Here is a 57,671-nt window from a genome sequence, read left to right as displayed (position 1 = left end):
CCTGTCGTCCGTTGCCGGCCAGGCGGAGGTGGTCGTGCTGGACCACCACAAGGCGGAGGGCGCGCCGCCGGCCATCCTGGCGACGGTGAATCCGAACCGGCTGGACGATACCTCCGGCTTGGGGATGCTGTGTGCTGCCGGCGTGGCTTTCCTGACGGTGATCGCCACGGTGCGGGCGTTGCGCCGGCTGGGGCACTTCGTTGTGCGTACCGACGAGCCCGACCTGATGGGGTTGCTGGACCTGGTGGCGCTGGCGACGGTCTGCGACGTGATGCCGTTGACCGGGGTCAACAGAGCATTTGTGTGCCAGGGGCTGAAGGTGATGGCTCGACGGGCGCGCCCGGGTATTGCGGCGCTGCTGGACGTGACCCAGGCGCGCGACAAGCTGAACGCTGCCACCTGCGGCTATGCGCTGGGGCCTCGCATCAATGCCGGTGGTCGCATCAGCGAGGCTGATCTGGGGCTGCGGCTGCTGCTGGCGCAGGACCGGGTGGAGGCCCTGGCGCTGGCGGAAAGGCTGGAAGCGGTGAATCGGACGCGCCAGGACGTTGAGGCTGGGATTATGGAAGCCGCCATGTTCGCGGCTGAGGTTCAGGTGGCCGCGGGGCGCGCCGCGGTGTTGGTGACGGGGCAGGGGTGGCATCCCGGGGTGGTTGGCATCGTTGCCGGCCGGATCAAGGAACGGTTCAACCGGCCGGCTTGTGTGGCGGGGTTCACCGATGGGCTGGGCAAAGGGTCGGGCCGTTCGATTCCTGGGGTTGACCTGGGTGCGGCGGTCATTGCCGCCAGGCAGGCTGGGTTATTGGTCACCGGGGGCGGCCATGCGATGGCGGCGGGATTCTCGGTGCTGCCGGAGCACGTGTCCGGGTTTCATGCGTTCCTGGAGGAGCGGCTGGCGGCGGCATCGGCGATGCCTTGCGCCGCGGACCTGATCGTCGAGGGCACGTTGGCGGTGTCCGGCGCGACGACGGAGGTGGCGCGGCATCTGGAACGGCTGGCTCCGTTCGGCGCGGGGAATGAGGAACCGACGCTGGTGCTGCATCGCGCCCGAGTCGTGCGGGCCGATCGGGTGGGGCGCGAGGCTGGCTCGATTCGGGCGTTCGTGGAAGGGGAGGCCGGTGGGCCTCGGCTGAAGGCGATGATGTTCAGGGCGCGGGAGGGCGCGCTGGCGGACGCGCTGCTGGCTCGGGCCGAAGGCGTGCCGCTGCACCTGGCGGGGCATCTGCGGGCCGAGGCGTGGAACGGTTCGGTCAACCCGACGTTCATCATTTCCGACGCGGCGGTGGCCTGATCGCGGGGTGCTGAGTCAACAACGCTTGACCCGTGCGGGCGGGTCCGCTACCCACCGCCGACCCGATGGCCATGGTCGTCGGGTCCGGCCTGTCCCGTTCGTCTAGAGGCCCAGGACACCGCCCTTTCACGGCGGTAACACGAGTTCGAATCTCGTACGGGACGCCAAGGAAATCAAGTATTTACAATGACGGAGAGCGAATTGTCGGGGTAATTGGGCCAATTCTGGGCCAATGCCGCCCGGAAGGATCGCGTGGCCAGGATCAAAGCATCGAGAATCTGAGGGACCCAGCTGCAGGCAGGGCACTGTCGCCCGGCGTCGAGTACCGGGGTCCGGCGCAATACCGCGCCCGTAAGTTGATTGAGGGGAAGCGGATCCGCAAAACCTTCGAGACGGACAAGCAGGCGAAAGAATGGCTCCTGGAGACGTCCGCTAAGGTCCAAGACGGATCGTTCGTCGATCGCCGGGTCTTGGGCCAATCGACGCTGTCGGAATTGGCCCAACGGTAAGTCGATGAGCAAATGCAGGACGGAGGGCGCCGGCGTGGCGCCGCCGAGGACCGAGGCCACATCCCGGCAATTATGTCCGATCCGATCGGCGCCCTGCTGCTCTCGAAGCTGACGCCGGTGGCGGTTCGCGGAGTCCGTGACCGCCAGGCCAAGCTGTTCGCGGCGGCCACGGTGGTGAAGCGGCTGAACCCGCTCGCCGGCATCCTCGCGCACGCGATCGGTGAATGGGATCTGCCGATGCCTTTGAACCCAGCCACCGGAGCGATCGTGAAGAGACCCGAGGAAGCTGACGTGAAACGCGACCGGCGGCTACTTCCTCCGGCGCCCGGTGCTATTCGATCTGCGCTGGAAAGGGGGGGACGAGCCGCCCAAGCACGAGGAAGACGGACTGTTCGAAGCGATCGCCAAGTCTGAGTGTCCCGACGATGTTCCGGTGACCAGGTTGGCGCTGGAGCAGGCGATGCGCCAGGGAGAGATTCTCGCCCTGAGGTGGGTAGATGTCGACTTCGACGCTAAGGTGATCAAGATCCGCGGTCGGCATGGGCTGGGCAAAAAAAGCGGTCAGCATCAGAAATCAGCAAAGCTGCGGTCTGAGCGCGGGTGGGAGATCAGGCCTCTTATGCCAGGCGCGATCACGCTGCTGCTGGCGCACCTCGGCGATCGAAAGCCAAAGCCGCAAGATCTGGTTTTCGAGGTAGGGAGCCATAATCCCTTCAAAGTGCGCATCGGCCGGATGATCACGCGGGCTGGGCTGACTGATCTGACCTTTCACGATCTGCGCCACGAGGCGACGAGTCGGCTAGCGAAGCGATATCCAAATCCAATGGATCTGCGGAGGGTCACCGGCCACCTGACGCTGAAATCTCTGGACCGCTACTACCAGCCCGATCTCACCGAGCTGGCCGAGCGAACCTGAATTACTTCGATCGCCGTGATATCGTTTCGGCCTTGGTCGGACGCCCGCAGCGGCGGCGGCGCGGCGGCGGTGGGCCAGATAGTTTACCGGATCATTGTCGCCGGCGAAGTCCAGCACAAGATGGACCCGCGGCTCAGGTGAAAAGCAGGCTGCGCTATGAACCCGCGTCGCGTCGAGATGCCAGACCTCGCCTACCCGCATGTGAAAAAGTCTGCCTTCCTCCGAATTCCAGGCCTGTGGATTGGTTTTCAGACAGATGCGCAGTCGCGTGAAGGGCTGGCTGAATTCAAGAAAATCGCGGTGCGGGATCACGCAACCGTTGCCCGCGACCCGCATGAGGCGGGCCCAACGCAAGCGGTCCGTGGCGAACTCGCGGCTGATCAACCCCGTAAGATAGGGAATCATAAGGCCGATTTCGGTAGTGCGCGCAACACGGTCACTCTCTCGGCTGGTCGCCTGGCTGGCACGACCCGTCGGAGACTGTTATGACGAAAATACGACAGTGCGCGATTTGGAATGGTACTGCACTGAGTATTTCGACAAGAGTGCCGCACTCTTCATGCCGTCGGGAACGATGAGCAATCAGGTCGCGCTTCGCGCGCTGACGAGCCCCGGCGACGAAATCATCCTGCACGCGGCCTGCCACATAAACTTCTTCGAAGCGGCCCAAACCGCGACCTCACGCGTGTGGCACTTTACCCGATCGGCCGCGTGGGCACGCCGGCGACGGACGAAGACGCCGGCATTCTGTCCTCCGGAGTCCTAAGGCAGGCGATCGATGGTAAGGCACGCTCGAATTCGTTTTACGCCACGCCACGCCTGGTCGTGATCGAGAACACCGTGAACGCCGCCGGCGGCACGATCCACCCGTTGGCCGCGATGGCCGAGTTGCGCACGGTGGCCCATGAGCTTGGTATGACGGTGTATCTCGACGGCGCGCGGCTGCTCAACGCGTGCGTCGCCACGGGAGTTTCGCCGCGCGCTTACGCAGCGGAAGTCGACGCCCTCAGCGTTTGTTTCAGCAAAGGACTCTGCGCGCCGTGACGTCACAACGCGTCACCATCGAGATGGCAGAGACCGCGGCGTGGATGATCTCACGCGTGGTGAAGGATCTTCAGGACGGTTGCGCAGTATCGGGTTAACGGCCCAGCACCTGGTTTCGTTTCGCGGAGCGGATATGTTCAACCTACGGTTCTTCCCTCAAATCCCGACCGTCATTGCCTTACCCCTTCACGGCGGCTTCGATCTCGGTGATGTATTTTTTTATTTCATCGACCATTACGTTGGTGAGCGTGGAGTTCGGCCGATGCTTCGGCCGCAGCAGAGTTGCAACGAATGGCAGCGACACCGAAAACGGCCTCATTACCAAATCCGGTTGGAATGCCGCGGCGGTAAACGGATTGATGATGGAGACCCCCATACCACGCACGACCATCGCGCAAATCACCGTCGCCGACACCACCTCTACGACCGAGCGTCGAGACACGCCAGCCGCATTGAACACCTCGTCGGTCCGTCGACGGGTGAGTTCGTTCGCTGCCCCGGAGATGAAGTCAATATCGCGCAGATCCGCCGGCGTAATCACGGATTTTGCCGCGAGCACATGGTTTGCAGGAAGCACACAGACCTGGTCGGCGGTGGTAAGGCGCTCCGATGTGGCTTCGGCCACTTGCAAGTCATAGCCCGCCAAGCCGATGTCGAACCGATGGGCGGCGATGGCCTCAACGATTGTCGGTGTGTGCTGGGTGTCCAGGGTGAGGCGGGCCTTGGGATGGTGCACAAGGAACCGACGAAACACCTCTGCCATGAACCCCTCGGAAAACGCCGGAAAACAGACGACGCGCACGGCGCCATTGCGGGAGCCGCGGATCGCTTCAGCGGCACGCGCGATATCTTCCAATCCGGTAAACGCCCTGTTGACTTCCTTATAAAGTTCGGACGCTGCGCTGGTCGGTTCGATCCGACGTTTCGCTCGCTTGAACAGATGAAGGCCGGTCGCTGTCTCCAGTTCTTGGATCGAGCGTGAGACCGACGGTTGCGACGTATGCAACCGCTGCGCGGCTTGCGTCACAGTGCCGTGGACCATGATGGCGCGGAAAGCTTCGATCTGTCGGAGAGTAACCCGCATCCACCCCTCGTTGGAATTTCGATCTCAATGTGAATAGACGCCTCACACCCCGGCATCAAGAGACATGCAACGAAAGGAAAATCATGATGAACCACCCCCACCCGCGACAGGCGTCCGGCCGGTCCGCCTCAAGCACCATTGTCGGCGTTTACCCGCCGGCACGTGCCACGGACCTCCGACGATCGCGCGCCGTATCTCGATGCGATGCGACGCCATGCGCCGGTCGCCGATTCAAAGTCACAACCCAATCCAAGTGCGGAGGTAACGTACGGTGATGAGCGAATATATTATAATTTCGCAGTTTCCCAATGTGGCTGACTATTGTCGCCTGCGAGTTGCCGCGGGCCTGAGCCCGAAAGCTATCGAACTCGGATGTCGCGGGTTTTCGGAATTTCGCGACGCCAAACCCCCCATGGAATTCGAGAGATGCCCGATGACAGCAATACTATCGTCGGTGTCGCTTAGGCGGACGAAGGGGTTTGCGCCGGTCAGGATCAGCAGGCGCAGTATGCCTCAATCATTCCTGTGCCTCGGAATTGTTCGAAAACCTCTGCCCTTTGTATGCAGCTTGAGTTCGGTTCGTGGCGCCCACCTTGCGCATAATGTTTCTGACGTGGACCTTTACCGTGCTCTCGCACATGCCAAGCTCGTAGGCGATGATCTTGTTTGTCTTGCCCAGCTGTAGGCGAGTGAAAACCGCGCTCTGCCGCGATGTCAGCCGGTTCAATCGCCCTGGCGAGTGATTTCGGGGAGCGGTGAGCATAAGATCAGCCGGCACGAAAGTGCCGCCCGCGCTAACCAGGCTGATTGCCGCCGAGGTGATCGGGAGCCCGGCCGTCTGCGTCGGAACGAAGCCCCGTGCGCCACTCTCCAAGGCGGAACGCATGATTGTCTGATGCTGCGTACGGCCCGCATCGGAGAAGATCATAACCGGTGTGGTCGGGAATACTTGCGTGATTGTCGCGATGGTTTGTGTCATCGTCGTGTCAGGGGCATCGTTCCCATGAAGATGATAAATGATCAAATCGAAATTGTGCGGCGCCGCGTCGATGCAGTCCTGGACAGCAGTGAAGGTGGATATCTTGATCTCCGGATGCAGATTGCCCAACGCCTTCGACAGGCATTCCTGGGTGAGGCGGTAGCGATCGATCAGGCCGACGATGAGAGACTTGAAATTGGGGCCGGCCAGTTCGGATGGCAGCCCACCCGCGCTGATCTGGATATCTGGTCTCGGCTGGTCGACAATGCCATTTTCATCAGCGGACAGATTTTTAAGTCGAGTAAGTGTTTGGGTAGCGTCAGCCGGTTCGGCAGCATATTTGTTCATACTACGGTCCTCTCTTTTGCACTCGAGGAATCGGTGATGCCGTTCGGGACACTGCCTACGTTCTAGTCGGCCGGGGTGCTCCAGTGTGGCCGCCGGACGTGGCAGTCCAACCGAATGTCGGCATCGCAGGCCTCTGTTTGCTACGCCAGTCTACAGAGGTCTGGCCAATGGCATCGTCTTTGTCGGCTATCGGAATTTATTTCTGATCAGGACAGGCTTCAATCAGCAATGATCTCACCGATCGCGAAGGAGGTGATCGAGATCGCCGTTGAGAACGAGAGCATGCAAACATACGGGACTTGTTCCGGGTTAGGTAGGTTTCAAGTTTGTGTAGCAAGGGTGAGCTGGTGCCGAAATTGGTCTGCGGGTGAAGCTGGTCGCCGAGTTAGTGCGTGGCTCAACGACTGATATAGAGGTCGCACGCCAGGCGTCTTCATTGTGTTTGTGGACGTCGATATACCCGGCGGGGAGGGGCCAGGTTGACGGCTTTCAACGTTACGAGCAAAGTTCTGCCAACGCGTGGGGTACTGCGCATCAATTACATGCGGCAGGCCGAACAGAGACCGTTATGTCAGAGTCTTTGCGTATCATGGTGCCAGGCAGCCGTTCTTCCTCATTCTTTAAGCGTGCAGCTTTGTACCAATCGTGTGGTGACGTCAACACATCGGCCAGTCAAGCCAGCGGTTCGACATTGTTGAATTAGATCTACGGGATGCAAGTCCAGCACGACATCAAATTCGACGATACCACCTTCACCGCCCATCAAGGTAACATCCAAGGTTTTTATGGCTTCTGGAATGCGGCGGCTCAGTGACCAAGCCGTTTTCATGCTGCCGCCGAAGATACGCTGAAGCTGCCGGATGCTGATGCTCTTTTTGCTGCTGTTCGTAAGGTAGATGGCCTGCAGCCAGAACCGCAGCGGCATGTGGCTGGACTCGAACACGGTTCCTATGCGGACGGTGAAGGGCTTGCGGCAGGCGTAGCATTTATAGAGACCAGGGCGAGTGGTCTTGCCGTTCAGCTTGCCGATCCGCTTGACACCTTTGCAATGAACACACACCGGGCCGTTCGGCCATAGCTTGGCTTCGACATACTCGAAAGCAGCAGCCTCGTTTTGGAAGTGATCGCCGGATAGGGCGGGCTTCATAGTGGGTATCATGCGAAGGCGCGGCTGTTATCATCTTCGATGTAATGGGTGCTTCCGGCGAGGTAGAGCATCACCTCCGCCCCGTTGTCGAACTTAGTGAAGGTCTCGGCGGGCAGTTCGGCGTAGCCGGTTGTCCAGCGTAGACCGTCAGCCTGCTCGAATTCATGAAAGCCCGTTGTCAGCCGCTCGTCATCGGCATCGAGTTGCATGAACTTCGCACCCTGCCGCACCGCCACCTGCTTTACCGCCACTCCCAGCGACCGGGGGTCGCGGACGATGCCTAGTTCTGCCGGCACACCCGCGCGGGAGGCGATGGCCACACTGGTTGGGCGGTTCGGTAGGCGAAACATATACAGCGTACCTTGCTGCTTCTGTGCATCCACACGGACCCCATCCACCACCAGATGCAGATCTGGATCCGCGGTCAGCGGCATCCCGGGGCGCGGTCCAGCGCGGTCCAGCAGCCGCCGCCATGCCGCATCCACCACCGGACCTCCCGTCAGCACCGGCGCGCACGGTGGCTTCGCCGGCTGATCCCATCCGCTGTTCGCATTTCCGAACAGCCACCGGTTACCGTCGTCCCGGTAGCTCTCCGCCGCTGCCCCATTGGCCACCAGCACATCGTGCGTTTCCAGTTCGACGTGGTAGACCGAGACCTCCTGTGCTCGGTCGTCCCATTGGATTGAGCGGTGGTTCACCAGGAACTCTACGGGGATCAGCACATCGTCGATGAACAACGAGTGTCCCTTCGTCACCCGCAGGTCCGCACGCGGTACGTTCGGCCCCAGTGCCCCCTTGCGCACGATCACCGGCGTCGCGGCGTTGCGCCGCCCCTTTGTCGCCAGCACACGCCCCTGTCCGACCCACACGATCGGACGCACCTGTCCGCCCACCGTAAGCACCAGGTCACCCACCGCCAGCCGCTCCACGACCGTCTCGCCCGCCGGCGTCGCGATCATCGTTCCGGCTAAGAAGCACAACGCATTGTCCAGCAAGGCGTCGGACGTGGTTGCCGCCGTCTGTGCCATCTCCGGCGTGGCGAACGTCAGAACCCCCACGGTGGAGCCGTTCTCGATCACCGACACGGTCGCGCCATTTTGGCTGAACGTCGCCGGACCCGTGGTGTCCACGGTAATCACGTCGCCAGCCACGAAATTGTTGATCGTTCCGCCAAAGTTGCCGATCAGTGCATCACCGTAGTTTGGATTGGTCTCCGAAGTGAAGGGGCCCGTCCCGCTCGCTGGAACATCGATCGTCGGCGACTGGTCGCTTCCGATGACCAGTGTGCCACTACCGTTGAAATTGATCGTCTGACCGGTAACCGTATCCGTGTTCAGCACCAGCGTGAAACCGGCATCGATGTTGAACGCCCCGCCGGCGCCGTAGATGACCGGCGTATCCAGGGCGATGCTGAAGCCTGAATCGATGGTGATCGCACCGGTGTTATTGACATACGCCTTGTAGGTCTGCGTGCCGGAGACGCTGAAGGCAGTGTTGAGGCTGGCGTTGTTGAGTTCGGTCGGATCGAACAGGCTGAACAGGGTCACAGCGGCGTCGGCGCCGATGTTCTCGCCGCCATTGTCCAATTCCACCGTGGCATTCGGCCCGATGACCAGGCCGCCTGGGCCACCGGCGCCGACGTTGAGGTTACCGCCGATGTAGATGGTACCGGTGGTGTCCTCGATATCGACATTGCCCGACCCGCCGGTGGTCTGGCCGATGTCGAGATCGCCGCCGATGAAAACGTTGGCACCGTTGAGAATGGAGAGTTCGCCCGAGCCGCCGTCGCCGATGGAGAGCGAGCCGGTGGTGGTCAGGTCGGTATTGCTGCCGGTGACGGTGACAATGCCGGCACTGCCGCTGAGGACCCCCGCGTTGAGGGTGGCGGCGGTGACCGTCGCTCCGGCGTCGATCGACAACTGGCCTGTGGCGGCATCGCCAACCGCGAAGGATCCGCCGACCTGCCAGTTCGAACCAGAACCGGTCACCGTCACCGAAGAACCAGACGCATCAGACTGGTCCGCTATGACCGCGCCACCCCCCGTGACAAGGCTGCTGCCATCGTCAATCAGCAGTGTCGCATCTTGACTCGTGCCGACGGTCACGCTGCCCGTCGCGGTCAGGCTCCCACCTGTTGCCAGGTGCCACGCACCAGCCCCAAACGACAGAGCGGCCGCGATTCCGGTCCCCGTGATGCCGCCGCCGATGCCGTTGAACTCCGTCGTATCCTTCGCGGATGGCGGCAATGTCGCCGGGTCCAGTCCCAGGGTCCTGTCGTCCCAGTTGGCGGCGTTCGCGAAATTCGTGTCGCCGGCCCCGGTCCAGACCAACGTCCGCGGCGGCAGTACGACCGTTCCTGTCACGGTGATGACTTCGTCCGGCAGCGCCCCGAGATAGCCGCTGCTGTTGGTTCCGGTGGCGACCAGCGTAATCTGCTCGCTGAACACACCGCCGGTCGACGTCGAGAGACTGATCCCCTCGGCACTGGCGACGCCGCCAGCCGCTACGCCCGAGAACGACGTCAGCGTGTTGGTGAATGCCACGCCCCCATCACCACTGACGACAAAGCCACCCGACAGCAGATCCGCTGGACCGGAGGCTGCGTTGCCGATGCCCAGGTCGATCTCGGGCGCGGACGTATCAAGGTCGATCGTACCCAGCGCAAGCGTATACGTGGTCCCTGTCTGCGTCAGCACACCGCCGCCCGAGAGATCCTCCACCACCGCGGTGGCGTAATTGTTGACGATCGCATCGACCGTCACCGTCTGTGACGTCAGCGCCGTGGTCCCCAGCGTATCGATACCCGTACCATCCGACGTCAGCTTGATCGTCGCCGTGCCGCTGATCGTCCCTGCCGTCGCGGTATTGACCCCGACGCTCAGTGCGGACGTGTTCGTCGCAGAGGCGGCCAGGCCGCTGAACGAACCGCCCGCGGTAACCGATCCGGTCGCGCTACCGACGCTCCCATCCAGTGTCTCGGTGAAGCTGCCCGCGCTACCGGTGTTGCTGATGCTCAGCGCCTCGCTGACGGTGGCGCCAACATGAACGATACCGAAGTTCACCGGGTTCGGGGAGACCGCGCTCGCCGTCGCGTAGTTGTAGAGCGTGCCCTCAACAGTGATGGTTTGCGCTGTCAGCGCCGTGGTCCCCAGCGTATCGATGCCGGCGCCGTCCGAGGTCAGCGTCACTGTCGCCGAACCGGATTGCACACCGGCCGTGCCGCTGTTCAGGCCGATTGTCAGACCGCTGCTGTTGGTGCCACCCGCCGCCAGCCCAGCGAACGAACCGTTGACGTTCGCCGATCCGGTCGCGCCGCTGATTCTGGCGTCCAGATTCTCGGTGAAGCCACCTGTGGCGCCGGAGTTGCTGATGCTCAGTGCCTGGCTCAGCGTGCTGCCGACATGGCGCTCACCGAAGTTCACCGGATCCGGCGATGCCGCGCTTGCCGTGGCGTAGTTGTAGAGCGTCCCAGAAACCGCGATTGTCTGCGACGTCAACGCCGTCGTCCCTAGTGTGTCGATCCCGGCGCCGTCCGAGGTCAGCGTTACCGTCGCCGAACCGGATTGCACACCGGCCTTGCCGCTGTTCAGCGCGATCGTCAGGGCACTGCTGTTGGCGCCACCTGCCACCAGGCCGGCGAACGAGCCACTCGCGGTGACCGATCCCGTCGCGTTGCCGATGCTCGCGTCCAGGTTCTCGGTGAAGCTGCCCGCGCTACCGGTGTTGCCGATGCTCAGTGCCTGGCTCAGCGTGCTACCGACATGGTGTTCGCCGAAGTTCACCGGTTCGGGCGATACGCTCGCGATGGCGTAGTTGTAGAGCGTGCCAGCGACCGTGATCGTCTCGGATGCAAGCGCGGTGGTCCCCAGCGTATCAATACCGGTGCCGTCTGAGGTCAGCGTTACCTTTGCCGTGCCCGTCTGAACACCGGCCGTGCCACTGTTCAGGCCAACCGTCAGAGCGCTGCTGTTGCTGGCACCCGCTGCCAGTCCGGTGACCGAGCCGCTGGCGCTCGCCGATCCGGTCGCATTGCCGATGCTTGCGTCCAGATTCTCGGTGAAGCTGCCCGCGCTACCGGTGTTGCTGATGCTCAGTGCCTGGCTCAGCGTGCTGCCGACATGGTGTTCGCCAAAGTTCACCGGGTTGGGTGATGCCGCGCTGGCGGTGGCGTAGTTGTAGAGCGTACCTTCCACGGTAATGGTCTGCGCTGTCAGCGCCGTCGTCCCCAGCGTGTCGATCCCGGTGCCGTCCGAGGTCAGTGTCACCTTTGCCGTACCCGTCTGAACGCCGGCCGTGCCGCTGTTCAGACCCACGATCAGGCCACTGCTGTTGGTGCCACCTGCCACCAGGTCGGTGACCGAACCGCTCGCGGTGACCGATCCCGTCGCGCTGCCGATACTGGCGTTCAGATTCTCGGTGAAGCTGCCCGCGCTACCGGTGTTGCCGATGCTCAATGCCTGACTCAGCGTGCTGCCGACATGGCGCTCACCGAAGTTGACCGGGTTCGGTGATGCCGCGCTTGCCGTGGCGTAGTTGTAGAGCGTGCCAGCGACCGTGATCGTCTCGGATGCAAGCGCCGTGGTCCCCAGCGTATCAATGCCGGTGCCGTCCGAGATGAGCGTCACCTTCGCCGTGCCCGTCTGAACGCCGGCCGTGGCGCTGTTCAGATCGATTGTCAGACCGCTGCTGTTGGTGTCACCCGCCGCAAGACCGCTGAACGAGCCGCTCGCGGTAACCGATCCAGTCGCGTTGCCAATGCTCGCGTCCAGGTTCTCAGTGAAGCCGCCTGTGGCGCCTGTGTTGCCGATGCTCAGTGCCTGGCTCAGCGTGCTACCGACATGGTGCTCGCCGAAGTTCACCGGATTCGGAGAAGCCGCACTGGCCGTGGCGTAGTTGTAGAGCGTGCCGGCGACCGTGATCGTCTCGGATGCAAGCGCCGTGGTCCCCAGCGTGTCGATGCCGGTGCCGTCCGAGGTCAGCGTTACTGTCGCCGAACCGGATTGCACACCGGCCGTGCCACTGTTCAGGCCGACGACCAGGTTGCTGCTGTTGCTGACACCCGCCGCAAGCCCAGTGAACGAACCACTGGCGCTCGCCGATCCCGTCGCGCTGCCGATGCTGGCGTCCAGGTTCTCGGTGTAGCCATCCGCTGTCCCGAGGTTGCCGATGCTCAGCGCCTGGCTCAGCGTGCTGCCAACATGGCGCTCGCCAAAGTTCACCGGGTTCGGGGAGACCGCGCTGGCCGTCGCGTAGTTGTAGAGCGTGCCCTCAACGGTGATGGTTTGCGCTGTCAGCGCCGTGGTCCCCAGCGTATCAATGCCGGTGCCGTCCGAGGTCAGTGTCACTGTCGCCGAACCGGATTGCACACCGGCTGTGCCGCTGTTCAGGCTGACTGTCAGGGCGCTGCTGTTGCTGACACCCGCTGCAAGCCCAGTGAACGAACCGCTCGCACTCGCCGATCCGGTCGCGCTGCCGATGCTGGCGTCCAGATTCTCGGTGAAGCCGCCTGTGGCACCGGTGTTGCCGATGCTCAGTGCCTGGCTCAGCGTACTGCCGACATGGCGCTCACCGAAGTTTACCGGGTTCGGTGATGCCGCGCTGGCCGTGGCGTAATTGTAAAGCGTGCCCTCAACGGTGATGGTCTGCGCTGTCAGCGCCGTGGTCCCCAGCGTATCGATGCCGGCGCCGTCCGAGGTCAGTGTTACCTTCGCCGTGCCAGCCTGAACACCGGCCGTGCCGCTGTTCAGGCCAACCGTCAGAGCGCTGTTGTTGCTGATACCCGCCGCAAGTCCCGTGAATGAACCGCTGGCGCTCGCCGATCCGGTCGCGCCGCTGATGCTGGCGTCCAAATTCTCCGTAAAGCCGTCCGCCGTCCCGAGATTGCTGATGCTCAGTGCCTGGCTCAGCGTGCTGCCGACATGGTGCTCGCCGAAGTTCACCGGGTTGGGCGAGGCTGCACTCGCGGTGGCATAATTGAAGACCGCGCCGGTGATAGTCACCGTTTGCGTCCCGATCGCCGTGGTGCCCAGCCCATCGACGCCGGTGCCATCCGAGGTCAGTGTGATCGTATCGGTTCCAACCTTGTCGCCGTCCGAGCTGGTGTTCAGGCCGGCGATGAGGTCCGAACTGTCGGTAGCCCCGGGTGCCAGGAGCGTGAAGGAGCCGCTGGCGGTTACCCCGGCGGTCGCACCGCCGATGCTGGCATCCAGCGTCTCGTAGTAGCCATTGGTGGGTGCGGTGTTGGTCAGGCTGAGTGCCTGGGTCGCCACGGCCCCGACATGGGCATCGCCCAGGCTGACAGGATCCGGCGTATACGGTCCCGGTAGCGCCAAGCCGTAGGCGATCACGTCCGTGCCGCCGTTGCCGTCGCTGGCGACCTTGAGATGATCGCCGGCATAAGGCGTGCTGACCGCGTAGGTCAGCGTGCTGCCGCCGCTGAGGCTAACCGTCAGGGTATTGCCGCTGATCACCGCGCCGGTGGCCGTGGTGATGCCGGCGAGGTCGATCGTGTCGCCTGGGGAGAAAGCGGCGACCGTACCAGCGAAACTGGCCGGTGTGTCGATCCTCAGCGTCGCATCGAGGCCGTTGAAGGTGATGGCCTGGCCGCTCGCCGGCGACTTGGCGAATTCCAACGTGGCGCCGGCATCAACGGTGAAGCCGCCGGTTCCGGCGACCGTGCTGGCGAGCTTCAGCAGGCCGCCGTCGGCCTCCATCGAACCCGTGTTGGTCAGCGCGGCGTTGATCGTGCCGAATCCGATGATCTTGGCGCCGCTGGCGTTACCAAACGCGCCGGAGCCGAAGACCGCGCCGCCGAGGTTGAGCAGGCCCTTGTTGGTGAAGGTGGACGCGGTAGTGAAAGCGCGCCCATCCAGCAGGGCCAATGTACCCGTCGTGCCAATCGTGGTCAGCTTGGCATCCAGCGTGATATAGGTACTGGTGGTGGTGTCGTAGGCATCGATGACCGACGCGGTGCCGCTGAGAATGATGTCCGCATCGTCGGTGACGACCAATTCGTTATTGATGAGTTGCAGGGTGGAGTTGGCGTCCACCTCGTAGCTGCCCCCCGTCAGCGTGGCGCCGGAAGCGTTGGTTAATGTAGTTGATTGGATAATGAACGTATCGCCGCCAGAGACGATGATGCTGCCATTGTTGGTGAAGCTGTTGCCGGAGACGGTGAACTGGCCGCCGCTGAAGCCGGCATCGATGGTGCCATCGTTAACGATGCCGTCGCCGGTGAAGTTGTTGTAAGTGACCAGGCTGGCGAGCGCTCCGGCCTGCGTGAGCGTGAGCGTGCTGCCGAACGTCAGCACCGCCCCGGTGCCGGTGGTGTCGTCACTGTAAAGGTAGGAGTTGCTGCTGCTGCCGATATCGATCGTCGCGTTGTTGAGCGTCGTTGTATTGTCAATATAGAGCTGAGCGCCGATACCGGTCAGGTTAACCGTGCCGGCACCTGTGCCGCCCGTGCCGGTCAAGGTGATGCCGTTGACGATCGTCCAATACGCACTTTGTGCGGTCAGGCCGAGCGCTCCCTCATACGTCACGCCTTCCAGTGTGCCGTTGTTGGATACAAGACCGCTGCCCGCGTCGTGAATGACGCCGCCGACAATCGTGCCACCGCTTACTGTCACCGTGCCAAGCGGACTGCCGGGGCCGACATCCAATGTCGCACCGGTATTGATCAGCGTGCCGATGATGTTGATCGCACCGCCCGAAGCGCTGACCTTGTTCAGAGCCGCGGCGGCGAAGAGGCCACCGAGATTCAGCGTGGAATCCGTTTCGCTGATGCTGCCGGTGTTGGTCCAGGTCGTCGAACCGATGGTGAGCGTATCGCCGTCTGAGACAGCGATACTGCCCTGATTGGTGAAACTCTCGCCTTGGATGGCGAAGTTACCACCTTCGACGCCAGCGCTGATGGTGCCCTGGTTGACGATTCCGTCCCCAGGATCGTTGTTGTAGGTTGCCAGAATCGCGCTTCCAACCTGCACGAGCGCAAGTGTTTTACCCAAAGTCAGCACCGCGCCAGTGCCAGAAGTATCTTGAATCTCGAGAATACTATAGACACCGGATTCGTTATTGCCGATGTCGATCGTTGCGTTGTTGAGCGTGGTCGTGTTGTCGATGGTGAAGCTACTGTAATGTCCGGTCAGATTGACCGTTCCGGACCCTGTTCCGCCCACCCCGGTCAGCGTGATACCGTTGACAATCTGCACCGCGGCACCGCTGCTGGAGCTGAGGTCGAGCGTGCCCTCATACGTTACCCCCTCCAGCGTGCCGAAGTTCCCCAGCAGACCGCTGCCTGCGTCGTGGATGACGCCGCCGACGATGGTGCCGCTCAGCGTCACGGTACCAAGCGCGCTGCCGGGGCCGACGTCCAGCGTCGCGCCGGTGTTGATCAGCGTGCCGGTGATGTCGATCTCGCCGCCGGAAGCCCCAATCGTATCCAGCGCCGCGGTTGTGAAGGTGCCCCCGAGGTTCAGCGTGGAATCCGTCTCGCTGATGTGGCCCGCATTGGTCCAGTCTGTGTTCAGCGTGACCGTGGAGCCACCGGTCTCCGTCAATGTGCCCGTATTGGTGAACGTCGTGTTGTTTATGATAAAGCTGTCGCCGCCAGAGACAGCAATGCTGCCGGCGTTGCTGAAGTTGCCGGCGACGGTGAACTGGCCACCGCTGACGCTCGCGTCGATGGTGCCGTCGTTGACAATACCATCTCCAGGACTGCTGTCGCCATACAGGCTGGCATAGGCCCCTACCTGCGAGAGCGTGAGGTTGCTTCCCAGCGTCAACTGGTTCCCGGTGGCGTTGGGGTCATTCACGGAAATCGAGGAGGTGGCAGGATAACTGTTGGTGCCAAAGTAGATCGTTGCGTTGTTGAGTGTGGTCGTGTTGTCAATATAAAGCGCCACTTCATATCCGGTCAGGTTGATCGCTCCCTGGCCGGTGCCGTTCGTCCCGGTCAGAGTGATGCCATCAGTAATATGCAGATCAGAGTAGGTGGCGCTCAGATCGAGCGTGCCCTCATACGTTACGCCCTCCAGCGTGCCACCGTTCGCAAACAGGGTTCCGCCCGCAGCGGCGATGGTGCCGGCGATGATGGTCCCGTTGCGATCCAATTCCAGCGTGCCCGCATCCAGAGTCAGCGTATGGTTTACGCCCCCCACGGTCAGCGCGCCGTGGATGTCCAGCGTCACGCCAGCCGCATCCAGGGTCATTGAATCGACCGAAAAGGCCTCGCCGTACGAAATATCAACGGTGTAAGCACCCGGATCGGTGAAAAACACGGCATCGGTGGTGCCGCTCGGGACACTGCCTACATTCCAGTCAGCCGGCGTGTTCCAATCACCACCGGACGTGGCAGTCCAACTGAATGTCGGCATCTCAGGCCCCTGTTCGCTACGCCAGTCCCCAGAGGTCCGGCCGATGGCATCGTCTTTAGTTTGTTATCGGAATTCATTTCCGATCCGGGCAGGCCCCAGGCAACAATGATGTCACCGATCGAGAGGGAGGTGATCGAGATCGCCGTTGGGAACCAGAGCATGCAAACCGGCGGGATTTGTTCCGGTTTACATAGGTTTCAGGTTTACGCGACAAGGGTGATCCGGTGCCGAAATTAGTGTGGCGGGTGAAGCTGGTCACCGAGCTGCGGTCCGGCTTGGCGACTGACGTAGAGGTCGCACACCAGACGTCTTCATTGTGTTTGTGAACGTCGAAATACGCGACGGGACGGCCGGCCAGGTTGGCGGCTTCCAACGTTACGAGCAAAGTGCTGCCGGTACGTGACGCACTGCACATCAAATACGTGCAGCAAGGCCGAACAGAGACCATCATATCAGAGTCTCCGCATATCATGGCGCCAGACACTTGTTCTTCCTCATTCTTTAGGTGACGCGGTTGGCCACCATCGACGATGTGCGTATTTGTAACGTTCCCGCATTGGCTCCATGCATCACGACAGACCATAGATCACGATCGTGTTCCAGAATAATGCTCAATTCTTTGAAGGTTATGCATTTTTGGTATGAATCGTGGCGGTGTCAGCAGCAGAGGTACGTCGGACGATCTCTCCAAGCCGATCATAGTTGAGGTGGGCGACCCTGGTCCGATCAGCCAATCAGAACGGTTCATCTGGTATGGCTGGCCGCTTCTGGCCGGCGCGCGGATATCGAACTACCAACACACGACGTGCTGCTCGCAAACCGGCCCCTGCCGAGAGCTACCGCCACGACGGCAATCGCTGGCGAGGGCCAATCAAGCGCCGGCACCCGCCTGAGCAGGCAAAGTGAACGTAAAAATGGTGCCGCAGGGCTCGTCCGTTGCCGCCCATAATTGACCCTCATGGGCCTCAATGATTGAACGGCAAATCGAGAGTCCCATCCCCAAGCCGCCAGGTTTGGTGGTGTAAAAGGCCGCGAAAATACGCTCCAGACTCGCCGGAGCCAGACCTGGGCCTGAATCCCGCACCGCGACGGAAACGCCCTTGGACCCCGTCTGACTGGTGCTGATCTTCAGTTCGCGCAGCCCCTTCCTGTGACCGCTCATTGCCTCGACAGCATTTATGATCAGATTAAGGATTACTTGTTGCAGTTGGACTCGATCTCCTTGCACGAGCGGCAGGTCTTCCGTGAAGTCGGTCTTCACAGAGATGCCATTTTTAGTTGCCTCGCTTAAAGTGAGAGCGACAACCTCATCGACAGCCCCGTTGATATCCAAGCCATCCTTTAGTGGAGGCGCCTTCCTGATAAAGGCACGGATGCGCCCGATGACATCGCCCGCTCGGTTTGAATTCGATATGATTCGCCGCAGTGCCTGGCGCACTTCGTCCAGATCTGGCGGCGCGGCCGCTAACCAGCGCATTGCGGCCTGAGCATTGGTAGCCGCCGCGGCAATTGGTTGGGTAACCTCATGGGCAATCGACGCCGACAGATGTCCGACCGTGGCAACCCTGTTCGCATGAGCCAATTCGAGTTCGACCTCGCGATATCGATGTGAGGCCGCCTCGGCGCGTTTTTGCTCCGTTATGTCCCGGACGAAGGCGCTAACCGCCCACGCTCCACCAATCCGGTACGGTGCGACAGACAACTCGACCGGAAATTCGCTGCCGTCACGTCTGACCGCAGTTATCTCAATTCGCTGGTTCGGGAAAGGCCAGTCTCCAGAGGTTACGAACCGGCGCAAACCTTCGACGTAAGCTAGTCGATATTGTGTGGGGATCAGCATTTCTGCGATAAGCCCGCTTATTGCCTCGTCCCGCCGCCAGCCGAACATTGATTCCGCCTGGGCGTTCCATTCCGTGATCCGCCCCGCCTCATCGATGCTCAAGACTGCGTCGAGGGCGGTATTCACGAGTTGCCATGCTTTTGCCTCTCGTTCCTGAAGAGTGCGATAAAGACGCGTGTTCTCCAGCGAAATCGCAGCCTCTGAAGCAAGCAGTTTGAGTATGGCAATACGGCCGGAGGTGAAGACGTGAGAGGTCAAATTGTTTTCAAGGTAAAGCATACCCAGGAGTCCCGCCTGCTTGAGGAGTGGCAGACAAAGAATCGAACGCCCGCGATGCCGAGTGATATACTCGTCGGCAGAGAAGGGGTGGGAAGCCGATGCATCATGCAGAAGCACACTCTCTTTTGTGCGCAGCACATAGTGAAAGACGGACTCTGGCATTTCCGCTGAGGTTATGTCCAGTTGCCGTAGGCTCACCGTCACCGTGTCACTAATTGTGACGGCTTCCGCCTCTATTCGATACGCGTCACTCTGCGCAAGAATCAACAAGCCTCTTTCAGCACCCGCGTACTCGATTGCAGTGCGCATGAGCGCATCGATCAGCTTTTCCAGGACGATCTCACCCGCCACGGACTGCGAGACCCCGATCACCGTTGCCAGATCCAGCTGTTCGACAGATGCCCCAATCGTGCTCGTCGGACCGGCTACCAAATCTTTTCTCTGTAGGTGAAGGTATAACCGATCGAGTTGCAGCACTTTCGCGTCCGCGCCCCAGGCGGCGTAGCAATATCTGGCGTCCTGAAGATAGACTTGAGCGATCTTCTCGAACCCTCGTGCCGAGTAGAAACGCGCAGCGACTTCGTTCGCGACTGCCTCGTTGTGGACGAAGCCATTCGTGTGCGCTGAGCGAATCGCCTCCTCGTACAGATGCTCGGCGTCGACCAGGCGGCCTTCTATTCGCGCAATCTCCGCACCAACTAACGCTGCCCGGTTCCGAAAATTTTCTGGGCAGTGCGTGGACCAAACTTCCAGCTGACTGTGATGAGCTTTCAACGCCTCGAAATGCCGTGGCCTCTGATCATGAGGTGCGGAATTCCAGGACGCCGCATGAGAAAGTGCGCCGTAGAAGCGAAATTCAGCCGTTTCGAGTTGTGACGGAGACGTCCAAAGTAGCTGCTGCGCCCGTACAGACGCTTCAACGGCCGATGCCCAGTCGCCGGCAAAAAAGCGTCCCTGGATTTTTCGTGCCCAGTAAAAGAATTCTCCCAGTGCCAAAGCTGGGTTGTCCGCAAGGTGCCGCTCGAAGTCAACCTCGTTAAAGACCCCGTCATCGAAGCAGCCGAAGCTGCTGGTCAAGCCACGGAGGGTTCGGACCAGCCCGGCTTGCGCCTTGACAAGGTCGACTACAAGCCCGAACCGTGCCTTTTCCGCAAACGCCAGACCATTTTCTGTTTCTAATTGTACTTCCGCAAGGTGATCTCCTGCCATAAGTAGGTTGGTGATCAACTCATCCCAGCTATAGGCGGCAAATGTAAGGTCGCCAGCTCGATAGGCGGCATCGAACGCTCGGCGCACTAGGTCGCGTCCCTCTAAAGCATGTCTTGCCCAAGGCATGACGATATTGCCAAAGGACATGTAGGTTCGAGCCTGGTAACGGGTCAGGCCGCGTTTCTCGACCAGTTCATAGCCAAGCTGACCAATTCGAAAGCCGTCTTTGTAATTGCCGAAACGAGGGCCGGCAATAATGGCAAACCATACATAGGCAAAGCACGAACCGTCGCCGTTGCCATATTCAAGACTAAGGTTCAGCATACGACAGATGACGAGAGACGATAAGTTTTCGTCAATAAATAATGCAGGTGTTACGATCTCGGTGAATACGTTCAGAGCGTCCAGGACCTCCGGGTTCGTCATGAGGGGTAAGTCTACCAGATCCTCAATCTGTCGACTTCCTATCCAAGACCAGATTCGATCGTACTCGCGCTGAACTTCATCGCGGGTCGGGTGAGCCGACCAATGAGTGCCCTCGCGTCCAAGATAGTCCAGGAATACATCTACGCCCCGATCACTCTGATCCAACGTTGTGTAAAGCGTCAGTCGCAGGCGCGTAACAGTGGCAAAGTCGTGGCGGTTTTTGGTACGTTGCGATAACATGGAAAGCCGACTGTCCGCCGCTACCAAGTCGGCGGTCAGCAACTCGCACTCGGCTGTAAAGTACTCGACCGAGAAAATGATCTCGTAGTTTTGGTCCCAGCTTTTTTCAGTCAGCATTAGCCGCCCGGCTTCCAGGTATTTCAGCGCTGAAGCATAAGCTGTCGAGGCTTTCGCACGCTTCCCCGCGATGAGATTCAACCCCGCCACCCGCTCACGCTCTTTCACTGAGGTGATGAGGTGAGAGCCGCGATTTAGCTGATTGACGATCTCGAAGACTGCCTCTTCCTGCTTGTGCAATGGCGTGTGCGTGGCGAGAAGAGTTCCGATCCTAAGGTGCGCTGAGGCACGTTGTTCCCTTGGAATCAACGAATAAGCCGCTTCCTGAACGCGGTCGTGTAAGAAGGTGTAGGAAACTTCGGAACGGAAAATAAGGCCTGCCCGAACAGCCTCCCACAGCTGGGCGTGCATGTTTTCATCCGAACCCTCATAGATCATCCGTAGCAGCTCAAATTCCGCGCTATTGCCGGTACAGGCGAGCTCCTGCAGCGCCTTCTGCGTTCCGACCGGCAGGCGGTGCAACTTGCCCACCATGAGGTCAACTACATTTTCGGTGTAACCTTTGGCGTGAATGCGATTGAGATCCCAGAACCAACGTGCACCGTCGTAGTCGAAAGACAGCAGGGCTTCGTCAGCAAGGGTCGACAAGAACTGGATGGCGAAAAACGGATTGCCACTGGTCTTCTCGTGGATGAGCTGCGCGAGCGGTTCGGCAAGTGCGGCTTGACAATGAAGAGCGTCGACGAGCAGTTGTCCGAGATCGTCACGGGCCAACGGGGCTAGGACAACGTCCCGCAGCAGCGCACCCGTTTGGCGGATTGTTTCGAGCTTGCGCATCAGTGGGTGGGCAAGATTGACTTCGTTGTCCCGATAAGCCCCGATCAGCAGCAAGTGCCGCATGTCGGATCGAGTTAACAGATCTTCCAATAGGTCGAGCGTGGCTGCATCTAACCATTGCAGGTCATCAAGGAATATGGCGAGGGGATGCTCGGGTCGCGCAAAGACGCCAATGAAGCGCCCGAACACCAATTGGAAACGTCCTTGCGCATCTTGGGGTGGAAGTTCCGGAACAGGCTGCTGTTCGCCGACGATGTGTTTCAATTCGGGCACGAGATCAACAATCAGTTGACCATTCGGGCCCAGAGCGTCGCTCAACGCGTCACGCCATTTGCTCAGCTCCGCTTCACTTTTGCTCAGGAGCGGACGTATGAGGCTTTGAAAGGCCTGTGCCAGGGTGGCGTAAGGAATGTCGCGCTTGTACTGATCGAACTTTCCCGAAGCGAACAGTCCGCGTGGCGGCACTAGCGATTTGTGAAGTTCATTGACCAGCGCTGACTTGCCAATGCCGGAGTACCCAGAAACCAGCACCAACTCCGGACTGCCGCCGGCTACGATGCGGTCGAAAGCGGTCAGAAGAACATTGATCTCGCGATCCCGCCCATACAGTTTCTCCGGGATCATCAGCCGGTCCGGCGTATCGTCACCGCCGGGCCGAAAATCGTCTATTCGTCCACTCGTTTCCCATTCGGCCAGGCATCGACGGAGATCACTCTCGGCACCGGCAGCAGTCTGGTAGCGCTCCTCGGCGGTCTTGGCGAGCAACTTCAACACAATCGCAGAGATGGCGACCGGAACATCGTTGGGCGGCGTCGGCTGTCGTGCAATGTGGCAGTGAATCCAATCCATGGGGTCGGAAGCGTTGAACGGAAGTTCGCCGGTGAGCATCTCGTATAGCGTGACGCCAAGCGAATAGAGATCCGTGCGAGAGTCGATTGAGCGGTTCATGCGTCCAGTCTGTTCTGGCGCCATATAGGCGAGCGTTCCGGCGATATATTCGGGGGGGTCGGGCGACTGCCGCTCACGCGGGAGGCGAGATGCGATGCCAAAGCCCGTGAGCCAGGCTTGTGCCTTCGCGGGATCGACGACCACATTGGCCGGTTTGATGTCCTTGTGGATAACGCCATGTGCGTGAAGGCGACCAAGTGCCGACGACAGGGCGACGGCGAGCCGCAGGAACAGGTCGATGTTCATAAAGGGCCCGATGAGACGGTCGAGCCGCTCTCCCCCGGGAAACTCGAGCACCAGCATCGTCCGGCTGCCCTCGCGCAGGAGTTCCAAGGGTCGCAATGCCCATGCGCTGTCGAGAACGTCTCTCAGCTCGTATTCATTTGAGAGACGCTTAAGGGCCGCGGGGGTGGGACGCTCCGCGGTGGGCAGCACCACCAGACAATTCTGCGTGTCTACGTCGGCATATGGATGTTTTCTGCAGAAAACCCGTTCGCGATCCTCCCACACGACTTCGAGGTTGCTCGCCTCATCACTGACGGACCATGTCGTCGCGTTCATCTGGCGAGCTCCTGGGTTGGATCGGTGGCAGCCATGGGCGTGATGCATGAGCACGCTCCACGATCGGTCATAGACCGCCTTCAGCTTGACCGCTTTGACGCAGGGCCGAGGCAATACAACCGAGAAGAACATCCTCGGTCGATGTCTTACTTAAGTAGCAGATGGCCCCGGCGGTCAGTGCACGAGTGCGAATGTCAGCGTCCGGGTACGCCGTAATCAAGATTGTCGGAATGGCGTAACCCGATGTTAGCAGATGCCCGTGTAACGCGACTCCCGTCATGCCGGGCATGTGAACGTCGGCGATCAAGCAGGCGGTATTTTGAATATTGGTTGAAGAGAGAAAATCCGACGCGGACTCGAACGACCCTACTCGGAAACCAAGGGACATCAGCAGACTTCTTAAGGCCGTACGGTAGCCCTCGTCATCGTCAACAATCGCGATAAGTTTATTCTTGGACAGACCAGCCTCCTGTTCGCCGATGCAGGCGATCGAAGCACTCAGTACTACATCGCCCTCCGTACTCCCGGATGAGCGACGACCGGTCAGGCACCAGGAGCGCATTCGATTGTAGCACCACGCAGCGACCCCAAGGCCACGTACCCTTGTATGACCCAGTGCGCCTATAGGAAGGCCGGGTAAGCCGAAGGCCTGGTTTGATTAACTTTGGTCGTAGCCGGATACGCTGTACTTTCTCACACGGCGTCCGCGCCTGGCGTTGCGCTCTCCTTCCTCCCCTGTCAGCAGTAGATACACCCCCGCGTCCGAGCGGTACCGAGGGAAGGGCGTATCGGGACACAGCTTACGTATATGTGCCAAAAGTTTCGACAGGAACTAAGTGATTGCAGGGGTTTTAACTCCAACAGCGGTGACTGCTGTGATCACGGCGGCGGACCCCAAAGGCTTCCAGGCTCGACAGTATCCTATGGCCACAGAACGGGATCCGGTCGCTATCTCCCAAGAAGCGTGTCTACTGATTCCGATCCGGCACCGACCCCTTCCTAAACAGGTGAAGAAAAATGTACTCAGGTAACGTTACGAATCCCGGGACGGGCTCGCCACCTACCTCGAAGAGCACACCAGTCGTATTTATTGTCGAAGACGACGAGTTGATGCGGGAGTCAATAAACTCGCTGATCCGCAGCGTCGGCTGGAAGGCGAAAACGTTTGGGTCTGCCCTCGATTTCCTGTCCTATCCACGGGCCGTCGGTCCGAACTGTCTCGTGCTCGATATCAATCTACCGGAATCCAGTGGCCTCGATCTGCAGAAGCGTGTCGCCGGAGAGCGGACCGAGATGCCAATAATCTTCGTCACTGGTTCCGGCGACGTGCCAACGGCAGTTCGGGCCATGAAGGCGGGGGCGATCGAGTTCCTAATCAAGCCATTTCGCGACGACGTACTGTTGGAGGCTATCCAGCAGGCCATCGTCAGCAGTCGAGCCACAATTGATGCGGCGGCGGAAATGTCGGATCTGCAAGGTCGTTTTGTGTCGCTCAACGCCCGCGAACGGGAAGTCATGACGTTGGTAATTACGGGCCTCTTGAATAAGCAGGTGGCCGGAGAACTTGGTCTCAGCGAGATCACGATAAAGACTTACCGTGGCAGGGCGATGAAAAAGATGAAAGCGCGCTCTTTCGCCGAGCTAGTGAATATGGCTGCGAGCTTACGGCTTATGGCTACTTAGGGCTCGCCGGGGAATAAGCGAATTGTCCGGCGAACGCCGCCGGCCTCTCATCGTCATGGCGGGCGAAGGCCCGCCATCCACGCCTTGCTGTGTAGGTCTCGGAAAAGGCGTGGACGGCAGGCCTACGCCTGCCATGACGGGACTGGGCGACAGTGCCAACATCGAACCATTTGTTTATGCACGAAGCCTTAGTTGCCACGGGAATGGCTCATCGCCAGAGGCATCGCCAAGGTATCGACGATACCATCGCTCAATAGATTTAAACCCAGCTTGCCCACATCTTCCGGAAGTAGCAGACGGCCCGCGCCTGAACTGTTGCGCTGCGTGAATCAGGGGCTGAACTTGAATCCTAAATCGGTACCACTCGTAATTCTTCCGCGTCGAGGCGCTCCGCAGCGACCGCTGTGGTTCGGAATGGACGCGGTGGATTCTCAGGACTGTAGCGACACAGCCGCTTGGATGACTGCGGCGATAATGGAAGATTGACAGGGTATCCGATGATCTACGAACTCAGGACATACCTCGCTGAACCCGGGCGACTGCCGGCTCTGCTTATGCGTTTCCAGGACCACACACTACGGATTTGGGAAAAGCATGGCATACGACAGGCAGGGTTCTGGACGACGCAGATCGGGCAAAACAGCCAACGGCTATTCTACTTGCTGGTCTGGGAGAACATGGACGAGCGCGAGAAGCGCTGGGAAAGGTTCGTCGCCGACCCTGAATGGATCGCGATCCTCGCAGAGACCGAGAGGGATGGCGAACTCGTGCGAAGCATCAGCAATGAGATCCTGGCACCGACGGCTTTCTCCTCTGCGAAGTGAGCGTCCTGCGGTACTGATTTACTGTGACCAACTGATCAAGAGAATAGCTGGTTATAACTCGTTCGAAGACAGGAGGTCACAGCGTTTCCAGACGTTGCAGGCGTGCCTCATCCCAATCGAGGCCGGCACCAGGACGATCGGAAAGGATGGCCATACCGTCAACGATGCGCATGGGTTCCTTGAGGAACGCATTGGCCCAATCCACGTATTCGAGCCAGTGAGCACTGGGTGTCGCACAGAGCAACTGGGCACTGATCTCCGGCATCAGGTGGGACGACATCTCGATACCGGCGGCCGCCGCGATGCCGCTGGCTTGCATCCAGCCGGTGACGCCGCCGATGCGAGCGACGTCGGGCATCACCAGATCACAGGCACCGGCAGCCAGCGCCTGACTCAGCCCCGCCGGGCCGTTGAAGTTCTCACCGATCTGGATCGGCGTCGTCAGCGCATGGGTCAGCCGCGCATAACTCCGGTAGTCCTCGTGGGCCATCGGCTCTTCGAGCCAGACGATGTCATGCGTGTCGAGCGCGCGGCCACGCTTCAGTGCCTCGGCCGGGGACAGCGCCTGGTTGTAATCGACCATGATCGATATGCCGGTGCCGACGCGGTTGCGCACCGCGTCCAACGCGGCAAGATCCTCCGCCAGGGTGGGATAGCCGAGGCGCAGCTTCAACGCCTTCAGCCCCAGCGCCAGCATCTTCTCGGCCTCATCCGCGAGCGCCGGTGGCGCCATGAGGCCGAGCCCGCGGCTGTCGTAGGCGGGCAGGGGCCGTGCGCCACCGCCAAGAAGATGGGCAAGCGGCTGACCGATCGACCGCGCATGCGCGTCCCAGAAGGCCATGTCGATGGCCGAGAGCGCCATCCTCACCGTTCCGGTCACGCCGAGAAGTGCGTAGCGCCGCTGCAGAAACTGCGTCTGGGCCAGGGGTGAGAGTGCCATACCGCGAACGAGATCCGCCGCCTCACGGATATGCTCCGCAATCGCTCGGGCACCCGAATTCGTGTAGCAGAAGAGGTAGGTGCGTCCGGCCGGCCCGTCCTCGGTAGAGAGGTCGACAAGCAGCAATGGCACCGCCCGGACAATCGCGGCGCTGGTTCCAAGTGTAAAGACCAGCGGGACGCGGACAGCACGGCAGCTTATGTCGCGGAGCGTCAGCTTGTTGGGAATAGGTGTGTCCTGCATCGTGATCCTGGGGTGTCAGGGGAGGCGGTCGGCCGCACGTCTTTCCTCGTAGGCCTTGATATGCGTGTAGGCGAGCAGAAGTGTGTGGCAGGCGATGTTCGCTTCGCGTGCCTTCTTCAGCATGAAGCCCAGGATGTGCTCGACCTCGGTTCGCCCTCCACGTTCGATGTCGCGCAACATCGAGGTGGAGTAGGCCGAATCCGGTTGCGAAAAGGTCTGCTCCCAGCCCCGCATGAACGCATCGCTCGGCTTGTGCCCATTCGCAGCGGCGATGGTTGCCGAGGTCCTTAGCTGGTCGAGGAAAATATCGCGCCCGTGCGGCGTCCGGACGATCTCGCCAACGTTCGCGCGCATTAGGCACGTCATGGTGGCGGCAGTGGCGAGATGGACCAGCTTCTCCCACATGCGTTGACGGATGTCGGTCACGGCTGAGACTTCGACGCCCACAGCCTTGGCGAACAGCGCCGCCAGCCGTTCGACCCGATCGGTCATTGCGCCGGACTGTTCCCCGAACGTGATCGTTCGCCAGTCGTTGAACTGACGAATCGCGCCGTTCGCGGTCACAGTGGCCTGGATCTTCGCGGTGCCGCCGAGGACCCTGTCAGCGCCGAACCGCTGGTTGAGCGGCTCCATGTGGGCGATGCCGTTCAGGAACGGCAGAACGAAGCCCGCCGGCGCCACGGCAGGTGCGATCGCATCGATCGCCGCGTCGAGGTCGTACGCCTTGCACGTCAGCAGGACCACGTCATAGACGGGCTCGACCTGGCTGGCCGTCAATGTCTGAACGGTCAAGATTGCATTGCCGAACGGGCTTTCGATCCGCAAACCGTCTTCGAGCAGTGATTTCCGCCGGCCCTCACGCACCAGAAACGTCACATCCGCACCGCTTTCGGCCAGCCGCCCGCCGAAGTAGCCGCCGATCCCGCCGGCGCCGAGAACGAGAATCCTGAGGTCTGGCATGGTGGGTTCCGTCATTGCCGCTTGCGTGCCGCCTCGAGGCGGGGATCGTAGGCGAATTCAAGCCGAATGCCGCTTGGTTCCCGAATCATGAAGTGGGTCTTCGGCCCTTTCCCGGACGGCTCCGGGGCGAATTCGATGACGACATCCGGCCATTTCGCGACGCGTTCGTGTAGCGCGTCCAGTCCTGCGCGGTCAGCCACAGCCAGCGCGAGGTGATGCAGTCCGACATTGGCGCGTCGGTCGAACGCGATGGCGCGTTCCGGCGATTCGACTTGCCACAGAGTCAGCATCTGGTGGCCGTCGGAGACGAAGACGGCAGGATAGTCCGGTCGCTCGCCAATGACACTCCATCCTAGACAGTCGCAAAAGAAGCGGCGAGTGCTCTCAAGATTTTGGACGCTCAATCCGATATGATCAACGCCGACTGTGGAGGGGGTGGGATCGGCCATCGTGGACTCTCCTAAAAGTGGTTTCGGGGATTAGGTCTTCTCTGCCGCGGTGCCGGCTTCGCTGCGGACCAGGGTTGAGGCATCCTGGACAGGCGTTAAGGAAAATCAGGCTTCGTTAAGGTGCGTAATGGGTGAAAACAAAGTCGCTGGCCTTGGCGGGTAGATGGCAGGAGAAGCAACCGTTGAGAGCGTTCTGTGGGACGGGCTTGCTATCGATAAATTCCGTGAACCCCCAGCCACCGGTCGAGGCGTATTTGCTCGAATCCTTAACCATGAACTGAACCCCTTCCTTGGGTGCACCGGCGACAAAAGATTGGGGCTTTCCAAAGACTTTATCGTTTTCCTCCGACGGCGTGTAGTTCCAGGCGAGGCGGGCAATAATGGTTCCCTCTGGAAATGGGAGCTTTCCTTGACGGTAGGCGGTGATCGCGACGTCATTGCCTAGGATAGCGCGCAAATCGTTGAGCGTGCCTTCTTCATGGGCGACGGAGATGAGCTTCCAATCGCGGTAATCAGGGGGGAGTTTGCCTCCGAATATCGTGGATGCTTCTGCGTCGGATTGATCAGATGGTGTGGCACCATACGAGACCGCGCCGAACAGCGATGTTATCGAAACGAACGCGAAAATAAACCGTGTCATGGGTCTCTCCTTCCATCCACACTCGGAACAAGCGCCACCATAAGCAATCCCCCGGAGGTGTGAAGCCGTAGCGTTTCCTCGATTTCTGCCGTGACTGAGTGTTTGGGGGCGGCACAGTCATGGTGGTCGCGTTAGCACTACACCCGCATCATGCTTCTCTGAGCTAGTGTCAGTGCCCAGAGCTTTGGCCGCCGTCCACGTGCAGAATTTCGCCGGTCACGAAACTGGCCGATTCTAGATAGAGAATTGCCTCGACGACATCGGAGATTTCGCCCATACGCCCGAGCGGGTGCAGGCCACTGAGCGACGCATGTGTCACAGCGGGATGCATCGGTGTCTTGATGACCCCGAGCGCGACTGCGTTCACTCGGATACCGTGCTTCGCATACTCGATCGCGAGCGATTTGGTCACTGCATTCAGGCTGCCCTTCGTCAATGACGCCAGCGCTGACGGTGAAGCAGAGAGCGCGTGATCGACCAGGCTTGTACTGATTTGCACAACATGGCCACTACCTTGCTTCTCCATCTCGGCAATCGCGAGCTGCGTTATATGAAAGAAGCCAGCAACGTTGACGCCCACGATGGACGCAAAGTCGGCCTCAGTATATCGGGTAAACGGTTTGCCGATGAAGATGCCGGCGTTGTTGACGAGCGTATCGATGCGCCCGAACCGGGCCATGCCTTCGGATATCGCGCACTCGGCCGTTTTGCGATCGGCGATGTCGCCGGAGACCGTGAGGACGTTATCATCGTTGGACTGCCCCATTGTGCGCGCAGTCGCGACCACCCGGTACCCGCGATCGCGATACGCCTTGACGAGTCCTGCGCCGATACCCTGAGACGCACCGGTAATCACAGCAACTTTATGCTCCGTGCTCATAGCTTTCTCCTCGTGATGACTTGGCCGGCCACGACAATGGCGTCGTGGAGCTCGATCTCCGGCCACAGATCAAGTACCTGATGTTGCGCCGCTTTCGCGGGCCCTTCGACTTGGCTGACCGGCACCCTGATTGTCCGGGCACAAGCTGCGTGTCAGCCGACGGAACACAGGTGTGATAGCTGAAAGAGCAATTCTATAAGACAATGGTATTGTGAACGTCACGCTGCCCCGCCGCGGCAAGGCCGTTTCCCAGGCCGGCTAGTTCTAAACCGTGAGCGCCGCGCTGAGGGCACAGTATCGACGACACCATCGTACAATAGATTCGCTATTCCCTTCGGCGCATTTTCTGTCGCATCCGGTTGAACCGGACATGCAGAAGGACGATCGCCAGGAACTGAGAGGTATATCGCGCAAGACGCGGCGAGCGGGCTATGGAAAAGGAGTTCAGCTATGAAAACCAGCCGACCCTACGACAATGAAGTTGGAAACCTCTCGCAATATCGCAGTGAGATGCGAAAATTCCCCATGTTCAGCACCGAGTTGGAGCGAACGTTGTGCAATCGTTGGCACGACCACCATGATATTTGCGCCGCTCATCAATTGGTCGAAAAATATCTGCACGTTGCCGTCGAGATCGCCGAAGGCTACGGGGGTTGCGGAGGTTCGCCGGAAGAATTGATCGGTGAAAGCTATCTGGGGCTGATGCGGGCAGTCTGCCGGTTCGATCCGACTCGCGGCGTGAATTTCACGGCCTACGCGACTTGGCGTGTGCGCGAGGCAATTCATGAATGCATATTGAGCAAGATGCAGACGCCTCTTCTCCAAATGGCAATATCTTGAACTCTGCGGAACGAGCTTGACTAGCCACAGGAAATTGACGGCACGCATGTTGTGAACGGTACACCGGATCCCGGCCCAACCGGTGGAGGCGATTTAATCAGGTCGAGGGTCGCTCGACGATCTGTCGTCGATCGCGATGAGGCCGCGACATTGCGTTCGCGGCCCGGCATTTCACCATTCATGGCAGCGCGTGAGTGATGGCGGCTTTCGATCGTTCGCAATCGGCACGTTGCGAATCGATTCCGCTATGGAACCAAGACAGCTCGTGGACTTCAAGCCCGTTCCGCCAAACGATTATTATGGCCCGCGCGCCCCCCCGGACGGACACTAAGCAGCCACAGCACTACTTGCTTCTTCAATCAGCTTCACGATCTCGTCGGGGTAAGTTGCCACGGAAGCATGACTTGTTCTCAACGTAATGGTTCTTCTTGCGTTCATTCGCTCCGCCATCCACATTTCAGTTTCCGGAGGAATCAGTCGGTCGTTGCTCGATACCTGGTACCAACTGGGCTTGACCTTCCACGCCGGTGCTCCCGACTGTTCCTCGAAGCAGCGCATCGCCGTTGGCTTTTGCGTAAGAGCCCATACGAGCGATTCCATCTCGTCGTCGAGATCGTGGCAGAATGTCTCGTGAAACTTCTCAGGTACAACGTATGTAAACCCACGCTCGTCCTGGCGGATATTAGCCGCACCCTCAGGTGGTGCCTGCCGCGCGAGGAGGCTCTTAAGGCTCTCTCCTTCATCCGGAGCGGGTCCTGCCAAATAGACCAGGCCAACGACATTTGGTATGAGGCCGGCCCCTGTGATGACCGCGCAACCATAGGCATGGCCGACTAATAATGTAGGGGCATCCTGCGCGGCGACCAGTTTACTTGTCAGATCTACATCGTCAGACAAGGATGTGAGAGGGAGTTGTACGCCGAAGACCCGGTACCCCTTTTCATGTAGGGGAGGAATGACATGCCGCCAGTGAGACGCGTCGCCCCAAGCTCCGTGTACCAGAAAGATGTTGGGTTTATTAGCCATCGTGATTCCTCAAGATTCGAACTGTTACGTTACATTCGTGGGCAGCCCCGCGAATCGTAGGGGACGTCGGCCTAGTGTGGTAAGCGGCCGACAACCTTATCGATGCCCGCTTGCGCGTATATCTCGTCCTTGTCGCCCCCGGGGGCCCCTCCGACTCCGAGGGCCGCCACGACTTGACCGTTGACCTTGAAGGCGACCGCACCCGGCAACGCCATCACATTCGGTAGTCTTGCTAGCTCTGGCGCAAAGGGGCTGCTTTTGACCAACTCGAAGAAGTTGCTCGATTTGTCGAATTGGAAAATTGGCCCCAAAGTGACGACTGTATATGCCTTTTGAAAGCTTGATGTCCCCGTATGGATGGTTGCACCATCGCCTCGAAGCACGACCTGTGGGACGCCGGACAAGTTTACGACCGTCGCGGTAACCTGGTGATGATTGAGTGCGCCGATTCTAACTGCCTCTTTGGCGGCCTCGACCGCCAGCTCCAGAGGTAGGTTATAACCGTAAGTTCCTTCCGTCGTCGACATGTTGGATCTCCTTCTGAGCCACATCGGTTACAGTCAAATTAGCCATTCAACCGGAGACACTGGCTATGATGACGACTTCTGCCGTCGCATCTGCCACAGCGTTGTTGCACTCACGAAATCCGGAATGACTTGAACGCTGGCCTTCGGCGCGTGTTTGCGGATTAATTGAGTTCGTTAAGGATGGCTGCAACGCCATCGGCGGCACATGCCTCGTCCCTGTTTCCGCCCGGGGAGCCGCCAACACCAAGGCCGGCAACAATCTCAGAACCGTGCTTGATCGCGACGCCGCCTGCATTGGCAAAGATGTCCGGCAAAGCCGTGAGCTCCGGTCCAGCGCCGTTGGGCGCTTTTTGGGTGAGTGCAATGAATTCGCTTGTCCGTGTGAGGCCGAAGACCGGGCCCATCGAGACGATTGTATAGGCCTTTCGATAGGAGGAATCCTTGGTGTGGACCGTTGCATGGTCACCACGAAGCTGGACGATGACGAGACCGGCAGGGTCGACGACCGAGGCAGTGACATCCCAGCCGTGCGTGGCGCATGAATCAATCGCTGTTTGAGCGGCTTTCAGCGCCACTTTCATCGGAAGGTAGTATCCATCGACGTCGACCTGGGCGAATGCCGGCGCTGAGGCAAACAAAGAGGCGGCGAACAGAGTCGCAACAGCATATCGTTTCACTGGTTATCTCCGTGGTTGGGTGTTTGAGCAAGGCTGTATTTCTCACACGGCGCTTGCTCCCGGGCTTACTGAGCCCGCTCCGCTTGCCGATGCAACGGCGTCAATTGCCAGAAGCGCCTGGGGGCGCCACCTCAGCGGCCCGATGCCTGGTAGTCATTTCGCAGCCAGGGGGCCGCTTGGTGGATGGAGGAAGCCCGGAACGCCCTTGGCACCCATAAACACTGCCAGGAAGCGAAGTGGACCTTGTCCCTCATTGCGCCCGCGGTGCCATGCCGCTCTGGGCTGCAGAAGGACGTCTCCCTCGTGGAACGTCTTCTCTGTGCCGTCGACGAATTGAACTGTGAGATCTCCCTGAAGGACATACACGAAAGCCGGCACCGGGTGCGTCATCCAGCGTGTAACACCGCCAGGTGGGACGGTCAGAATGTCTGACGAGATCACAGGGTCTGGCGTACTGAGATATAATAACGGTTCGCCCGCTGTGGTCGTGGTGAGGTCGGGAAGGGGCGCGATCGATTCCGAACCACCCATCCCGTGTGGTTTGCTCACTGATGGCGACTGCGCCAGAGCGGGCACCGGCAGCAACGTGCTGAACTGCAGCGATGCCGCGAGCAAAGCTGGGAGTCCGATGAAGAGGCCGTTACGGTGGTTGTTCATGTCTGTCTCCTTCGATGCTGGGGATGGGCTCCTTCGTCCCACTCCATTGAGATGAAGGCGTCTGGGCATTGAGCCCCCGAGTGGGGTCATCGCGGCCTCCTGGCTGAATTCTTAGTCACAACCTGCAAATATGGCGACGCTCAGGTAAATCCATTAGACGATGGTGTCGTCGATTGCTTGGAACGAGTGAAACTAACTTTTGGCAGTCCACCTCAATCAACGTCTACAGCTAGAGCGTGCCGTCAACCGAGGCTCGGTTTTGAGTTGATGGCTCGGTCGTGAGATCTCTACGAAGGAACGTCGATGGCGTGTTTCTATCTAAGTCTGCACTTGGCTAGAGGTCGTAATTGAAACCCTGTCGTCGAGGGGCGCAATACCTAAGTATTGTCAATACCATCGTATAATACCGATCCCGCTGACACCGGAACATATGCTCAATAAAGCTGACAGGTTTCGTTGCGGCCCGCCTCTCGTGGCCGGCCCTCAATCAAGATAGTTGCGGCTGGCGGCGCGATGGATCGCTTCCAGCCGACAAGCACACGGGCCCGCTGATTGCAGGGCCGGTAGCCTTCACCCTTGTTAAGGAGGACTAACAAATGCCGACCTATGTTTGCTCGGTACTGGAAAATTCGGTTGACGACCGCCAGAAGAATTCGATAGCGGAGGCAATAGCGCGCCTTCATAGCGAGGAGACGGGGGCGCCAACCTTCATGTGTCAGGTTGTTATCGAGGAGAAAAAGTCAGCCGACAGGTTCCTCGGACCGTCACGTTCATCAAATCATATTTGGATCAGAGGGGACATTCGTAGTGGTCGAACGGAAGAGCAACGAACACGAATGATGTTGCGGATGATGGAGGAGGTCAGTCAGATCACCGGCGTAAAGAAAGAGGAGATCTGGGTTTATATCTGCAACCTGGCTCCGACCGACATGGTGGAATTCGGTCACGTGCTTCCAAGGCCGCACGAGGAGACTGCCTGGTTCGATGGTCTTCCGAAATCGCTTCAGGATCACATGAGAGAACTGGGTACGACCAGAGAGAATTTTACACTCTGAGGAGAAACGGCAAACCATTTTATGGAGGACGACTATGACCTACGCCACAATAGACCCGAGCAACGAGCAGTTGCTCAAGGAATTTCCGGAGCACACCGACGATCAGCTTGAGGAATTCGTCGCTCGGTCGGACGAGGTCTATCGGACCGATTGGCGTCTGAGGCCGCTCGCGGAACGCTGCGCGGTCGTCGCGAAGGCCGCTTCGATTCTGCGCGACCGGCGCGAGTATTTCGCAAGACTGGTCACGCTTGAGATGGGGAAGCTCCTTCGCGAGGCCCGCGACGAGGTCGATCTCAGTGCCGACATTTTGGATTACTACGCCAGCCATGCGGAACGGTTCCTCGCCCCCAAGTCTCTGGAGGTGAAAGATGGGGAGGCCTGGATTGAGAGCACGCCGGTCGGCGTGCTTTTCTGCATCGAGCCTTGGAACTTTCCCTACTACCAGCTCGCGCGTATTGCCGGGCCAAACCTGGCGTTGGGCAATACCCTTATCGTGAAACATGCGCCGAGCGTCCCGCAATGCGCGCTGGCGTTCGAGCAGTTGCTCCTCGACGCTGGCGCTCCCGCGGGGGCTTACACGAACGTTTTCGTGTCGAACGATCAGGCGGCAAACATCATCGCCGACCCCCGTATCAGAGGCGTGGCTTTGACCGGAAGCGAACGCGCGGGTGCCGCGGTTGCCGCCGAGGCTGGTAGGGCCATCAAGAAGAGCACGATGGAACTGGGGGGCAGCGACGCTTTCATCGTACTGGATGACGCCGATATGGACGTCGCGATCGAGTGGGGCATGTGGGGAAAGCTCAACAACACCGGCGAGTGTTGTATCGCGGCGAAGCGGTTCATTCTCGACGAGAAGATCGCCGATACGTTCGTCAACCGCTTCAAAAGGAAAATGGAAGAAATCGTTCCGGGCGACCCCATGGACGAGGCCACGACGTTGGGCCCGCTCTGCACCGAGAAAGCCCTATTCAACGTCCTGGACCAGATCGACACGGCGACTAGCAATGGTGCCAGCGTGTTGTTGGGCGGGAGGCGGATCAATCGGCCCGGATATTACCTTCAGGCCACAATCCTGGCAGACATCGATATGGGGAACCCTGCCTATTACCAAGAATTTTTCGCTCCTGTAGCGCTGATTTTCCGTGTGAAAAATGAGCAGGAGGCCATTCGCCTGGCCAACGACTCCCCGTTCGGACTCGGCGGATCGGTCATCACCAAGGATATCGAGCGTGGTAAGCGCGTTGCTCGGCAGATCGAAGCGGGCATGGTCTTCGTCAACAAGGCGACATGGACTGCGCCGGAGCTTCCTTTCGGCGGCGTCAAAAACTCCGGTTACGGTCGGGAGCTTTCGGAGCTTGGTATCGGTGAATTCGTGAATAAGAAGCTGATCCGCGTCGCGCCTGAGAAGAAATAGTCCCGCGGCCTGAGGGTCCAGCAATCGAATTGGCCTCCGGACCCGATGGCCGGGAAAATCTCGCATTCAAAACACGGAAAATCGAGAGGATACCATGTATTTCTACCTTATTGCCGCTGTGGCGGCGCTGGGCGGCCTGCTATTTGGTTACGATACGGGCGCCATCTCCGGGGCGCTGCTGTTCGTCCGGCAAGTGATGGCCCTCTCTCCAACCCTCCAAGGTGTGGTCGTCGCGATTGCTCTCGCGGGCGCCGCGATTGGTGCGTCGATGGCGGAGTACATCTCCGACCGAGCCGGCCGGCGCCGTGTCATCCTGAGCGCCGGCTTGCTGTTCATCGCCGGCGTGGCCATCTTCGCTGTCGCGGGGCAGGGGACGGGCAAGCTGGCGATCAAATATGAACTGATCTGGAAGCCCACGGACAGGAACGTCACACCCGGATTTGCCAAAATTGGGGGGAGCACCGCTTAGTCTCCTGTGCAAGGTTGAGACGTCGGGAGCCTGAATCGAGCCCTAGCTTGCAAGTCGCATCATAGAGTTTGAATATACGGAAGCAGCGAAGCACCGCACCGGGCAGGTGGTGACATGGCGACGGTCGAGACAGAGGACCAGTCCACGGTTGTCATCGTTGACGATGATGAGGCGATTCGCGACTCGCTCGACAGCCTATTGCGATCTGTAGGCCTGAATGTGAAGGCCTTCGCTTCGGTGCAGGAATTTCTGCAGTCCGGGTACCAAAAAGATACGAAGTGTCTGGTGCTCGACGTCAGGCTACCCGGGCAAAGCGGTCTCGACTTCCAGCGTGAGCTCACGGCCGCCGGCATTCATGTACCAATTATCTTCGTCACGGGGCACGGCGACATTGCTATGTCAGTCCAGGCGATGAAGGGGGGAGCGGTCGAGTTCCTAACCAAGCCATTTCGAGATCAGGACCTGCTGGATGCTGTTCAGTTCGGGCTCGCGAGCGAGCGTGCTCGGCGTCAAAACGAAAAGGAGATGGCCGCATTGCGAGGACGTTTTGAGACGCTGACCCCGCGGGAACGTGGCGTAATGGAACAGATCCTGAAGGGGCGCCTTAATAAGCAGATTGCGGGTGATATTGGCATCAGCGAGATGACCGTGAAGGTCCATCGTCGCGAAGTAATGCGCAAGATGCAGGCCTCCTCGTTGCCTGACCTCACGCGCATGGGAGAGAAGTTAACACCCAGAGCAAAGACATCGTGAAGTCTCTAAAAGGCGGAAGTACCGTTCCTCGGCCATATTGTTGGTCATCCTTGAAGAATCCGAAACGGATTGACGATGCCTATTCTGAGAAACGTGCGGTCATGTACCGATGCGCGTTGGATGATTGTCGGGGGTCTGCTGACCATGGGTGCCATCCCGACTTCGCCTATTTTAAATTGGCAAGAAGTGCTCTGGCCAACTTCAGGTCGGCGGTCTCGAATCCTTCAGTGAAGCGATCGTACACCGGCTGAAGGTGGGCGATGGCATCATCGAAACGGTGCTGGTCCCGCAGCAGTTGGGCAAGGCTCATGGCGACGCGCAGTTGCCAGGAAAGCGCATTCTGCCTCTTCGCCCAATCGAGTGCCTGATGGAAGCAAAGCTCAGCTTTGACGGCGGCTCCCGGTGTGCCTTGAAGGGACACAAGTTCGCCTTTGACACGCAGCAACTCGGCGATGACCCAGCCCTCTTCACTCCGTTCGGAGCGCTCGATCGCATCATCGATTACGCCCAATCCTTCGGGGATCTGGCCGGCACGCCCGAGCGCCCCGGCCAACTCGCCGAGGAAAATGAGCACCCGATAACCGGCGAATGCAGTCCCGAACTGGTCGAACCCGCCGCGAAGCAGCGGCAACGCACCCCGTACATCGCCTCGCCGGATGGAGAGCACACCCTGGTACGCCATCCCAAAAGCACGCCAGAGGGAGAGCCCGTGCCGGGTCGCGTAGTCGCGCAGAAGATCGATATACTGTTCGGCCGCCTCCAAATCGCCGACCCAGAGCGCGATCGGACATGCGGCGATCGCGAGCGAGTGGCACAGGGAATTCGCGTGATCAGCCGCTCGCGCCTGTTCGACAAGGCCCGTGACGACCTGGATCGCTTGGTCCGGAAAGCCCTGCAACCAGAGGATCCGTCCGAGAAACGCCCGCGCGCCCGATCGTTGGGCGATCTGAAAGCGAATGATGCGCCGCCCGGTATCATCCATAACGTCATTGGCGATCACCCGTTCGATGTGATGCCGCGCGGTATTCTGATCACCCAGATAGTGGGATGAGACGGCGATCATTCGCTCGCCAAGCAGTCGATCGGCCGCCGTCGGCGCCACCGCAAAGAACTGTCGTGCCAGGGTGAGAGCCTCTCGCTCCTTCAGTAGCCACAAACCCCAGAGCGACCGCAATTGATGTTCGACGTCGTCAAGGATTTCGGCGAGCTGAAGCGCCCTGGCCCAGGCCGCTTCGATATCGGAAACGGCACCGCCGACCCAGGCCCGAGCTGCGCCCAGCGCCGCGTGGAGTTTCATCTCCAGGCGCGTGTCCTCGCTCGCACCGGCGGCGAGCGCGGCGATGGCCCGCTCGACCGGACCTCGACACTCCTCCAGCAGCGATAGATGCATCCATAGCGGGATCGCAGCTGCCGTGAGTGCGATGCCGAGCGATGCGTCTCCGCCAGGCGAAAATGCCCAGTCGATCGCCATGCGTAAATTGTCGATCTGCCGGCCATACTCCGAAAGCAATTCCGCTGTGGGTCGGGAGTCCCAATAGGCTTCGGCTTGCTCGAACAAGGCACGGTAATAGTCCGCGTGACGCCGTGCCAGTTCTCCGCGTTCGCCGCTTTCATCGAGTTTCTCGCGCGCGTAAGACCGCATTGTATCGAGCAGCCGATAGCGCATGGTGGTGCCGTCGGCCTCTGCCACAACAAGCGACTTCGCCACCAGTCTGGAAAGATCGTCGACGACCTGTGACGGCATGTCCTCCGGGCCCGCCACGACCGCACAAGCGGCCATTAGGCTAAAGCTGCCCGCGAAGATCGAGAGGCGGCGAAGGATGACACGTTCGGACGCGACGAGCAGATCGTGGCTCCAATCAAGTGTCGCTCGCAACGTGCGATGACGCAGCATGGCAGTGCGACGCCCGCCAGTCAGCAGCGCGAAGCGATCGCGCAGGCCATCGGCCACCAGCTCGATACCAAACGTAGTGGCGCGGGCGGCCGCGAGTTCGATGGCGAGCGGTATGCCGTCGAGCTGCCGGCAGATTGTGCCGATCGCCGGTAGCGCCCCGGGGTCCAAGGAAAACTCCGAGTTCATCGCCGTCGCTCGGGCGATGAACAGTTCCACCGCACTGTGATCGAGAATAAGGTCCGCTCGATCCAGACCAGGCGCCGGGACGTCGAGCGGTGGCAGGCGATAGACGAACTCGCCATCGACCCGTAAGGCCTCGCGGCTTGTCGCCAGGATCGTGGCATGAGGGCATAGGCGCACGAGCATCTCGACCAGCGTCGCCGCCGCGTCGATGACGTGTTCGCAATTATCCAGCACGAGCAGAAGCTGCCGGCTGCCGATGTCTCGTGCGATGACTTCCGCGGAAATCCTTTCACTCCCCGGTTTCAATCCAAGCGCATGCGCCACCGCGGACGGCACAAGATCGGGATCAGACAGCGACGCCAGCTCGACAAGCCAACCACCGCCGGAAAAATCGCCAAGGACGCGACGTGCGGTCTTCAGCGCCAAGGTCGTCTTGCCGATTCCACCGGAACCGGTCACGGTCACAATGCGATAGGCGGACATCAGGTCCCGCAACCGCATGACGGCCGCCGATCGACCGACCAACCGCGTGACGGTCGCGGGAAAGTTGGTTATCGGTGTGTCGCCGGTCACCGTTATTGGCCGCAGACCGACCGGAGGCTGTGCGACATCCTGCCGCCGGACAGTCCAGTTCCCGAGCAGGCGGTACCCGCGGCCAGAATCGGTCTTCAGCAACGTGCGATACGGACCGAATGCCTTGCGAATTGCCGCCGCGTGAACGGCGAGCGTGTTGTCGCCAACAATCGCGCCCGGCCAAATCAGGCCCATCAACTGACCTTTGGTCACAAGTTCGCCCGCTGATCTGGCCAGAGCCGCGACGATTTCGAACGCCCGCCCACCGACCAGTACCGGTGATCCGTGAATCCGCAGTTCGCGACGAGCAATGTCGATCTCGCACGCGAATGGAGCGTCAATTGATCGCTGGATTGCCTCGGGCATATCTACTGTAAAGCTAATCGTTCCCGGGCAGTTCGTCAAAACCTGGACTGTATGCCGTCACCTGACCGCGTATCAGTACAGTCGCTCTTTGGGCCAGGTCCGTATTGAAGATCATCGAGCGGTCGGTCACGGCAAGATCGTCTAGAGCGCTTACAAGCTGACTGTGAACAGTCAGTGCGCTCTAACTCTTTGTTTTATCGCGTGATTTAGCCCTGTTGGCGTTTCGCCCAGGGCGACCACGCTCTAGCATCGTCACGATAACGTCGTTCTGGATCGGTATCTATCCTGCAGTCGCTCGCCTGGCGGAAGACTATATGCCGGAGAGCGTGTATTCGATTCCGCGGCGATGCGGCTTAAATCCTGGCGGTGTAACACCAAGCATCGATTCAGGTTGTTTCGCTTTTGGGCTGCAATGTCCCCCGCCGAACCCGGCGTTTCCTCTAGGAACGGAAGAAAAAACGGATGACCGATCTCACGCCTGTTCTTCATGCCAAGGCAATCGACTTGGGGCGGCTCGCGATCCGAGCCACCACGGCGGCGGGCAGCGGCCATCCGACGACGGCGCTGTCGCTCGCGCACATCGTCGCGGTGCTGATGTACCGCGTGATGCGCTGGACGCCGGCCGATCCCGGCAACCCCGGGTCCGACCGGCTGGTCCTGAGCGAGGGGCACGCGGTGCCGATCCTGTATGCCGCGTGCACCGATCTCGGCGTCGTGTTCGGGCCCGATGGCAAGCATCGGGCGATGACGGAGAGCGACCTCATGACGCTCCGCGAGATCGGGTCGCCGATCGACGGCCATCCCAATCCGGTGCTTGGCTTTCCATTCTTCGACGCTGCGACGGGGTCACTGGGCCAGGGTTTGTCGGTGGCGGCGGGGCTTGGATGCGCAGCGCGGGTCGATGGCCTGCCGAAGCGCATCTTCTGCATCATCGGCGACGGTGAGTCGCGCGAAGGACAGATCTGGGAAGCGATGGATTTCTGCGCCGACCAGCGCCTGGGCGGGGTGGTCGCCATCTTCAACTGCAACACGCTGGGCCAGAGCGACTATGTCTCGTCGGCGCAGGACTGGGAGCACCTCGCGGCGAAGGCTGCGGCATTCGGCGCTCGGGTCGAAATCATCGACGGCCACGATCCGGCGGCGATCGAACGCGCGCTTCGCATCACGGAGGATGGGCGGCCGCTCGCGGTGATCGCGCGCACCGTCAAGGGATGGGGCGTCCCAAGCCTCGGCGGCCCCGGCCATCACGGCACACCGGTGAAATCCGAGGCGCTGGCGGGCGTGCTCGCCGAGCTTGACGCGACGGCGCGTCGTCTGGGCGTCGCCGATATCGGGGCGCAGGACTTCGCCGCGCTCAAGATCGCGCCGCCCGTTGCGGCGCCGGCGGCGCGCGCTGCCCCACAGGTGCCGATGGGCTTCGGCGCGGCGCTGGCCAAGCACCCGGCGTTGGCGTTGGCGAAGAAGCTTTCGCCGCGCCGCGCCTATGGCATGGCGCTCGCGGCGCTCGGCGACGCCAACGAAGCGGTGGTGGCACTCGACGCCGACGTGAAGAATTCGACCTACGCCGAAACCTTCGCCAAGGCGCATCCCGACCGCTATTTCGAAGGGCGCATCGCGGAGCAGAACATGGTGTCCGCGGCGGCCGGATTGGCTGCCGCCGGTAAGATCGCGTTCGTGAGCACGTTCGGCCGCTTTCTTGAGCGCGCCTTCGACCAAATCGAGATGGCGATCATCGGCGGGGCGCGCATCAAGCTGGTCGGCACGCATGTCGGCGTGACGCTCGCGGCCGACGGGCCGAGCCAGATGGCTTTAGCGGACGTCGCTTTCGCGCGCGCGCTCGCGCACGTAACGGACGCCAAGGGCCGATCGCTGGTGGTGCTGACGCCCTCGGACGCCGTCAGCGCCTATAAGCTCGTGCTGGCGATGGCGGAGTATGACGGCCCGGCTTATCTGCGTGCGGTCCGTGGCGATCTGGCGATACTCTATCGCGACGACGAGCAATTTCCGCTGGGCGGCTCGAAGGTGGTGCGCCGGCCGGTCGAAGCGCCTGCGGTCGTGCTGGCGGCGTCGGGCTATCTCGTCCATTCCTGCCTCGACGCGGCCGAGGTGCTCGCGCAGCGCGGCGTCGCCGCGGCGGTGGTTGACGCCTACGCCCTGCCGCTCGATGCCGAACCGATTCTGGAAATGGCGCGGGCCGCCCGCGCGGCGGTCCTCGCAGTCGAGGACAACTACGTGGGCGGCCTCGGCAGCGAGTTGGCCGAGGCGTCGGCCGCGCTTGCCGCACCGGTTACGGTGGAAAGTCTCGGGGTGCGGCGCATCCCGAAGAGCGGCCGCACCCCCGCGGACGTGCTCGATTATGTCGGTTTGTCGGTGCCGGAGATCGTCGCCGCGGCTGAGCGGCTGGCACGCCGACAGCGGAGTCCGCACGAGAGAAACGGATCCGTATAGGCAACATCACACGACGCGTTACCACAAACCCGATCCCAGACTTTTGACGTCATTTAGGAGAACCCAAATGAGCTTGATCGAACGTGCAATCGTGGCAAGCCGCAAGACAGCGGAGCACCATGATCCTTCACTGGCAAACAAGCCAGCTCCGAAAATAGCGATCCTCACTTGCATGGACCCCCGCCTGAACCAACTGCTCGAATGGCTGGATATCAAACCCGCCGAAGCGGATGTGATTCGGAATGTCGGAACGGCGGCAACGGAAGATGTTGTGCGGTCGCTGATGTTTTCGATTCACGTCCTGGGCGTGAAAGAGGTCATGCTTGTCGGGCACACCGGCTGCGGAATGGAAATGTTTTCTGAGGAAGAGTTCGAGAACCACCTCCACAAACAATGCGGCGTGTGGGCAGTAACGCCCGCTAAATTCCATTTCTATTCCGACGTGAATCGGGCGACGCAGAAGCAGGTATTGAAACTCAGGTCGCACCCGTGGATTCCTTCGAAGGTGGTCGTTCGTGGATTTGTTTTCGATCTGTCGACGGGTGAATTGAGGGAGGTAACGTCGAAGGACTAACGTAGTCGATTATCTTGATAGCGGTGCGGCATCACGGGAAACGGCAAACAGCACGATTAAAACCGCCAACAATCACCAGTAACCCCATCCGAGGGAGGTTTCCGTGACGCTCGATCCGCTATTCCTGTCGCGTCTGCAATGGGCGTGGGTGATCGGCTGGCATATCCTGCTGCCGGCCTTCACCGTCGGCATGGCCTCTTATATCGCGGTCCTCGAAGGTCTATATTTCTTCTCTCGTAACGAGATATGGTTGCGCATATCTCTGTTCTGGACGCGCATTTTCTCGGTCGCGTTCGGCATGGGTGTGGTGACGGGCATCGTCATGCCTTTCCAGTTCGGCACCAACTGGTCGCGCTTTTCCGATGCGACCGCCAATGTCCTCTCTCCCATGTTGGCTTATGAGGACATAATGGCGTTCTTCCTGGAGGCAAGCTTCCTCGGTGTGCTCTTGTTCGGTCGCCGCCTGGTGCCACGCTGGGCGCATTTTCTGTCTGCCTGCATGGTCGCACTCGGCACGCTGATGTCGTCGTTCTGGATCCTTGCCGCCAATAGCTGGATGCAGACCCCCGCCGGATACGTCGTTCGAGATGGGCGGTTCTTCCCGGTCGACTGGCTGGCGATCGTTTTCAACCCGTCCTTCCCCTATCGGCTCGCCCATAACGTTACGGCATTCTACGTAACAACAGGCTTCGTCGTGCTTGGCGTCGGGGCTACGTTGGTGCGGCGCCGCATCTCTATCGTCGAGGCACAGCGCATGATGCTCATGGCGTTTGGCTTTCTTGCCCTCTTCGTCCCACTGCAGATCTTTCTCGGCGACCTGCAAGGCCTGAACACCAGGGAGCACCAGCCCGCCAAGCTCGCCGCGATCGAGGGCAGGTGGCAGACCGCCGCGCCCGCGCCGCTCACGTTATTCGGTATCCCTGATCCGGCCCGGCAACGCATGGACGATGCGATCGAGGTCCCCTATCTCGGCAGCCTGATCCTGACGCACTCGCTCGATGGCAGGGTCCAAGGCCTCAGCGATTTTCCGGCCGACCAGCGGCCACCTGTCGCGCCGGTGTTCTTTGCGTTCCGCGTGATGGTGGGTATTGGCCTCGCGATGCTCGGCATTGTCGCCTTTGGCTGGTGGCTGCGCCTTCGGGGACGCCTGTTTGACACCGGCTGGTTCCTGCGCCTTTGCCAATGGTCGGCGCCCCTTGGCTTCATCGCCGTGCTCGCCGGCTGGACGGTGACCGAGGTCGGGCGTCAGCCCTGGACAGTTTACGGTGCGTTGCGCACGGCGAATTCGGTCTCGCCCTCACTCACTGGACCCGACGTCGCCTGGTCGCTGCTTGCCTACATGATCGTCTATTTGGCGATGTATCCCGCGGGATTTGCGGTGATCGCGCGAATGGTGCGGCAGGGCTGCACCGGTGCCGAGGTACCGCGGCCCGCGATTGCGGCGCCGCAGCCGACGATCTCGTTCCCAACACCGGCGGAGTAACAGACATGGGCGACGCGTCAATCGACCTCGTGCCGATCTGGACTGCGATTATCGCGCTCGGCGTGTTTTTCTACGTGCTGCTCGACGGCTTCGATCTCGGCGTCGGCATCCTGCACGGCTTCGCGCCGGAGGCGGACCGCGACACGGTGATGAATGCCATCGCACCGGTGTGGGATGGCAACGAGACCTGGCTCATCCTCGGCGCGCTGGCGCTGCTGGCGGTGTTTCCGCTTGCCTTTGCGATCATCATCCCGGCGGTCTACTTTCCGGTATTGCTGATGTTGTTGGCTTTGGTGTTTCGTGGCGTTGCCTTCGAATTCCGCTTCCGCCAGCCCCGGATCGCGCGCTTCTGGTCGCGCGGCTTCTGCGCCGGTTCTGTCATTGCGACATTCGCTCAGGGGAGTGTCCTCGGCGCCTTCGTCCAGGGATTCAGTGTTCGGGACCGAGCCTTTGTGGGTTCTTCGTGGGACTGGTTTACGCCGTTTTCGATGCTGACGGGGATTGCACTGATACTGGGTTACGGGCTTCTCGGGGCTGGCTGGCTGATCATCAAGACCGAGGGTGGGTTGCAAGCCTGGGCACGGCGCGCGGGACGGTTTTGCCTTGGCGGCGTCGTCGTGGCGATTGTTGTCGTCAGCCTGTGGACGCCGCTCCTCGATCCCGCAATCGCCCAACGCTGGTTTTCGCTACCCAACCTGATCCTGTTTGCGCCGGTTCCTGTCCTGACCGCGGTGATCGCGTGGCTGGCGTGGCGCGCATTGGCCGGCTGGGGCGGCGATGCCGCGGCATTCCTGGCGGCGATCGGCCTGTTTCTGATGTCCTATCTTGGCATCGCCATCAGCCTGTGGCCGATGATTGTGCCGGGACACTACACGCTGTGGCAGGCAGCTTCGTCACCGGGCACGCAGGCCTTCCTGCTGATCGGGACGTTGCTGCTTTTGCCGGTTATTCTCATGTATACAGCCTGGTCATACTGGGTGTTCCGCGGAAAGGTGAGAGGCGATGTTGGATACCTGTAGCGCCGCGCAATGGTAAACGGCCGGTGTGGCTGTTCTGGTATGGTTGGATTTTCTGATGAGTGGTCTCAAAGTCGCCTGTCGAGACCCCAAAAGTCGCCAGCTCTGGTAGGTCTGAGTGGCGCCAATCGCCCGTGATCGACTGTAAAATGTCCTGCTTTGTGGATCGGCGAAGAATTCTTCCGCCATAAGCTTGCCGTTCGACCGGTCCTCGATGACCCGTTGGCGGCAGCGCATGGGCGAAGAGAAGCTGATCTCACCGTTGCAAGAAAGTCTGCATCGGCCACCCTAGGCGATGCAGCCAAACACTGTCGATGACTACCGTGAACGAAGGCTTTGCACTTGCTTGCCGATTCCCGCTAACCACCACCGCCGCCGGTAAATTCGTCACGGCACCAATTGGGGTCTGCATATCCGCTCTGACATGGAATGGGAGCGCAAGCAGTCACCGCAAGCGCCAATGTGGTGGCGATAGAAAATAGCGCCAATATTCTGGCAATTGAGCTCCGGTTCTTATTCCTGTGACAAAACACCCAGATATCCCTAAAGCGGATCGATGTGTTTGGAGTTTGCTCTACGGCGGCTGGAAGAATGCTCAAGGAATTAGTCTTTCTAAAAGTTCTGTCAAGCGGCCCGAGTGGCGGTGTATTGTTTATTGTGCTGTTTCTGCACTGTCGTCTCACCACTCGGCGTTGTCTGGGCGACGGCAGGGGATGCCAATTGCGAGCCAGCAGCCACCAACGTATAGGAGAAGTTGAAACTCCTCACGATACTCTTCCGTCACAAAGGTTATCGGCAAAGTTGCGCTTCATCGGTGCGAACATATGCTTGCGCTGTGAGTTGCAGATAGAATGAGCATCGCGCGATTTGTATAATTATGTGCCTTTGTGCGGCTGAGTCTTTTTCGAACAGCGCGTATCCGGTCACTTGATCACCTGACGCGAAAACCGCAGCGGGGCTTTGCGATCCCGCGAGCCGCCCGAGGTCCTAAGACACCATCCGAGATGAGTCCTTCTTCCATTGGCGTGGTGAGCGTCTGGTTGACGTTGTCGTGAGCCACATGTTCAATTTCCAATCGGACTGAGAAGCGCAACCGCGGATATTGGGTATGACCGATGAGGAAATTCGTGCGGTTTACGCCTCTGGTGAGTGCGAGATCGACATTGCCAGACGCGAACTTCGCGTTCGCGGTTCGCCCGTTCCCGTGGGTGGGCGGGCGTTTGAGATTATTGAGGTTCTAGCGCGGTCGGCTGGCGAACTCGTCACCAAGGACGACCTGATGAATCGCATCTGGCCGGGTGCGATCGTGATGGAAAACACGCTGCAGGTTCATGCGGCGGCCATCCGCAAGGCACTCGGTCCATATCGGACGTTGCTGAAGACCGAGTCCGGCCGCGGTTATCGTTTGCTGGGTGACTGGGCTGCCCGGCGGCACGTTGCGGCGAGGCCGCCCAATGGTCTTCAGCGGATGCGGGTCAACGGCGAATCGCCGGTGACCAACTTTCCGGTGACGGTCACGCGCCTGATCGGCCGATCGACGGCGATCGCGCGGTTGCGGGACCTTATGTCCGCCTATCGCGTGGTGACGCTAACGGGACCTGGCGGCATTGGTAAAACCACGTTGGCGCTGAAGGTCGCCCGGCGACTCGTCGGTGAGTTCGCCGATGGCGGATGGCTTGTCGAACTGGCGTCGCTGTCTGACCCCGCCCTTGTGCCGTCCGCGGTGGCCAGCACGCTGAAGCTGGGTCTCGGGTCCGGCAGCGTTACGCCCGAGGCCGTTGCCCGTGCCGTCGGCGATAGGAAGCTGCTGCTGGTCCTCGACAATTGCGAGCATCTGATTGAGGTGGTGGCGACGCTGACCGAAACGTTCCTGCGGTTCTGTCCGTATACGACAATTGTAGTGACGAGCCGCGAAATCCTGCGGATCCAGGGCGAGTGTGTCTTTCGCGTGATGCCGCTTGATGTGCCGATGATCGAGCACACGCAGTCGGCGGAGATTTTCGGGCAAGGCGCGGCAGAGCTTTTCCTTACCCGTGCCGCAGAGTTCGGTGCGGATTTTTCGTCGAACAGTGCTTATCCGCCGATGATCGCGGCGATTTGCCGCCATCTTGACGGCATCCCTCTTGCCATCGAGTTTGCCGCGGCCCGAGCGGCGACGTTGGGCGTGGAAGAGGTCGCGAGCGGATTGCATGATCGTTTCGCGTTGCTGACAAGTGGGCGCCGTACCGCGCTGCCCAGGCATCGGACGCTGCGCGCGACACTCGACTGGAGCTATCAACTGTTGAGTGAGGCGGAGCGGGACATGCTGCGCCGCCTCGCGATCTTTGCCGGCCCGTTTTCGCTCGATGCCGCCTGTGCCGTGGCGGTGGAGGGGGCGAGCAACATTGAAGTCGCCGACGGCATCGCGGACCTGGTGAGTAAGTCGCTGGTTATCCGAGGGGCCGATGCCGTGACGGCTGAATTTCGCCTGCTCGAAACCACGCGCGTCTATGCGCTGGATCGACTGAAGGAAAGCGGCGCTTTTGACGACGTAGCCCGTCGTCATGCGGCGTATTTCCTGGCGTTGCTTGGAAACCTCCATCAGGAACGGCGGTCAAAGCCTCAGGATGACTATCTGGCCGCGTCCCGCCGCCGCGCCGATGAGGTGCATGCGGCGTTGGAATGGGCGTTCTCCACCCGGGGGGACAGTGCTATCGGATTGGCGCTGACGGTCGCGGCCGTGCCTTTGTGGTTCGAGCTGTTTCAGATGCCGACCGCCCGCGGTCGCGTGGAACAGGCGCTTCCGCATGCCGAGGCGGGTTCAGATGACGAGATGCGGCTGCGCATCGCATTTGGCCACGGGCTTTGGTATGGGACCCCGGACAATGCCGCCGTCGAGGCGACGTTCACCCGCGCGCTCGACATCGCAGAGCGCATCGGTTCGACCGCGGGCCGGATGCAGGCATTGTGGGGGATGTGGGCGTCGCGGCGCGGCCAGGCCGACTATCCGGCCGCGCTGGAACTCGCGCGCCGATACGCGGATGCGGCCGAAGATGCGGGCGACGTCGGCGCTATCCATCTCGGTCACCGCATCCTTGGGCTGACCCATCATTTTCTCGGTCACCTTCCGGCGGCTCGGGAATTCGCGGAACGCGCATTGAGCCAGCCGCATCACTTCGACCCGACCCTGGACCTTGGGTATCAGGCCGAGACCCCGGTGGCGATAGGGGCGCTGTTGGCCCGCATTCTGTGGTTGGGGGGCTTTCCGGATCAGGCGGCGGACGCGGCGGCGCAGGCGGTGGCGGCTGCCCGGAATACCGGGAATTTGTTTGGCATTTTCTATGCCGTGGTTTTCGCCGGACTCCCGATCGCGCTATGGACCGGCGACCTGGAATCGGCTCTGTACCGGATCGATCTGTTGGACGAATATGCGGCGGCTAACCGGCGCGTGGAGGAATTGAGGACTTGCTTCGCCCGAGCGCTGGGGCTGCGTGAGGGCAATGAAGGTGAGGCGCTGGTCGCTTCGTTCATCGAGTCGCGGGTGGACCAGGTTTCGGTTCCCCCGTTCGCCGATCTGGCGTTCGACGCAAACATTCCGGTGCCGTTGCCGGGCGAGGAACACCTGGACAGATTGTGGAACACGCCGGAGTTGCTGCGCGTCGATGCTGCGTTGCTGCTGTGGCACGACGCGCCCGGTGCCGTTACGGCCGCGGAAGAGAGGCTGCTGCGCGCGCTGGAGGTCGCCAGGGGGCAGTCGGCGCTGTCGTGGGAACTTCGCGCCGCCATGGATCTCGCGCAGGTGTGGCAGCGCCAGGGGCGGGTCGCGGAGGCACATGACCTGCTGGTCTCGACATACGGGAAATTCACCGAGGGTTTCGGTACCAGCGACCTGGTTCGCGCGCGAAGCCTGATCGAGGCGCTTGAGTCAACCCGTCCACGGCCAGGCTGAAGGACCCGCCGTCGGTCATCCGCGGATCACACGCACCGCCTTCAGCGCGATCTCCCGCAGTTCGCCACGGGGGACACCGGCGCGGGCACGGATAGCGATGGTGTGCAGCGTGGCGGACGCAAGCACCGCGAGTGCCGCGGGATCGGCATCATCTCGCAGTTCGCCCCTCTCGCGCGCCATGCGGAAGCGCGCTTCGAAATCAGCATCCAGCGCACGCAGTCCGTCGGCGAGGGCACTTCGGATCTCGGCATCCTCGACCGCCTCGGTCGTTGCGGTTCCGATCGCGAAGCACCCGCGCGGCGGGCCGTCACCCGAGAAGTAAATCGCCAGTTGTCCGTCGTAGACACGCATCAGCGCCGCGTCCAACGTCTGCTCACCGTCCGCCAGCGCCTCCCGCACCGCGACAAGGCTGAACTGCCAATACCGCTCGAGCGCCTTGAGGTACAGCGCGTGCTTGTCGCCGAAGGCCGCATAGAGACTCGGCCGGTTCATGCCTGTCGCGGCACTGATCTCGTCGAGCGATGTGCTGGAATAGCCGCTCCTCCAGAACCTTTCGGCCGCCTGCTGCAGTGCTGCCTGCGGATCGTACGCGCGTGGCCGGCCCCGGCGCCTCGGCTCCGCATCCTCATTTTGTACCATGTCGAATAAAACCCTTGACGGAACGCTCAGACGATCATATTTATGCGATACGATACAAAATTCAATGGTCATGAGGCCAGTCATGCAAACCGACTTCGCACGGGACGGATTCCAGCCGCTGGATATGCCAAAGCAAGTCAGCGTTGGACAATCGTCGCCAGGACCAGGACGCTAAAGTCACTGCGGCCCGCTACAGTCTTCAACGGCCATGAGGCCCCACCATGCAATCCTCTTACATATCACCCGGCTCCTCGATGACGTCAGATATCGCGATGCACGCAGGTGACGCCGGGCACCTCGCCGATGTCGATGCCGAGGTGAGCCGAACGGTCGATCGTCCCGCGCCGATCGACCGTGCCCACGTGCCCGGGAAGACGTTGCGGGAACGGCTGCGTCGTCCATTATTGATGCTCTTTCCGATCCTGCTGGCCGCCGTCGGCGCTACCTACTATCTCGCGCAGGAGCCTTATGTCTCGACCGACGATGCCTTTGTCCGCGCGGCGAAGGAGTCGATCAACGCTCGGGTTGCCGGCCAGGTGGTCGATATCGCGGTCAAGGACAATCAGCGTGTTCAGAAGGGCCAGTTGCTGTTCCAGGTCGATCCGGACCCGTACCAGATTGCGGTCGAGCAGGCCGAGGCGCGGCTGAACAGCGCGCGGCTGCAGATCAACCAGCTTAAGGCTACCTATCGCCAGCATCTGGCCGAACTGCAATCGGCAAGCGCCACCGCGGACTTCGACGAGCGTGAGTATGGGCGACGGAGAGCGCTCGTCACAGACGGTTGGACGCCACGCGAGGTCTATGACCGAGCCGATATGGATCTCAAGGTCGCTCGGCAGCAGATTGCATCGGTCGGGCAGCAGATCGCCAACACTGTGGTTGCACTGAACGGGGACCCGAACATAGAGGTCGATCGTCACCCGACGGTCCGAGCTGCGAAGGCGCAACTGGACAAGGCACGGCTCGATCTGTCCTACGCGACGGTGGTGGCGCCCGACGACGGCATCGTGGCGAGAGTCGATGATTTGCAAGTCGGCGACTTCGTCAATCCTGGCGCCCCCGTGTTCTCCATGATGTCGACCCGGCGCATCTGGGTCGAGGCGAATTTCCGCGAAACCGGACTGACCCACATGCGTCCGGCTCAAGAGGCGGCCATCGATGTGGACGCTTATCCGAACCACACCTTCAAGGCCCATATCGTCAGCATGAGTCCCGGCACCGGATCGGATTTCGCGGTCCTGCCGCCGGAGAATGCGACCGGCAATTGGGTCAAGGTCGTTCAGCGTCTGCCGGTACGTCTCGAACTTGACAAGTTCGATCCGAACCGGCCGCTGTTCTCGGGCATCAGTGTCACCGTGCAGGTCGACACCGACTGTCGCCGTACCTGGCGCCATCTGTTCCGGCTGGTGTGCGCGGCAGAGGTGGCCGAATGAGCGCTACGGTCGCATCGAGCGCGGCAGCCGACGGCCATCGCACGATCATCGTTGCGGCACTGATGGCGACGTACCTGCAGGCGGTCACCATCTCGCTGCCCAATGCAGCCCTGCTATATATCCAAGGCACGCTGTCGATGTCCGACGACGAAGTCGGTTGGATATTCACGTCGTATCTCGCGGCAAGCATGATCACCATGCCGATGACGCGCTGGCTTGCGGGCCGCTACGGCCGAAAATCCGTCTTTCAGATCTCAATCGCAATCTTTGCCCTCGGCCTTGTGCTTGCGACACGTGCGACGACCCCGCTGCAATTTATCGCCGCGCGCGTCATCCAAGGCGGTGCGAGCGGTCCAATCGGTCCGCTGTCGATAGCGATCCTGCTCGATGTCGTGTCGCCTGCGCGGCACGCCCGCATAAACCTGGTGGCGGCTGTGACCCTGTTGGTCGGCCTCCTCAGCGGTCCCACCATCGGCGGCTGGTTCAGCGAATATCACGACTGGCAATCGATCTTCTATATTGCCCTGCCAGTGGCGGGGTTCATCTTCCTGGCCATGGCGCTCTCTTTGCCGGAGAAGCGGCCAGCGCAGGCCCCGCCCTTCGATTTCTTTGGCCTGACAACATTCTCATTGGGCATCATCGGGTTGCAGATGCTGCTTGATCGCGGCGAGCGCATGGAGTGGTTTGACTCGGCCGAGATCTGGGTAGAGGCGTCTGCATCGGCGCTGGGCTTCGGTCTGTTTTTCGTACACGTGCTGACCGCCAAAACTCATTTCCTCGATAAAGCATTGTTCAAGGACCGCAACTTTGTGATTTCGGCGATGATGTACTTCGCGTTCGGCTTCGTCCTGTTGCCGACGATCGCCCTGACGTCGCCGATGCTGGACGAGCTGCTCAACTACCCGGCGGACACCACCGGCTATATGGCAATTCCGCGCAGCCTCACACTGGTGGGGGCGATGATCCTGGCGGCACGTGCTCCGGCTCGGATCGACAACCGGCTACTCCTGGCGGGCGGAATGGCCCTGGTCATCTACGGCAACTGGCGGATGCTCGGTTATTCACCCGAGATGGACTGGCGGGCCGTTATCAATGCCGGCATGGTCCAAGGCACGGGCCTGGGTATCTTGCTGCCGACGCTTACCAAGACGGCGTTCAGCACGCTGGATCCGACACTTCGCCCGGAAGGCACCGCCCTGTTCAATCTGTCGCGCCTCTATGGCAGTACGATCGGCATCGCGGTGGTCTTGATTTCCTTCTACGACAATACCCAAGCCATGCATCTCGCGTTGGCGAAGGACCTTGCGCCCTACCGCGCCGCCGCTCATGTCACGGGTTCGATCGCCGCACCGCGGCTGGCTATGCTCAACGACATGATCACCGGTCAGGCGGCTTTGATCGGGATCATCGATCAGTTCAAGGTCATGATGATCCCAATGTTGATCTTGAGCCCGCTTGTGCTGTTTCTGCGCAAACCGAAGCCGGCGAACTGAATACCTGCATTGAGATGCGAACGCACCATCGAGCCCGTCCGAGGCACATGCGACGGCCGGCTTCGGACAAAGGAGTATGAACATGGCAACCCCCGATACGCTACGCTATACAAGGATTCCTCTTACCCATGGATCTGGCGCGATGCCCGCCGTCGGGTTTGGCACGCTGATACCCGATCCTCTTGCAACCAAACAAGCGACCAGGATCGCGCTGGAAGCGGGATTTCGACATTTCGATTGCGCTGAACGGTATCGCAATGAAGAAGCGGTTGGTGATGCGCTGCGGGCAGCGTTCGGGGAGGGGACGGCCCGGCGGGAGGACGTCTTCATCACGACAAAGCTATGGAACACCAATCATCGTCCTGAGCGGGTCAAGCCCGCCTTTGACGCGAGCCGCCGGCGGCTGCAAATCGACTATATCGACTGCTATCTCATTCATACCCCTTTTGCTTTTCAACCCGGCGACGATCAGGACCCGAGAGACGAGCTTGGTGAGGTAATCTATGATCCCGGGGTCACATTGGTCGAGACGTGGCGGGCGCTCGAGCGCCTCGTGGACGACGGCCAGTGCAAGTCGATCGGACTATCCGATATCACCTTGGAGAAGCTACGGGAGATCGTTGCGGTTGCACGGATCAAACCCGCGGTGGTGCAAGTCGAGTCCCATCCCTATCTCCCCGAATGGGAGCTGCTCGACTTCTGTCGGGAGCACGGGATTATACTGCTGGCGTTCGCGGCGTTGGGACACAGCCTGGATCCGAAAGTGCTGGAAGATCCTGTGATCACAACGATCGCACAGCGTGTCCACAAGACGCCTGCTCAGGTTGCGCTGGCCTGGGCTGTACAACGCGGCACCGCTTTCCTGACCACCTCGACCCAACCTCACCGTATTAAGGAAAGCTTCGAGATTTCGGGCCTGGCGGAAGACGCCATGCAGGAGATTCGGGACAGCATAACGACGAACGTCCGGTTTAATACTGTGGTGCGAACCGGTGTGCCTGGCTTTATTCCTCGGGCCAACTGAACTGGGTCGGCATTGAACGTCCGACCCGGCGTTGGGCCTTGGCGGAGCGGCCGGGAAGCTTTGCCGGCCTGTGCCTGAGGGTCGTCGTGTGCGGCCGATCAAGGGCCCGTTGCGTGGGTCCGCCGCCAGGCGCCCGGGGTGGTTCCAGTGACCTGACGAAAGCACTTGCAGAGATGTGCCTGGTCCAGGAGACCGCACGCGAGCGCGATTTGGCTTAAGCTTTCGCGGGTCGTCATCATTAATGTCTGCGCTCGTTCGATTCTGGTTCTGACGATGTAAGCATGCGGAGATGCATCGAAGCTATATTTAAAGCAACGAGAGAAATAGCTGATACTGAGTGAAACGATTTTTGCCAGATCACCGACCAGAATAGACCCTTCAAGCCGATTTTCGACGTAGGCCTGGATCTTGCGTTTTTGCCAAGGTGCCAATCCGCCCCGCGCAGGGCGGGATACCTGATTGAGCTGGCTTGCGAGAACCGCCTTCAGGCGCCCAGCCGCTTCCGTCGCTATATCCAAATCATAATTCAATGCCGCCCGCACATCTTCAAGCAGTCGATCCACTTCGACCGCCAAGAGATCTCCAGCGCGCGATGGTCTTACGGCAATGCGCTCGATAGATGCGTGTTCAACGAACGCGCCTTGATATGGGATTGTGGCTTGAGATGGGCTGGTCACGCCATGGAACTGAAGTTGTGCGCTCATGATACACCCCGAATTGCTTTCAGATCTTTGGCACCACCAAAGATTTTGCCTTACACTCTACTGAGCTAAATCTAAGGACCATGGAGGCGCGAGCGAATACGCGCTGTCCGATAGACACCCTTCCGTGCTCCGGTCGAGTGGCGGTTTTTGGATCGCCCGCGTCCATCACCCGCCACGCATCGAGGCGTGAGACTGGAGGACCGCAAATCCTAAAAAATGCTTCTATTTTTTGCAGGTCGATAGGCGCGTCTTACGTTGCGCGGCTACCCGTGACCCGGCCCGGGGGAGGGGGGCGACAAGCTGGGCCCATAGTTTCGACTAAAATGATCGTACATCGGTTGCCATCAACGCGATAACGATGAGCGTGCCGGCTTATGTTCAATCGCACGACCGGAAGTGGCTGTCGTTTGCATGCTGGAGCGAGGTGACAACTCGGTTCCTTATCTCGCTCGGTGCGAGGCTCAGGCGGAGGACAGGCTGTGCGATGATCATGTTGGGTGAAGACAGCGACGAGCTGCTGACCCCTTCGTGCTGCCTTCGTCCGCTCCGCCTTTTTGATCAGCAGACATTATCGCTGCTTCGCGGCCGATCCGCTGGCTGTGACAGGGGCCGGCCAAGAGCAACCCTGGGTCGATTGCTTTTGCGCGCTCGCTTAATTTGGACGTGCCCTGCGTGTGCTGCTTATACCAAGCCTTGGCATCCGCGTCCCAACCCTTTGGATCGGAGAACTTCTTGTAGGCATCGCTGGCTGGCCAGATTGTCGAGGAGCCATCGCCGTCGGCATGCGGTTGTAGTACCGTCATCGGGGTGTTTGGTGTAGTTTGTATAATAGTCGATACGACAACAACTATGGTCGCAGCCATCAAAAAGAGTGTGTTCTCATGACTTCTCATGATGGATCTCCTGATCTAACGGTTTCAGGTCGAGGTGCCTGTTGCCAGCATCGAGATGTAATAAGCCCCAGTCGGACATGTGAATAATAGGACGGATGTATCGGAATTGCTGCGAATTGTACCCTTCTATTCCATCTGGCAGGCTCAACGAACTGTGTCCGGTAGGCCGGTCAGAAGAGGGGAGGGCACCCCACCATCCCCTGCGGATCCTTGCAGTGCGCCAAGGCCGGTAAACCAATAACTATTCCTGAAGTGGGATATCGATTTCGGCTACAGTGCCTCCACCTCGCGCTGACCGATACATCACTTCCGATTGTAAAAGATCCGCGAGATCATTGATGACACCGCACCGTGCGGAATGATGCTGTGCGCTATCGAACAGGCCGCAACCGTCGTCTGTCACGGCCAGGCGCGCCACATCGTTATTCAGCCGATCGATTCGGAGCATCATGTGACCCGCGGGACGATTTTCGAACGCATGCAGAAGGCTGTTTATGACGAGTTCGCTCGCTATCAGGACCAGCGCGCGGTGCTGAAAAGCGGGAAGTGTAAGTCGCTCGACAGAAGTCACCAAGGTGATATGGCTAACGCCCGGTGCAAACAATTCAACAAGGTTGCGGGCGACGTCTCGTACTGTTCGAGAGCAGGCTCGCGGTTCCTCGTTATGGACGATCATCAAGGAGTCGAAGATCGAGGCAAGGTCAACACCGAGCTTGTCTTCGAATCCCAGGGGATCCGGAGGCTTATTTCGTCGGGGGGCTTTCCGCTCGAGGCGCGCCACAAGCCTGACCATGCTATAGGCCCGATGCAGTGCCTCGGTTGCCCAGATCGGCCGAAGTACCGGGGGCCCGCCGCAAAAGGTTGGCGATGCTGCGGCGAGCAATATGCCAAGCAGCCTCACGCGTTGGCGGGAGATGCTGGCCGCCGTGGCGGCGATATCCTCAAACTGAGACGTTGCTACCGGGTTGGCCGCTATGTGGCCAACGTCACCGTCGAAATACCGGAGAGCGCTTGATCGAAGGTTGCGAGGCGGAGAGCCACCGATATGGTTTTGCGTGACCGCGAAATCGCCATCGCTCTTTCGAAATACGTCATGTGTTCGGCCCGACATGATAATATCCATCGCGACGTCTCCAATTTTATGTGAATATCTGTTCGGAATCAAAGATGCTCCGATTTTGGCCGATTCTATTGGACCGTCCGATCGGGCTTGGTCTAATCGGCTAGTTCCCAAGCTGCCCGACGTGTCGGCCGAGACGATTTTCCACATCGCCGGGTCGATGGAAGCCCAACGCCATCAACCTGTTGATCCGTTTCTGGCTGGCCGGTCGGTGCAACGAAGCAAGAAACGCGTCCCATTCCGGTACGATTTCAGCATCCGAAGGCAGACTCGCGACATCGACCAGGCGCTTCGTTTCCGCAATCGCCTGTTTGTCGAATGACGCGATCCTGACGGCCAACGCATCGACGAAATCATCAAGTTCGGCGTCGGGTAGCGAGCGGTTCACGTAACCGTAGAGTTCGGCGAGATCGCCGTCGATATCGTCCGCTCCTAGCAGCACCTCCAGTGCCCGGCCGCGTCCCATCAGCCGTGGTAACCTCGCCATCGGTCCACCGCCGGGCACCAGCCCGGCACCAACTTCCCACTGCGATAAAATGGCCTTCTCCCGGCTCGCGAAACGCATGTCGCTGGCGAGGGCAAGCTCGCTTCCGACCCCCGTCGCACGCCCTCGGATTAGTGAAATCGAAACGACCGGACAACGGCTGAGGCGTGCCAGCAGGTCTGGCAAAGCCTGCAGACCCGTTGCCCCCACCGGCAGGGCGGTCGATTTCTCGAGCGGCGCAAGGAAATCGTAGTGCGTCAAAAAGAATCCCTCAACCGCACTGTCGAAAA

42 protein-coding genes, 1 tRNA gene and 1 pseudogene (1 of these 44 cut by a window edge) are annotated in these 57,671 nt (G+C 60.4%); 20 read left to right on the top strand and 24 right to left on the bottom strand.

The window, feature by feature from the left end:
- The 3 genes from recJ to GSQ89_RS39620 all read left to right on the top strand — a co-directional run.
- On the top strand, positions 1-1,291 hold the 3' portion of the coding sequence (recJ, locus tag GSQ89_RS33845; RefSeq protein ID WP_254073496.1) for a single-stranded-DNA-specific exonuclease RecJ. Its footprint begins 491 nt before the window's first position; 1,291 of the gene's 1,782 nt are visible here — the last part of the coding sequence; its start codon lies off the left edge, out of view; the stop codon is at positions 1,289-1,291.
- Positions 1,292-1,382: 91 nt separating this feature from the next.
- A tRNA-Glu gene (locus GSQ89_RS33840) sits at positions 1,383-1,458 on the top strand.
- A gap of 670 nt (positions 1,459-2,128) precedes the next feature.
- Positions 2,129-2,716 carry a site-specific integrase gene (locus tag GSQ89_RS39620; protein WP_254073495.1) on the top strand — a complete coding sequence of 196 codons (588 nt, stop codon included), beginning with the start codon at positions 2,129-2,131 and terminating at the stop codon, positions 2,714-2,716.
- Here GSQ89_RS39620 and GSQ89_RS40415 read toward each other — a convergent pair.
- Entirely contained in the window at positions 2,600-3,121 is a 522-nt protein-coding gene (locus GSQ89_RS40415; protein ID WP_158932498.1) for an aspartyl/asparaginyl beta-hydroxylase domain-containing protein, read from the bottom strand. The genes GSQ89_RS39620 and GSQ89_RS40415 overlap by 117 nt on opposite strands.
- Positions 3,122-3,137: 16 nt before the next feature.
- Here GSQ89_RS40415 and GSQ89_RS40410 point away from each other — a divergent pair, with 16 nt between their 5' ends.
- Together GSQ89_RS40410 and GSQ89_RS33820 are read left to right on the top strand one after the other, a co-directional pair.
- Complete coding sequence (locus GSQ89_RS40410) at positions 3,138-3,482, top strand: beta-eliminating lyase-related protein (RefSeq protein WP_371734321.1); 345 nt, start codon at positions 3,138-3,140, stop codon at positions 3,480-3,482.
- Positions 3,428-3,760: a beta-eliminating lyase-related protein gene (locus GSQ89_RS33820; protein WP_158932497.1), complete on the top strand. Its 333-nt coding sequence runs from the start codon at positions 3,428-3,430 to the stop codon at positions 3,758-3,760. The genes GSQ89_RS40410 and GSQ89_RS33820 overlap by 55 nt, the downstream gene beginning before the upstream one ends.
- Positions 3,761-3,938: 178 nt before the next feature.
- Here the strand turns inward: GSQ89_RS33820 and GSQ89_RS33815 are convergent, their stop codons facing one another.
- The 7 genes from GSQ89_RS33815 to GSQ89_RS33785 form a co-directional block, all read right to left on the bottom strand.
- Positions 3,939-4,844 carry a LysR family transcriptional regulator gene (locus tag GSQ89_RS33815; RefSeq protein ID WP_158932496.1) on the bottom strand — a complete coding sequence of 302 codons (906 nt, stop codon included), beginning with the start codon at positions 4,842-4,844 and terminating at the stop codon, positions 3,939-3,941.
- A 517-nt stretch (positions 4,845-5,361) separates the two neighbouring features.
- Positions 5,362-6,171 (bottom strand): response regulator transcription factor, encoded by an 810-nt coding sequence (locus tag GSQ89_RS33810; protein WP_158932495.1) that lies wholly within the window; start codon positions 6,169-6,171, stop codon positions 5,362-5,364.
- A gap of 613 nt (positions 6,172-6,784) precedes the next feature.
- Entirely contained in the window at positions 6,785-7,318 is a 534-nt protein-coding gene (locus GSQ89_RS33805; RefSeq protein ID WP_158932494.1) for a transposase, read from the bottom strand.
- A gap of 8 nt (positions 7,319-7,326) precedes the next feature.
- Positions 7,327-16,692 (bottom strand): choice-of-anchor D domain-containing protein, encoded by a 9,366-nt coding sequence (locus GSQ89_RS33800; RefSeq protein WP_158932493.1) that lies wholly within the window; start codon positions 16,690-16,692, stop codon positions 7,327-7,329.
- Positions 16,693-16,765: 73 nt separating this feature from the next.
- Positions 16,766-17,107 (bottom strand): Stf0 family sulfotransferase, encoded by a 342-nt coding sequence (locus tag GSQ89_RS40405; RefSeq protein ID WP_371734326.1) that lies wholly within the window; start codon positions 17,105-17,107, stop codon positions 16,766-16,768.
- Positions 17,108-17,563: 456 nt separating this feature from the next.
- The gene (locus GSQ89_RS33790) at positions 17,564-23,089 is read right to left on the bottom strand and encodes an ATP-binding sensor histidine kinase (protein ID WP_158932491.1); all 5,526 of its coding nucleotides are present in this window, start codon (positions 23,087-23,089) and stop codon (positions 17,564-17,566) included.
- A 67-nt stretch (positions 23,090-23,156) separates the two neighbouring features.
- Positions 23,157-23,651, bottom strand: a complete 495-nt coding sequence (locus tag GSQ89_RS33785) for a response regulator transcription factor (RefSeq protein ID WP_158932490.1) — start codon at positions 23,649-23,651, stop codon at positions 23,157-23,159.
- 455 nt (positions 23,652-24,106) lie between these two features.
- On the opposite strand from GSQ89_RS33785, the gene GSQ89_RS33780 reads away from it, so the two are divergent.
- Positions 24,107-24,772 carry a response regulator transcription factor gene (locus GSQ89_RS33780; RefSeq protein WP_158932489.1) on the top strand — a complete coding sequence of 222 codons (666 nt, stop codon included), beginning with the start codon at positions 24,107-24,109 and terminating at the stop codon, positions 24,770-24,772.
- A gap of 497 nt (positions 24,773-25,269) precedes the next feature.
- A complete protein-coding gene (locus GSQ89_RS33775) occupies positions 25,270-25,596 on the top strand; it encodes an NIPSNAP family protein (protein ID WP_158932488.1) in 327 nt (108 codons plus the stop codon).
- Positions 25,597-25,672: 76 nt separating this feature from the next.
- On the opposite strand, the gene GSQ89_RS33770 is transcribed toward GSQ89_RS33775, so the two are convergent.
- The 5 genes from GSQ89_RS33770 to GSQ89_RS33750 form a co-directional block, all read right to left on the bottom strand.
- Complete coding sequence (locus tag GSQ89_RS33770) at positions 25,673-26,779, bottom strand: enolase C-terminal domain-like protein (protein WP_158932487.1); 1,107 nt, start codon at positions 26,777-26,779, stop codon at positions 25,673-25,675.
- A 15-nt stretch (positions 26,780-26,794) separates the two neighbouring features.
- Positions 26,795-27,754, bottom strand: a complete 960-nt coding sequence (locus GSQ89_RS33765; protein ID WP_254073492.1) for a 2-dehydropantoate 2-reductase — start codon at positions 27,752-27,754, stop codon at positions 26,795-26,797.
- A complete protein-coding gene (locus GSQ89_RS33760; protein WP_158932486.1) occupies positions 27,751-28,188 on the bottom strand; it encodes a VOC family protein in 438 nt (145 codons plus the stop codon). Before GSQ89_RS33760 ends, GSQ89_RS33765 begins: the two co-directional genes overlap by 4 nt.
- Before the next feature lie 115 nt (positions 28,189-28,303).
- Positions 28,304-28,828 carry a cytochrome P460 family protein gene (locus GSQ89_RS33755; RefSeq protein WP_158932485.1) on the bottom strand — a complete coding sequence of 175 codons (525 nt, stop codon included), beginning with the start codon at positions 28,826-28,828 and terminating at the stop codon, positions 28,304-28,306.
- A gap of 169 nt (positions 28,829-28,997) precedes the next feature.
- Positions 28,998-29,708, bottom strand: coding sequence for an SDR family NAD(P)-dependent oxidoreductase (locus GSQ89_RS33750; protein WP_158932484.1), 711 nt, complete (start codon positions 29,706-29,708; stop codon positions 28,998-29,000).
- 450 nt (positions 29,709-30,158) lie between these two features.
- Between GSQ89_RS33750 and GSQ89_RS33745 the strand changes: the two genes are divergently transcribed.
- Entirely contained in the window at positions 30,159-30,548 is a 390-nt protein-coding gene (locus GSQ89_RS33745) for a sigma factor (protein ID WP_158932483.1), read from the top strand.
- A gap of 327 nt (positions 30,549-30,875) precedes the next feature.
- Here the strand turns inward: GSQ89_RS33745 and GSQ89_RS33740 are convergent, their stop codons facing one another.
- The 4 genes from GSQ89_RS33740 to GSQ89_RS33725 form a co-directional block, all read right to left on the bottom strand.
- Positions 30,876-31,574: an alpha/beta hydrolase gene (locus GSQ89_RS33740; protein ID WP_158932482.1), complete on the bottom strand. Its 699-nt coding sequence runs from the start codon at positions 31,572-31,574 to the stop codon at positions 30,876-30,878.
- Between the two features lie 71 nt (positions 31,575-31,645).
- Positions 31,646-32,101: a heme-binding protein gene (locus GSQ89_RS33735; RefSeq protein WP_216856537.1), complete on the bottom strand. Its 456-nt coding sequence runs from the start codon at positions 32,099-32,101 to the stop codon at positions 31,646-31,648.
- 161 nt (positions 32,102-32,262) lie between these two features.
- Positions 32,263-32,778, bottom strand: a complete 516-nt coding sequence (locus GSQ89_RS33730) for a heme-binding protein (protein WP_158932480.1) — start codon at positions 32,776-32,778, stop codon at positions 32,263-32,265.
- A gap of 153 nt (positions 32,779-32,931) precedes the next feature.
- Entirely contained in the window at positions 32,932-33,435 is a 504-nt protein-coding gene (locus GSQ89_RS33725) for a cupin domain-containing protein (RefSeq protein WP_158932479.1), read from the bottom strand.
- Positions 33,436-34,031: 596 nt separating this feature from the next.
- On the opposite strand from GSQ89_RS33725, the gene GSQ89_RS33720 reads away from it, so the two are divergent.
- The 4 genes from GSQ89_RS33720 to GSQ89_RS33705 all read left to right on the top strand — a co-directional run bounded on the left by GSQ89_RS33720 (position 34,032) and on the right by GSQ89_RS33705 (position 37,126).
- Complete coding sequence (locus GSQ89_RS33720) at positions 34,032-34,490, top strand: tautomerase family protein (protein ID WP_158932478.1); 459 nt, start codon at positions 34,032-34,034, stop codon at positions 34,488-34,490.
- A gap of 34 nt (positions 34,491-34,524) precedes the next feature.
- A complete protein-coding gene (locus GSQ89_RS33715; RefSeq protein WP_158932477.1) occupies positions 34,525-35,904 on the top strand; it encodes an NAD-dependent succinate-semialdehyde dehydrogenase in 1,380 nt (459 codons plus the stop codon).
- A gap of 94 nt (positions 35,905-35,998) precedes the next feature.
- Entirely contained in the window at positions 35,999-36,373 is a 375-nt protein-coding gene (locus GSQ89_RS33710) for an MFS transporter (RefSeq protein WP_158932476.1), read from the top strand.
- Between the two features lie 114 nt (positions 36,374-36,487).
- Positions 36,488-37,126: a response regulator transcription factor gene (locus tag GSQ89_RS33705; protein ID WP_158932475.1), complete on the top strand. Its 639-nt coding sequence runs from the start codon at positions 36,488-36,490 to the stop codon at positions 37,124-37,126.
- Positions 37,127-37,292: 166 nt separating this feature from the next.
- On the opposite strand, the gene GSQ89_RS33700 is transcribed toward GSQ89_RS33705, so the two are convergent.
- Together GSQ89_RS33700 and GSQ89_RS40400 are read right to left on the bottom strand one after the other, a co-directional pair.
- Positions 37,293-39,686 carry a hypothetical protein gene (locus GSQ89_RS33700; RefSeq protein WP_254073491.1) on the bottom strand — a complete coding sequence of 798 codons (2,394 nt, stop codon included), beginning with the start codon at positions 39,684-39,686 and terminating at the stop codon, positions 37,293-37,295.
- Positions 39,687-39,854: 168 nt separating this feature from the next.
- Positions 39,855-40,142: pseudogene (locus GSQ89_RS40400) on the bottom strand (transcriptional regulator); the annotation flags it as partial.
- 462 nt (positions 40,143-40,604) lie between these two features.
- On the opposite strand from GSQ89_RS40400, the gene GSQ89_RS33695 reads away from it, so the two are divergent.
- The 5 genes from GSQ89_RS33695 (at position 40,605) to GSQ89_RS33675 (ending at position 49,591) form a co-directional block, all read left to right on the top strand.
- Positions 40,605-42,590 (top strand): transketolase, encoded by a 1,986-nt coding sequence (locus GSQ89_RS33695; protein WP_158932473.1) that lies wholly within the window; start codon positions 40,605-40,607, stop codon positions 42,588-42,590.
- A 67-nt stretch (positions 42,591-42,657) separates the two neighbouring features.
- Positions 42,658-43,164: a carbonic anhydrase gene (locus GSQ89_RS33690; protein ID WP_158932472.1), complete on the top strand. Its 507-nt coding sequence runs from the start codon at positions 42,658-42,660 to the stop codon at positions 43,162-43,164.
- Positions 43,165-43,267: 103 nt separating this feature from the next.
- Positions 43,268-44,647, top strand: coding sequence for a cytochrome ubiquinol oxidase subunit I (locus GSQ89_RS33685; RefSeq protein WP_158932471.1), 1,380 nt, complete (start codon positions 43,268-43,270; stop codon positions 44,645-44,647).
- A 5-nt stretch (positions 44,648-44,652) separates the two neighbouring features.
- Positions 44,653-45,666 carry a cytochrome d ubiquinol oxidase subunit II gene (locus GSQ89_RS33680; RefSeq protein ID WP_158932470.1) on the top strand — a complete coding sequence of 338 codons (1,014 nt, stop codon included), beginning with the start codon at positions 44,653-44,655 and terminating at the stop codon, positions 45,664-45,666.
- 1,105 nt (positions 45,667-46,771) lie between these two features.
- Entirely contained in the window at positions 46,772-49,591 is a 2,820-nt protein-coding gene (locus tag GSQ89_RS33675) for a winged helix-turn-helix domain-containing protein (protein ID WP_158932469.1), read from the top strand.
- A gap of 15 nt (positions 49,592-49,606) precedes the next feature.
- On the opposite strand, the gene GSQ89_RS33670 is transcribed toward GSQ89_RS33675, so the two are convergent.
- Positions 49,607-50,230, bottom strand: a complete 624-nt coding sequence (locus GSQ89_RS33670) for a TetR/AcrR family transcriptional regulator (protein ID WP_158932468.1) — start codon at positions 50,228-50,230, stop codon at positions 49,607-49,609.
- A gap of 221 nt (positions 50,231-50,451) precedes the next feature.
- Between GSQ89_RS33670 and GSQ89_RS33665 the strand changes: the two genes are divergently transcribed.
- From GSQ89_RS33665 to GSQ89_RS33655, 3 genes are all read left to right on the top strand, one after another.
- On the top strand, positions 50,452-51,663 hold the full coding sequence (locus GSQ89_RS33665) for an HlyD family secretion protein (RefSeq protein ID WP_254073490.1): 1,212 nt from the start codon (positions 50,452-50,454) through the stop codon (positions 51,661-51,663).
- Positions 51,660-53,156, top strand: a complete 1,497-nt coding sequence (locus GSQ89_RS33660; protein WP_158932467.1) for a DHA2 family efflux MFS transporter permease subunit — start codon at positions 51,660-51,662, stop codon at positions 53,154-53,156. The genes GSQ89_RS33665 and GSQ89_RS33660 overlap by 4 nt, the downstream gene beginning before the upstream one ends.
- An 82-nt stretch (positions 53,157-53,238) precedes the next feature.
- Positions 53,239-54,180, top strand: a complete 942-nt coding sequence (locus tag GSQ89_RS33655; protein WP_158932466.1) for an aldo/keto reductase — start codon at positions 53,239-53,241, stop codon at positions 54,178-54,180.
- 98 nt (positions 54,181-54,278) lie between these two features.
- On the opposite strand, the gene GSQ89_RS33650 is transcribed toward GSQ89_RS33655, so the two are convergent.
- The 4 genes from GSQ89_RS33650 to GSQ89_RS33635 form a co-directional block, all read right to left on the bottom strand.
- Positions 54,279-54,884, bottom strand: coding sequence for a helix-turn-helix domain-containing protein (locus GSQ89_RS33650; RefSeq protein WP_158932465.1), 606 nt, complete (start codon positions 54,882-54,884; stop codon positions 54,279-54,281).
- A gap of 488 nt (positions 54,885-55,372) precedes the next feature.
- Complete coding sequence (locus tag GSQ89_RS33645; protein WP_158932464.1) at positions 55,373-55,777, bottom strand: hypothetical protein; 405 nt, start codon at positions 55,775-55,777, stop codon at positions 55,373-55,375.
- Between the two features lie 241 nt (positions 55,778-56,018).
- Entirely contained in the window at positions 56,019-56,900 is an 882-nt protein-coding gene (locus GSQ89_RS33640; protein WP_158932463.1) for a hypothetical protein, read from the bottom strand.
- Positions 56,901-57,000: 100 nt separating this feature from the next.
- Positions 57,001-57,671: enoyl-CoA hydratase/isomerase family protein (locus GSQ89_RS33635; RefSeq protein WP_158932462.1), on the bottom strand; the 671-nt coding region annotated here is incomplete at its 5' end.

This window comes from Acidisphaera sp. S103, from assembly GCF_009765975.1.
In the GTDB taxonomy this organism is placed as follows: domain Bacteria; phylum Pseudomonadota; class Alphaproteobacteria; order Acetobacterales; family Acetobacteraceae; genus Rhodopila.
The sequence above is the reverse complement of the archived record's forward strand: the minus strand, read 5'-3'. Positions and strand labels throughout refer to the sequence as shown.

Bases quoted from the DNA above. Each gene is read 5' to 3' on its own strand.
- GSQ89_RS40415 (WP_158932498.1), bottom strand. From the start codon at position 3,121: ATGATTCCCTATCTTACGGGGTTGATCAGCCGCGAGTTCGCCACGGAC.
- GSQ89_RS33815 (WP_158932496.1), bottom strand. From the start codon at position 4,844: ATGCGGGTTACTCTCCGACAGATCGAAGCTTTCCGCGCCATCATGGTC.
- GSQ89_RS33810 (WP_158932495.1), bottom strand. From the start codon at position 6,171: ATGAACAAATATGCTGCCGAACCGGCTGACGCTACCCAAACACTTACT.
- GSQ89_RS33805 (WP_158932494.1), bottom strand. From the start codon at position 7,318: ATGAAGCCCGCCCTATCCGGCGATCACTTCCAAAACGAGGCTGCTGCT.
- GSQ89_RS33800 (WP_158932493.1), bottom strand. From the start codon at position 16,692: ATGCCGACATTCAGTTGGACTGCCACGTCCGGTGGTGATTGGAACACG.
- GSQ89_RS40405 (WP_371734326.1), bottom strand. From the start codon at position 17,107: ATGTGCAGTGCGTCACGTACCGGCAGCACTTTGCTCGTAACGTTGGAA.
- GSQ89_RS33790 (WP_158932491.1), bottom strand. From the start codon at position 23,089: ATGAACGCGACGACATGGTCCGTCAGTGATGAGGCGAGCAACCTCGAA.
- GSQ89_RS33785 (WP_158932490.1), bottom strand. From the start codon at position 23,651: ATGCGCTCCTGGTGCCTGACCGGTCGTCGCTCATCCGGGAGTACGGAG.
- GSQ89_RS33780 (WP_158932489.1), top strand. From the start codon at position 24,107: ATGTACTCAGGTAACGTTACGAATCCCGGGACGGGCTCGCCACCTACC.
- GSQ89_RS33775 (WP_158932488.1), top strand. From the start codon at position 25,270: ATGATCTACGAACTCAGGACATACCTCGCTGAACCCGGGCGACTGCCG.
- GSQ89_RS33770 (WP_158932487.1), bottom strand. From the start codon at position 26,779: ATGCAGGACACACCTATTCCCAACAAGCTGACGCTCCGCGACATAAGC.
- GSQ89_RS33765 (WP_254073492.1), bottom strand. From the start codon at position 27,754: ATGACGGAACCCACCATGCCAGACCTCAGGATTCTCGTTCTCGGCGCC.
- GSQ89_RS33760 (WP_158932486.1), bottom strand. From the start codon at position 28,188: ATGGCCGATCCCACCCCCTCCACAGTCGGCGTTGATCATATCGGATTG.
- GSQ89_RS33755 (WP_158932485.1), bottom strand. From the start codon at position 28,828: ATGACACGGTTTATTTTCGCGTTCGTTTCGATAACATCGCTGTTCGGC.
- GSQ89_RS33750 (WP_158932484.1), bottom strand. From the start codon at position 29,708: ATGAGCACGGAGCATAAAGTTGCTGTGATTACCGGTGCGTCTCAGGGT.
- GSQ89_RS33745 (WP_158932483.1), top strand. From the start codon at position 30,159: ATGAAAACCAGCCGACCCTACGACAATGAAGTTGGAAACCTCTCGCAA.
- GSQ89_RS33740 (WP_158932482.1), bottom strand. From the start codon at position 31,574: ATGGCTAATAAACCCAACATCTTTCTGGTACACGGAGCTTGGGGCGAC.
- GSQ89_RS33735 (WP_216856537.1), bottom strand. From the start codon at position 32,101: ATGTCGACGACGGAAGGAACTTACGGTTATAACCTACCTCTGGAGCTG.
- GSQ89_RS33725 (WP_158932479.1), bottom strand. From the start codon at position 33,435: ATGAACAACCACCGTAACGGCCTCTTCATCGGACTCCCAGCTTTGCTC.
- GSQ89_RS33720 (WP_158932478.1), top strand. From the start codon at position 34,032: ATGCCGACCTATGTTTGCTCGGTACTGGAAAATTCGGTTGACGACCGC.
- GSQ89_RS33715 (WP_158932477.1), top strand. From the start codon at position 34,525: ATGACCTACGCCACAATAGACCCGAGCAACGAGCAGTTGCTCAAGGAA.
- GSQ89_RS33710 (WP_158932476.1), top strand. From the start codon at position 35,999: ATGTATTTCTACCTTATTGCCGCTGTGGCGGCGCTGGGCGGCCTGCTA.
- GSQ89_RS33705 (WP_158932475.1), top strand. From the start codon at position 36,488: ATGGCGACGGTCGAGACAGAGGACCAGTCCACGGTTGTCATCGTTGAC.
- GSQ89_RS33700 (WP_254073491.1), bottom strand. From the start codon at position 39,686: ATGTCCGCCTATCGCATTGTGACCGTGACCGGTTCCGGTGGAATCGGC.
- GSQ89_RS33695 (WP_158932473.1), top strand. From the start codon at position 40,605: ATGACCGATCTCACGCCTGTTCTTCATGCCAAGGCAATCGACTTGGGG.
- GSQ89_RS33690 (WP_158932472.1), top strand. From the start codon at position 42,658: ATGAGCTTGATCGAACGTGCAATCGTGGCAAGCCGCAAGACAGCGGAG.
- GSQ89_RS33680 (WP_158932470.1), top strand. From the start codon at position 44,653: ATGGGCGACGCGTCAATCGACCTCGTGCCGATCTGGACTGCGATTATC.
- GSQ89_RS33675 (WP_158932469.1), top strand. From the start codon at position 46,772: ATGACCGATGAGGAAATTCGTGCGGTTTACGCCTCTGGTGAGTGCGAG.
- GSQ89_RS33670 (WP_158932468.1), bottom strand. From the start codon at position 50,230: ATGGTACAAAATGAGGATGCGGAGCCGAGGCGCCGGGGCCGGCCACGC.
- GSQ89_RS33665 (WP_254073490.1), top strand. From the start codon at position 50,452: ATGCAATCCTCTTACATATCACCCGGCTCCTCGATGACGTCAGATATC.
- GSQ89_RS33660 (WP_158932467.1), top strand. From the start codon at position 51,660: ATGAGCGCTACGGTCGCATCGAGCGCGGCAGCCGACGGCCATCGCACG.
- GSQ89_RS33655 (WP_158932466.1), top strand. From the start codon at position 53,239: ATGGCAACCCCCGATACGCTACGCTATACAAGGATTCCTCTTACCCAT.
- GSQ89_RS33650 (WP_158932465.1), bottom strand. From the start codon at position 54,884: ATGAGCGCACAACTTCAGTTCCATGGCGTGACCAGCCCATCTCAAGCC.
- GSQ89_RS33645 (WP_158932464.1), bottom strand. From the start codon at position 55,777: ATGAGAAGTCATGAGAACACACTCTTTTTGATGGCTGCGACCATAGTT.
- GSQ89_RS33640 (WP_158932463.1), bottom strand. From the start codon at position 56,900: ATGGATATTATCATGTCGGGCCGAACACATGACGTATTTCGAAAGAGC.